The 55,690-nt window shown below is 64.5% G+C and carries 57 protein-coding genes (2 of these 57 only partly in view); 28 read left to right on the forward strand and 29 right to left on the reverse strand.

What is annotated here, in order from left to right:
• The 3 genes from F9K20_RS01170 to F9K20_RS01180 form a co-directional block, all read left to right on the forward strand.
• Positions 1-1,030, forward strand: partial view of an aminotransferase class I/II-fold pyridoxal phosphate-dependent enzyme gene (locus F9K20_RS01170; RefSeq protein WP_290996986.1) — the 3' portion only. The gene continues 203 nt to the left of window position 1, outside the view; only the last 1,030 of its 1,233 coding nucleotides appear in the window; the start codon falls outside the window, past its left edge; it ends in the stop codon at positions 1,028-1,030.
• Between the two features lie 15 nt (positions 1,031-1,045).
• The gene (locus F9K20_RS01175) at positions 1,046-3,616 is read left to right on the forward strand and encodes a DNA translocase FtsK 4TM domain-containing protein (protein WP_290996987.1); all 2,571 of its coding nucleotides are present in this window, start codon (positions 1,046-1,048) and stop codon (positions 3,614-3,616) included.
• A 174-nt stretch (positions 3,617-3,790) separates the two neighbouring features.
• Complete coding sequence (locus F9K20_RS01180) at positions 3,791-4,525, forward strand: outer-membrane lipoprotein carrier protein LolA (protein ID WP_290996988.1); 735 nt, start codon at positions 3,791-3,793, stop codon at positions 4,523-4,525.
• Between the two features lie 299 nt (positions 4,526-4,824).
• Here F9K20_RS01180 and F9K20_RS01185 read toward each other — a convergent pair whose 3' ends face one another.
• Both F9K20_RS01185 and F9K20_RS01190 read right to left on the reverse strand, forming a co-directional pair.
• Complete coding sequence (locus tag F9K20_RS01185; RefSeq protein ID WP_290996989.1) at positions 4,825-5,316, reverse strand: cyclic nucleotide-binding domain-containing protein; 492 nt, start codon at positions 5,314-5,316, stop codon at positions 4,825-4,827.
• Between the two features lie 189 nt (positions 5,317-5,505).
• A complete protein-coding gene (locus F9K20_RS01190; protein WP_290996990.1) occupies positions 5,506-6,192 on the reverse strand; it encodes a response regulator transcription factor in 687 nt (228 codons plus the stop codon).
• Positions 6,193-6,335: 143 nt separating this feature from the next.
• On the opposite strand from F9K20_RS01190, the gene F9K20_RS01195 reads away from it, so the two are divergent.
• Positions 6,336-6,857 carry a L,D-transpeptidase family protein gene (locus tag F9K20_RS01195; RefSeq protein ID WP_290996991.1) on the forward strand — a complete coding sequence of 174 codons (522 nt, stop codon included), beginning with the start codon at positions 6,336-6,338 and terminating at the stop codon, positions 6,855-6,857.
• A 129-nt stretch (positions 6,858-6,986) separates the two neighbouring features.
• On the opposite strand, the gene F9K20_RS01200 is transcribed toward F9K20_RS01195, so the two are convergent.
• The 3 genes from F9K20_RS01200 to tesB all read right to left on the reverse strand — a co-directional run bounded on the left by F9K20_RS01200 (position 6,987) and on the right by tesB (position 9,846).
• The gene (locus F9K20_RS01200; protein WP_367115811.1) at positions 6,987-8,306 is read right to left on the reverse strand and encodes an ammonium transporter; all 1,320 of its coding nucleotides are present in this window, start codon (positions 8,304-8,306) and stop codon (positions 6,987-6,989) included.
• A 61-nt stretch (positions 8,307-8,367) separates the two neighbouring features.
• Entirely contained in the window at positions 8,368-8,706 is a 339-nt protein-coding gene (locus F9K20_RS01205) for a P-II family nitrogen regulator (protein WP_072371748.1), read from the reverse strand.
• 240 nt (positions 8,707-8,946) lie between these two features.
• Positions 8,947-9,846 (reverse strand): acyl-CoA thioesterase II, encoded by a 900-nt coding sequence (gene tesB / locus F9K20_RS01210; RefSeq protein WP_290996992.1) that lies wholly within the window; start codon positions 9,844-9,846, stop codon positions 8,947-8,949.
• 107 nt (positions 9,847-9,953) lie between these two features.
• Between tesB and F9K20_RS01215 the strand changes: the two genes are divergently transcribed.
• A complete protein-coding gene (locus tag F9K20_RS01215; RefSeq protein WP_290996993.1) occupies positions 9,954-11,189 on the forward strand; it encodes an FAD-dependent monooxygenase in 1,236 nt (411 codons plus the stop codon).
• Here F9K20_RS01215 and rimM read toward each other — a convergent pair.
• The 5 genes from rimM to F9K20_RS01240 form a co-directional block, all read right to left on the reverse strand.
• Positions 11,186-11,719, reverse strand: a complete 534-nt coding sequence (gene rimM / locus F9K20_RS01220; RefSeq protein ID WP_290996994.1) for a ribosome maturation factor RimM — start codon at positions 11,717-11,719, stop codon at positions 11,186-11,188. The genes F9K20_RS01215 and rimM overlap by 4 nt on opposite strands.
• Before the next feature lie 20 nt (positions 11,720-11,739).
• Positions 11,740-12,099: a hypothetical protein gene (locus F9K20_RS01225; protein ID WP_290996995.1), complete on the reverse strand. Its 360-nt coding sequence runs from the start codon at positions 12,097-12,099 to the stop codon at positions 11,740-11,742.
• A 117-nt stretch (positions 12,100-12,216) separates the two neighbouring features.
• The gene (gene rpsP / locus F9K20_RS01230; RefSeq protein WP_290996996.1) at positions 12,217-12,594 is read right to left on the reverse strand and encodes a 30S ribosomal protein S16; all 378 of its coding nucleotides are present in this window, start codon (positions 12,592-12,594) and stop codon (positions 12,217-12,219) included.
• A 34-nt stretch (positions 12,595-12,628) separates the two neighbouring features.
• A complete protein-coding gene (ffh, locus tag F9K20_RS01235; protein WP_290996997.1) occupies positions 12,629-14,212 on the reverse strand; it encodes a signal recognition particle protein in 1,584 nt (527 codons plus the stop codon).
• Positions 14,213-14,734: 522 nt separating this feature from the next.
• Positions 14,735-15,895: a PQQ-dependent sugar dehydrogenase gene (locus F9K20_RS01240; RefSeq protein ID WP_290996998.1), complete on the reverse strand. Its 1,161-nt coding sequence runs from the start codon at positions 15,893-15,895 to the stop codon at positions 14,735-14,737.
• 87 nt (positions 15,896-15,982) lie between these two features.
• Between F9K20_RS01240 and dapF the strand changes: the two genes are divergently transcribed.
• The 6 genes from dapF (at position 15,983) to F9K20_RS01270 (ending at position 21,582) form a co-directional block, all read left to right on the forward strand.
• Complete coding sequence (gene dapF, locus F9K20_RS01245) at positions 15,983-16,807, forward strand: diaminopimelate epimerase (RefSeq protein WP_290996999.1); 825 nt, start codon at positions 15,983-15,985, stop codon at positions 16,805-16,807.
• 309 nt (positions 16,808-17,116) lie between these two features.
• Complete coding sequence (gene mtaB / locus F9K20_RS01250; protein ID WP_290997000.1) at positions 17,117-18,373, forward strand: tRNA (N(6)-L-threonylcarbamoyladenosine(37)-C(2))-methylthiotransferase MtaB; 1,257 nt, start codon at positions 17,117-17,119, stop codon at positions 18,371-18,373.
• On the forward strand, positions 18,370-19,398 hold the full coding sequence (gene ftsY / locus F9K20_RS01255) for a signal recognition particle-docking protein FtsY (protein WP_290997001.1): 1,029 nt from the start codon (positions 18,370-18,372) through the stop codon (positions 19,396-19,398). The genes mtaB and ftsY overlap by 4 nt, the downstream gene beginning before the upstream one ends.
• Positions 19,399-19,470: 72 nt before the next feature.
• Positions 19,471-20,226 (forward strand): septation protein IspZ, encoded by a 756-nt coding sequence (locus F9K20_RS01260; protein ID WP_290997002.1) that lies wholly within the window; start codon positions 19,471-19,473, stop codon positions 20,224-20,226.
• Positions 20,227-20,271: 45 nt separating this feature from the next.
• Positions 20,272-20,862, forward strand: coding sequence for a septation protein A (locus F9K20_RS01265; protein ID WP_290997003.1), 591 nt, complete (start codon positions 20,272-20,274; stop codon positions 20,860-20,862).
• Positions 20,863-21,156: 294 nt separating this feature from the next.
• Entirely contained in the window at positions 21,157-21,582 is a 426-nt protein-coding gene (locus F9K20_RS01270; RefSeq protein WP_290997004.1) for a MarR family winged helix-turn-helix transcriptional regulator, read from the forward strand.
• 38 nt (positions 21,583-21,620) lie between these two features.
• Here the strand turns inward: F9K20_RS01270 and F9K20_RS01275 are convergent, their stop codons facing one another.
• The 10 genes from F9K20_RS01275 to typA all read right to left on the reverse strand — a co-directional run bounded on the left by F9K20_RS01275 (position 21,621) and on the right by typA (position 31,274).
• Complete coding sequence (locus F9K20_RS01275; protein ID WP_290997005.1) at positions 21,621-22,649, reverse strand: aspartate-semialdehyde dehydrogenase; 1,029 nt, start codon at positions 22,647-22,649, stop codon at positions 21,621-21,623.
• A gap of 125 nt (positions 22,650-22,774) precedes the next feature.
• Positions 22,775-23,887 (reverse strand): 3-isopropylmalate dehydrogenase, encoded by a 1,113-nt coding sequence (gene leuB, locus F9K20_RS01280; RefSeq protein WP_290997006.1) that lies wholly within the window; start codon positions 23,885-23,887, stop codon positions 22,775-22,777.
• An 87-nt stretch (positions 23,888-23,974) separates the two neighbouring features.
• Positions 23,975-24,571 carry a DUF4337 domain-containing protein gene (locus tag F9K20_RS01285; RefSeq protein ID WP_290997007.1) on the reverse strand — a complete coding sequence of 199 codons (597 nt, stop codon included), beginning with the start codon at positions 24,569-24,571 and terminating at the stop codon, positions 23,975-23,977.
• 12 nt (positions 24,572-24,583) lie between these two features.
• Positions 24,584-25,273, reverse strand: a complete 690-nt coding sequence (locus F9K20_RS01290; RefSeq protein WP_290997008.1) for a 2,3-bisphosphoglycerate-dependent phosphoglycerate mutase — start codon at positions 25,271-25,273, stop codon at positions 24,584-24,586.
• Between the two features lie 2 nt (positions 25,274-25,275).
• A complete protein-coding gene (gene dapB, locus F9K20_RS01295) occupies positions 25,276-26,070 on the reverse strand; it encodes a 4-hydroxy-tetrahydrodipicolinate reductase (protein ID WP_290997009.1) in 795 nt (264 codons plus the stop codon).
• 218 nt (positions 26,071-26,288) lie between these two features.
• On the reverse strand, positions 26,289-26,798 hold the full coding sequence (locus F9K20_RS01300; RefSeq protein WP_290997010.1) for a GNAT family N-acetyltransferase: 510 nt from the start codon (positions 26,796-26,798) through the stop codon (positions 26,289-26,291).
• A gap of 156 nt (positions 26,799-26,954) precedes the next feature.
• Positions 26,955-27,410 (reverse strand): phasin family protein, encoded by a 456-nt coding sequence (locus F9K20_RS01305; protein WP_290997011.1) that lies wholly within the window; start codon positions 27,408-27,410, stop codon positions 26,955-26,957.
• A 212-nt stretch (positions 27,411-27,622) separates the two neighbouring features.
• Positions 27,623-28,984 (reverse strand): ATP-dependent RecD-like DNA helicase, encoded by a 1,362-nt coding sequence (locus F9K20_RS01310; RefSeq protein WP_290997012.1) that lies wholly within the window; start codon positions 28,982-28,984, stop codon positions 27,623-27,625.
• 124 nt (positions 28,985-29,108) lie between these two features.
• The gene (locus F9K20_RS01315) at positions 29,109-29,366 is read right to left on the reverse strand and encodes a PepSY domain-containing protein (protein ID WP_290997013.1); all 258 of its coding nucleotides are present in this window, start codon (positions 29,364-29,366) and stop codon (positions 29,109-29,111) included.
• 84 nt (positions 29,367-29,450) lie between these two features.
• A complete protein-coding gene (gene typA, locus F9K20_RS01320) occupies positions 29,451-31,274 on the reverse strand; it encodes a translational GTPase TypA (protein ID WP_290997014.1) in 1,824 nt (607 codons plus the stop codon).
• 374 nt (positions 31,275-31,648) lie between these two features.
• On the opposite strand from typA, the gene F9K20_RS01325 reads away from it, so the two are divergent.
• Entirely contained in the window at positions 31,649-32,485 is an 837-nt protein-coding gene (locus tag F9K20_RS01325; protein WP_290997015.1) for an N-acetylmuramoyl-L-alanine amidase, read from the forward strand.
• Positions 32,486-32,510: 25 nt separating this feature from the next.
• Complete coding sequence (locus F9K20_RS01330; protein ID WP_290997016.1) at positions 32,511-33,422, forward strand: hypothetical protein; 912 nt, start codon at positions 32,511-32,513, stop codon at positions 33,420-33,422.
• A gap of 20 nt (positions 33,423-33,442) precedes the next feature.
• Here the strand turns inward: F9K20_RS01330 and F9K20_RS01335 are convergent, their stop codons facing one another.
• Positions 33,443-34,774 carry an MFS transporter gene (locus tag F9K20_RS01335; RefSeq protein WP_290997017.1) on the reverse strand — a complete coding sequence of 444 codons (1,332 nt, stop codon included), beginning with the start codon at positions 34,772-34,774 and terminating at the stop codon, positions 33,443-33,445.
• Positions 34,775-34,799: 25 nt separating this feature from the next.
• On the reverse strand, positions 34,800-35,897 hold the full coding sequence (locus F9K20_RS01340) for a hypothetical protein (RefSeq protein ID WP_290997018.1): 1,098 nt from the start codon (positions 35,895-35,897) through the stop codon (positions 34,800-34,802).
• Positions 35,898-36,123: 226 nt separating this feature from the next.
• Between F9K20_RS01340 and trxB the strand changes: the two genes are divergently transcribed.
• Complete coding sequence (gene trxB / locus F9K20_RS01345; protein ID WP_290997019.1) at positions 36,124-37,095, forward strand: thioredoxin-disulfide reductase; 972 nt, start codon at positions 36,124-36,126, stop codon at positions 37,093-37,095.
• 24 nt (positions 37,096-37,119) lie between these two features.
• Here trxB and F9K20_RS01350 read toward each other — a convergent pair whose 3' ends face one another.
• Positions 37,120-37,986, reverse strand: coding sequence for a hypothetical protein (locus F9K20_RS01350; RefSeq protein ID WP_290997020.1), 867 nt, complete (start codon positions 37,984-37,986; stop codon positions 37,120-37,122).
• A gap of 208 nt (positions 37,987-38,194) precedes the next feature.
• Here F9K20_RS01350 and F9K20_RS01355 point away from each other — a divergent pair, with 208 nt between their 5' ends.
• Together F9K20_RS01355 and leuC are read left to right on the forward strand one after the other, a co-directional pair.
• Positions 38,195-39,085 carry a LysR family transcriptional regulator gene (locus F9K20_RS01355; protein ID WP_290997021.1) on the forward strand — a complete coding sequence of 297 codons (891 nt, stop codon included), beginning with the start codon at positions 38,195-38,197 and terminating at the stop codon, positions 39,083-39,085.
• Positions 39,086-39,296: 211 nt separating this feature from the next.
• A complete protein-coding gene (gene leuC, locus F9K20_RS01360) occupies positions 39,297-40,703 on the forward strand; it encodes a 3-isopropylmalate dehydratase large subunit (RefSeq protein ID WP_290997022.1) in 1,407 nt (468 codons plus the stop codon).
• Here leuC and F9K20_RS01365 read toward each other — a convergent pair.
• Complete coding sequence (locus tag F9K20_RS01365) at positions 40,700-40,936, reverse strand: hypothetical protein (RefSeq protein WP_290997023.1); 237 nt, start codon at positions 40,934-40,936, stop codon at positions 40,700-40,702. The two genes, leuC and F9K20_RS01365, sit on opposite strands and share 4 nt — an antisense overlap.
• Before the next feature lie 117 nt (positions 40,937-41,053).
• On the opposite strand from F9K20_RS01365, the gene F9K20_RS01370 reads away from it, so the two are divergent.
• From F9K20_RS01370 to F9K20_RS01390, 5 genes are all read left to right on the forward strand, one after another.
• Positions 41,054-41,971 carry a LysR family transcriptional regulator gene (locus F9K20_RS01370; protein ID WP_290997024.1) on the forward strand — a complete coding sequence of 306 codons (918 nt, stop codon included), beginning with the start codon at positions 41,054-41,056 and terminating at the stop codon, positions 41,969-41,971.
• On the forward strand, positions 41,968-42,762 hold the full coding sequence (locus F9K20_RS01375) for a class I SAM-dependent methyltransferase (protein ID WP_290997025.1): 795 nt from the start codon (positions 41,968-41,970) through the stop codon (positions 42,760-42,762). Before F9K20_RS01370 ends, F9K20_RS01375 begins: the two co-directional genes overlap by 4 nt.
• Before the next feature lie 7 nt (positions 42,763-42,769).
• Complete coding sequence (locus F9K20_RS01380; RefSeq protein ID WP_290997026.1) at positions 42,770-43,186, forward strand: metallopeptidase family protein; 417 nt, start codon at positions 42,770-42,772, stop codon at positions 43,184-43,186.
• Positions 43,187-43,314: 128 nt separating this feature from the next.
• The gene (locus F9K20_RS01385) at positions 43,315-43,839 is read left to right on the forward strand and encodes a hypothetical protein (RefSeq protein ID WP_290997027.1); all 525 of its coding nucleotides are present in this window, start codon (positions 43,315-43,317) and stop codon (positions 43,837-43,839) included.
• Positions 43,840-43,961: 122 nt separating this feature from the next.
• Positions 43,962-44,951 (forward strand): IS1595 family transposase, encoded by a 990-nt coding sequence (locus F9K20_RS01390; RefSeq protein WP_290997028.1) that lies wholly within the window; start codon positions 43,962-43,964, stop codon positions 44,949-44,951.
• A 117-nt stretch (positions 44,952-45,068) separates the two neighbouring features.
• On the opposite strand, the gene F9K20_RS01395 is transcribed toward F9K20_RS01390, so the two are convergent.
• Positions 45,069-45,863: a DUF3800 domain-containing protein gene (locus F9K20_RS01395; protein WP_290997029.1), complete on the reverse strand. Its 795-nt coding sequence runs from the start codon at positions 45,861-45,863 to the stop codon at positions 45,069-45,071.
• Here F9K20_RS01395 and F9K20_RS01400 point away from each other — a divergent pair.
• Entirely contained in the window at positions 45,862-46,047 is a 186-nt protein-coding gene (locus tag F9K20_RS01400; RefSeq protein WP_290997030.1) for a hypothetical protein, read from the forward strand. The two genes, F9K20_RS01395 and F9K20_RS01400, sit on opposite strands and share 2 nt — an antisense overlap.
• A 24-nt stretch (positions 46,048-46,071) precedes the next feature.
• Entirely contained in the window at positions 46,072-46,242 is a 171-nt protein-coding gene (locus F9K20_RS01405) for a hypothetical protein (protein ID WP_290997031.1), read from the forward strand.
• A 30-nt stretch (positions 46,243-46,272) separates the two neighbouring features.
• On the opposite strand, the gene F9K20_RS01410 is transcribed toward F9K20_RS01405, so the two are convergent.
• Positions 46,273-46,581, reverse strand: coding sequence for a hypothetical protein (locus F9K20_RS01410; protein WP_290997032.1), 309 nt, complete (start codon positions 46,579-46,581; stop codon positions 46,273-46,275).
• 425 nt (positions 46,582-47,006) lie between these two features.
• Between F9K20_RS01410 and F9K20_RS01415 the strand changes: the two genes are divergently transcribed.
• Both F9K20_RS01415 and F9K20_RS01420 read left to right on the forward strand, forming a co-directional pair.
• Positions 47,007-47,351 carry a transcriptional regulator gene (locus tag F9K20_RS01415; protein WP_290997033.1) on the forward strand — a complete coding sequence of 115 codons (345 nt, stop codon included), beginning with the start codon at positions 47,007-47,009 and terminating at the stop codon, positions 47,349-47,351.
• The gene (locus F9K20_RS01420) at positions 47,344-48,684 is read left to right on the forward strand and encodes a type II toxin-antitoxin system HipA family toxin (RefSeq protein WP_290997034.1); all 1,341 of its coding nucleotides are present in this window, start codon (positions 47,344-47,346) and stop codon (positions 48,682-48,684) included. The genes F9K20_RS01415 and F9K20_RS01420 overlap by 8 nt, the downstream gene beginning before the upstream one ends.
• A 22-nt stretch (positions 48,685-48,706) precedes the next feature.
• Here the strand turns inward: F9K20_RS01420 and F9K20_RS01425 are convergent, their stop codons facing one another.
• The 3 genes from F9K20_RS01425 to F9K20_RS01435 form a co-directional block, all read right to left on the reverse strand.
• Positions 48,707-49,921: an ammonium transporter gene (locus F9K20_RS01425; RefSeq protein WP_290997035.1), complete on the reverse strand. Its 1,215-nt coding sequence runs from the start codon at positions 49,919-49,921 to the stop codon at positions 48,707-48,709.
• Positions 49,922-50,078: 157 nt separating this feature from the next.
• The gene (locus F9K20_RS01430; protein ID WP_290997036.1) at positions 50,079-50,975 is read right to left on the reverse strand and encodes a hypothetical protein; all 897 of its coding nucleotides are present in this window, start codon (positions 50,973-50,975) and stop codon (positions 50,079-50,081) included.
• Positions 50,976-51,069: 94 nt separating this feature from the next.
• Positions 51,070-51,732, reverse strand: coding sequence for a YggS family pyridoxal phosphate-dependent enzyme (locus tag F9K20_RS01435; protein WP_290997037.1), 663 nt, complete (start codon positions 51,730-51,732; stop codon positions 51,070-51,072).
• Positions 51,733-51,829: 97 nt separating this feature from the next.
• Between F9K20_RS01435 and leuS the strand changes: the two genes are divergently transcribed.
• The 3 genes from leuS to holA form a co-directional block, all read left to right on the forward strand.
• On the forward strand, positions 51,830-54,454 hold the full coding sequence (gene leuS, locus F9K20_RS01440; RefSeq protein ID WP_290997038.1) for a leucine--tRNA ligase: 2,625 nt from the start codon (positions 51,830-51,832) through the stop codon (positions 54,452-54,454).
• Positions 54,455-54,573: 119 nt separating this feature from the next.
• A complete protein-coding gene (locus tag F9K20_RS01445) occupies positions 54,574-55,014 on the forward strand; it encodes a hypothetical protein (protein ID WP_290997039.1) in 441 nt (146 codons plus the stop codon).
• A gap of 52 nt (positions 55,015-55,066) precedes the next feature.
• Positions 55,067-55,690, forward strand: the 5' portion of a protein-coding gene (gene holA / locus F9K20_RS01450) for a DNA polymerase III subunit delta (protein ID WP_290997040.1). It continues 414 nt past the right edge of the window; 624 of the gene's 1,038 nt are visible here — the first part of the coding sequence; its start codon is at positions 55,067-55,069; its stop codon lies beyond the right edge, outside the window.

Here is a 55,690-nt window from a genome sequence, read left to right on the forward strand (position 1 = left end):
CGCCCACTACCCCCCGATCCGCGGCACGGCGGAGATGCGCGGAGCTATCTCCGCCTGGGCCGCGCGCCGCTATGGCGCCACCGCCGCGCTCGACCCGGAGCGCGAAGTTTTGCCGCTAAATGGCTCGCGAGAAGGGCTTTTCCTGGCTGCGCTCCCTGCCGCCGGACGCACGCAGGTGGCTGGCAGACCGGCTATCCTGATGTGCAACCCGTACTACAGCGCCTATATCGGCGGCGCCCTCGCGGCCAACGCCGAGCCCATGTACCTCAATGCCACCGAGGCAACCGGACATCTGCCCGATCTCGACGCGCTCGCCGACGACAAGCCGCTGCTCGAACGCACCGTGGCGCTCTACCTGTGCTCGCCCGCCAACCCGCAGGGTGCCGTGGCGAGCCCCGGCTATATATCGCGCGCGCTCGAGCTTGCCCGCGCCTATGACTTCCTCCTGTTCTTCGACGAGTGCTACTCGGAGATCTATTCCGACGCACCCCCCGCCGGCGCGCTGCAGGTGGCCGCAGCGACGCCCCAGCGCTTCGCCAATCTCGTCGTGTTCAACTCGCTGTCGAAGCGGTCGAACCTGCCGGGGCTGCGCTCGGGGTTCTGCGCCGGCGATGCGGGCTTCATCGAGACCTTCGCCGAGCTGCGCAACATGGTGGCTCCGCAGATGCCGGGGCCGACCCAGCACGTCTCGGCGGCCGTATGGGCGGACGAGGCGCACGTCGAGGCGAACCGCGTCGCCTACCGCCGCAAGTACGACATCTGCGACCGCATCCTTGCCGGCAGGTACGGTTACCGCCGACCGGCCGGTGGGTTCTTCCTATGGCTCGATGTGAGCAACTTTGGCGGCGCCGCTCAGGCAACAGTAACCTTATGGCAACGCGCAGGTGTCAAGGTTCTACCTGGTGCCTTCCTGGCGCAAGCCGGACGCGACGGGACCAATCCGGGGGCGAACTATCTGCGCCTGGCTTTGGTCCGTGACGCGGCGACCGTCGGCGAGGCACTCGAACGATTAGTAGTAGTTCTTGCGTAACCGAGTACGTTCGAGATGCCGCTCGAGTCGCGTGACCCGAGACGCCTGCTTCCGTCTGCGGTGGAGGACAGGCTGATTGGATGGCTGATCCGCGCCGGAGGACTGCTCCTCCTGGCGTGCGTTGCCGCTGCCTGGGCGAGCCTCCTCACCTGGTCGCAATCCGACCCTAGCCTGACGCACGCCGCCGATGGCGCGGCGACCAACGCGCTCGGCTCGGCCGGCGCCATCTTCGCCGACGTGCTGCTCAACACCCTCGGGTTCGCCGGCGTCTTCTTACTGCTTGCCCCCATGTTCTGGGGCCTCGAGCTGATGCTCGCCGAGCGCATCTCGGCCAACCGCAAGAAGACCAGCCTCTTTCCACTCGCTGTGCTGTTGCTCGCCGGCGGCTTTGCCGCGCTTCCGCTTTCGGTGGGCTGGCCGTTTGGTCACAGCTTCGGCGGTATCGTCGGTGACTGGGCCTATAAGCTCACGGCGACACTGTTCGATCTTGTCGGCGCCGGCCACGCAATGCCGCTGGCCGGCCTCGCGTACTTCCTCGGCGGCTTTGCCCTCTTGGGCTACAGCGTCGGTCTCGAGCGCGATGACCTCCACCGGCTCATCGAGCGCAGCCATCGCCTGTCGCGGCGCCGCGGCGCCCTGATGCCGGAATGGATGGGGCAGTATTTCGCCCGCGCAAGCGTGGCCTTCGAGCCCGCCACCGGCAGCCCGCGGCGTCCGCGCTACGCCACCGATGGCGATCCGAGCTATGGCGCCCGCCGCGAGCCGTTCCTCCCCGGGCCAGCCGCATTCGAGCGTCCGCAGGCCGTACAGGCCGCATTTGCCCAGGCCATTGCCGCCCGCAACGCAGCGGCGCCGGAAGAGATCATCGGCGGACGCGACCGGGATTTTGACGACAGCACCGACGCCGAGAGCCGCGCCATTGCCCGGCGCTTCGCTCCCGCCAATGTCGAGCGACTGCCGGCAGAGCCGCAGGTGATCGAATTGCCGGCAGAAGAGGCGGCGCGTCAAAAGCCGAAACGCGGCAACCTGCTCGCGGGCATCGCACAGATCCGCGCAGTCGGCGCCTACCGCGCCCCCTCGCTCAACCTATTGCGCCGGCCGCCGGCGGCGAAGTCGGGACCCACATTCACGCAGTCCGTGCTGCGTGGAACCGCGCGCCTCCTGGAAGAGGTGCTCGCCGACTTCTCCATCAAGGGCGAGGTGCGCGAGATCAGGCCGGGGCCCGTCGTCACGCTGTTCGAGCTCGAGCCCGCCCGTGGCACCAAGTCCTCGCGTGTGGTAGCGCTCGCGGAGGATATCGCGCGCTCGCTGAGCGTCACCTCGGCGCGCGCGGCCATCGTGCCCGGGCGCAATGTCATCGGCATCGAGCTGCCGAACGTACGGCGCGAGACCGTCTATCTGCGCGACATCTTCGAGGCAGACGCCTTCACCGCCACCGACGCAGCGCTGCCGATGGCGCTCGGCAAGTCGATCGGCGGCGAGCCGATCGTGGCCGATCTCGCGCGCATGCCGCATCTGCTTGTCGCCGGCACCACCGGCTCCGGCAAGTCAGTCGGCATCAACGCGATGATCCTGTCGCTGCTCTATCGGCGTTCGCCGGAGGACTGCCGCCTGCTGATGATCGACCCGAAGATGCTCGAGCTGTCGGTCTACAACGGCATCCCGCACCTCCTTACTCCCGTCGTCACCGACCCGCACAAGGCCGTCGCTGCTCTGAACTGGGTCGTCGCCGAGATGGAGGAGCGCTACAAGCGCATGGCGGCGCTGTCGGTGCGCAATATCGAGGCGTACAACGCGCGCGTGCGCAAGGCGCAGAGCCGTGGCGAGCATCTTGCACGCACCGTGCAGACCGGGTTCGACGAAGCGACCGGCGAGGCGGTCTACGAGCAGCAGGAAATGGCGGCGGAGACGATGCCTTACATCGTCGTCGTCGTCGACGAGTTTGCCGATCTGATGATCGTCGCCGGCAAGGAGATCGAGGCGGCCGTGCAGCGCCTCGCGCAGATGGCGCGTGCCGCCGGAATTCACCTGATCATGGCGACGCAGCGCCCGTCCGTCGACATCGTCACCGGCACCATCAAGGCGAACTTCCCGGCGCGCATCAGCTTCAAGGTGGCGTCCAAGATCGACAGCCGCACCATCCTCAACGAGCAGGGCGCCGAGCAGCTCCTGGGCCAGGGCGACATGCTCTATTCGCTCGGCATGGGACAGATCATCCGCGCCCACGGCCCCTTCGTCTCCGACGAGGAGGTCGAGGGTGTCGCCGAGGCGCTGCGCCGCCAGGGAGCGCCGCACTACATCGACGGCATCACCGATACGCCAGCCGCCTCTGAAGGGACCGGCGCCGACGCGCGCTCGGCCAGCGAGGACGACATCTACGACATGGCGGTCGCCATCGTGCTGCGCGATCGCAAGGCCTCAACCAGCTACATCCAGCGGCGCTTGTCGATCGGCTACAATCGCGCCGCAGATCTCATCGAACGAATGGAAAGCGAAGGGCTTATCGGCCCGGCGAGCAGCACCGGCAAGCGCGATATCCTCATCACCGGTCGCGACGGGACAGGAGCGCGTGCCGCAGCGGGCTGACAAGGATGCCGGCAAGGCATAGGCTCCCGCCTACATCTAGACGTAATGTTCGGCGAAGAGCGCTAGTGGGAGTTCCCGCGCGCACGGGGATATTCTATCTAAGACACAATTTTGGAGCGATTCGGGAGACGTCGGGGGCCCATGCAGGACCTGAGAGCAGTCGCGATTGCGGCGATGGCATGCTTTAGCCTGATGACGGCGCAGGTGGGTGCTGCTGGCGAGGACGCATCGAAGCCCCTCAATGTCCCGGCGCCGACGCCGGCCACGCCCCCCAAGCCAGCCGAGCCGGCCGCAGCCGCCTCAGGCTCGGCCTGGAGCGCCGAGGTTGCCCCCGCCAAGGCCGGGGAGGGCCTTACGCTCGATGCACGGCAGACCGAGCTGGTCCACAAGGTCTCGGGCTACTTCAGCGATATCAATACGTTGCAGGGCAACTTCGTGCAGACGAGTGCCGACAACAAGCGCATGAAAGGCAAGTTCTACGTCAAACGCCCGGGGCGGTTCCGCTTTGATTATGCGCGCCCGTCGCGCCAAATCGTCGTGTCCGACGGTCAATACCTCGCCATCCAGGATCTCGACCTCAACAATGAGGACCGCGTGGCGCTGGACGAAACCCCGTTCCGCCTGCTGCTGCGCAGCGACGTCGACCTCGTGCGCGATGCGCGCATTATGGAAGTACAGGAATCGGAAGACCTTCTCGTCGTCGGCCTGGTGGACAAGAACCCCGACACGCCGGGCCAGATCAAGCTCTTCATGTCGACCAAGCCGGAGCTGGAGCTGAAGGAGTGGGTTACCAAGGATGCCCAAGGCCTCGACACCCGAGTCCAGGTGTCGGATCTCACCAAGAGCGGCGAGATTGACGCTTCGCTGTTCAAGATTCAGTCAATCGGCAGGCCAATGTCCACGCCCTGAACGGCGCCCACTGTGGCTGTTCGGACTCTTGGCAACAGCTGGCTGGGGAAAACCCCTCAGCGGCTGGTAACATTTTTGTGAAGTCGGCCCCCCGGCTCTATTGAACTTCAGCCCTTTGCGCTTAACTCAAGCTAGTCAGGTGGTGTCACCCTGTATCGGTAGTGCCCCCCGTCTAGCCGAAAGACATCACCTGGGGTGCCGGCTTCCCTCCCGGCACCACGCGCGAAAGCGCTCTCGACGCCCAACCCCTCCCCCCGGGGTTGGGCGTTTTTTCGTACTCCCAGCACGGAATTCGCAAGCTAGCCCGCCGGCGCCTGCAGCGCCGCCCGAGGCGTTGTGGCCGCTGCACCCGCCAAAAGTGCGTCGACCCGTCGCAGCTCGTCGGCGAAGGCAGTCAGCCGCTTGGCAAGGTTCTGCACCAGCCGGTCGGCGAGATCCGGGTCTTCGAGCATCTGCTCATGCAGTGCATCCCGCGTGATATGCACCGCCCGCACCGGCGAGCGCGCAACCACCGTCGATCCGTAGGTGGTCTCGATCAGCATCGCGGCTTCGCCCAGCAGAGAGCCCGGCTCCACCGGCTCGGAGCGAGCGGCGAGCTCTGGTCCGCTGACGCGCGCCGCGGTGCCGGCGATGATGAGGATCGCCGCCTCGGCGATGCCGTTCTCCTCGATGATCACGGCGCCGGGGGTGTAGGACACGCGCTCGGCGCGACGGGCGATGGCTGCGACCTGCAGCGGGCTCAGTCCACGCAACAGCGGCAGCACCGCCAGGTGTCCGGCAAAAAGTTCCAATGGCGCCCGTTTGCGTTGATTGGCATTTCCGAACGCACGACTTGTCACCACGCCGTCCACACCGCGATTGAGCCGATGGGATCGGTCCAACGCCCGGCAACTTCGGTTGATTCGCGGCCAGCGGCTATGCCCGCCGCACAACAGGTGACGGCTGCTTCCACACGATGTCCAACCTCGCTGTGGAAAACCCTAGGGAACCAGGCGGTAGCCGCCGGTCTCCGTGACCAGCAGCTCGGCGCTCGAGGGATCCTTCTCGATCTTCTGCCGCAAGCGATAGATGTGCGTCTCCAGCGTGTGCGTCGTTACGCCGGCGTTATAGCCCCACACCTCGTGCAGCAGCGTATCGCGCGACACGACCTTGTCGCCCGAGCGGTAGAGATACTTGAGAATCGAGGTCTCCTTCTCGGTGAGCCGGATCTTGGCGCCCTTGTCATTGATGAGCAGCTTCGAGGCCGGCTTGAACGTGTAGGGCCCGATGGCGAACACCGCGTCCTCGCTCTGCTCGTGCTGGCGCAACTGCGCACGGACGCGTGCCAGCAGCACGGCGAACTTGAATGGCTTGGTGATGTAGTCGTTGGCGCCGGCGTCGAGGCCGAGGATTTGGTCGGCGTCGGATACGTTACCCGTCAGCATGACGATCGGCGTCTTGAACCCGGACCTGCGCAGCAGGCGCACCGCCTCGCGGCCATCCATATCAGGCAGCGACACGTCGAAGACGACGAGATCATAGTGATCGGACTTCGCGAGTTCCATGCCTTTCGACGCGGTACCGGTCGTCTGCACCTCGAACTCGTCATGGAGGATCAGTTGGTCTTTCAGGGTCTCGCGCAACTCCTCGTCGTCATCGACGATAAGAATGCGTCGGGCAGTGCTCATCTTGGTCTCTTTCGCTCCCGCACAGACATTGCCCGCCGAGCCGCGAAATCGGTGGCCGCGGCCCACGTCGGGCTCTATCTGACGGATGCGAATAGCACGCGCGCCGGGAAGCTCCAATGAAGAGGCAGGCCAGGATTCGACGTATGGCCCCTAAAATCGTCGTGAGAAGCCTATCGGCCGGTGCATCGCGGGGTGTGCTCACCTTTGGCAACCTGCGATTTCCCTGTGCCCTGGGGAAAACAGGGCGGCGGGCCGGTAAGCGCGAAGGCGACGGGGCGACCCCGATTGGCGATTTTCCGCTGCGCTCAGTCCACTATCGGCCGGACCGGCTGCCGCGACCGCGGACGCGGCTGCCCACATCGCCCATTCGCCCGCACGATGGTTGGTGCGATGCCCCCGGCGATCGTAACTACAACCGCCCCGTCCGCCATCCCTATACTGCCAGCGCCGAGCACATGTGGCGGAGCGACCGGCTCTACGATCTGGTCGTCGCCATGGGCTACAACGACCACCCGCGCATCAGCGGTCGCGGCAGCGCCGTGTTCATGCATGTCGCGGGCGCAGGCCTGAAGCCGACCGAGGGGTGCATCGCTCTGGCGCGCCCGCACTTGCTGCGCCTGTTGCAGGCCGTCTCGCGCGACACTTCGGTGAGTATTCGCCCCTGAGCCCCCCAAAAAAACGGCCCGGAATGCCGAAGCACCGGGCCGAGTTTAGAGCACGCCTAGGGGGAGGCGCACGCTCGGGAGAAGACGCAGGCCGCGAACCGCAAGCGCGGCTCGCGGCCTGCAGGGTGACTACTGAACGGACTCGCCGTGCAGCGCGACGTCGAGACCTTCGACCTCGGCGGCCTCGCTGACGCGAATGCCGATGGTGAACTTCAGGACCATCAGGATGACGAAGGTGGCGATGGCGCACCAGGCAATGGTGGCGAGCACGCCGTACACCTGAAGGGGAACCTGAGCGAAGTTGCCCTCGAGCAGACCGGCCTTGCCGCCGTATGCCTCGACGGCGAACACGCCGGTCAGGATGGCACCGATGATGCCGCCAATGGCATGGACGCCGAAGACGTCGAGGCTGTCGTCATAGCCGAGAGCCTTCTTCACGCCGGTCGACATGATGTAGCAGCCGACGCCGGCGGCTGCGCCGATGACCAGCGCACCCTTGGGATCGACGAAGCCGCAGGCCGGGGTGATGGCGACGAGGCCAGCGACCGCGCCCGAGGCAATGCCGAGCACGCTCGGCTTTCCGTGGACGAGCCACTCGGAGAACATCCAAGCGAGCGCCGCCATGGCGGTGGCAACCTGCGTCGTGGTCATCGCCACACCAGCGGTGGTGTTGGCAGCGACCGCTGAACCGGCGTTGAAGCCGAACCAGCCGACCCACAGCAGCGAAGCGCCGATAACGGTCAGCACGAGGTTGAACGGAGCCATGCTCTCGGTGCCGTAGCCGGTGCGCCGTCCGAGGACGAGGCAAGCCACGAGACCGGCGATGCCGGCATTGATGTGCACGACCGTACCGCCGGCGAAGTCGAGAACGCCGGCGCTGCCAAGGAAGCCGCCGCCCCACACCCAGTGACAGATCGGGACATAGACGAGGAACAGCCAGCAGGCCATGAAGATCAGCAGTGCCGAGAACTTCATGCGGTCGACGATCGAGCCGATGATCAGCGCCGGCGTAATGATGGCGAAGGTCATCTGGAAGCACATGAAGACCAGCTCAGGGATGGTGCCCTGCAGGCTGTCCTTGCCGACGCCGGCGAGGAGGAACTTGTCGAGACTTCCGATATAGGCCTGGTACCCTTCATCTGCATTGGCCGTGAAGGCGAGCGAGTAGCCGGCGACCATCCAAAGGACGGACAGAAGACAGATCGTGGCGAACGTAGCCATCAGCACCGACAGCACGTTCTTCTTGCGCACCATGCCGCCGTAGAACAGCGCCAGGCCAGGAATCGACATCATCAGAACGAGAACGGTGGAAACGAGCATCCACGCCGTGTCGCCCGTGTCGAGCGTCGGGGCCGCATCCTGTGCCAGCGTCGGCACTGCGGAACCCGCATATAGTGCAGCGGCCGCACAGGCGGATGCTGCCAGTCTTTTCAGTCCGTTGAAGTTCATTCTGAGACTCCCCTTCCCTTCCAGTAGTACTTGGACCTTGTCCTCACGGACCAAGCCCGCTTCAAAGCGCGTTGTCGTCTGCCTCTCCAGTACGGATGCGAACGGTGTGCTCTATGGGGGAGACGAAGATCTTGCCGTCGCCGATCTGGCCGGTCTTGGCGGCACGCTGGATGGCCTCCAGCGCCTTGTCGACCTGGGCCGACGGAACGACGACCTCCACCTTGATCTTGGGTAGAAAGCTCACGGCATACTCGGCGCCGCGATAGATCTCGGTGTGCCCCTTCTGTCGCCCGTAGCCCTTTACTTCCGTGACCGTCATTCCCTGTAGGCCAAGATCGGTCAGCGCAGTGCGGACCTCTTCGAGCTTGAAGGGTTTGATGATTGCCGTGATCAACTTCATGCGGGTCCCTCTCCCTGACGCATCCGTCGCCGAGACAGCGAACGTTTCGTCTTCTGTTTGGCTATTGGCCCCAAGATCGGGTGCAATTGCCGTGTAAGACGGAGTCAAGACCCGTGCCAATCTGGTGATGCGTAGGCAACCGATTGGATTCGCAAGGGAAACGCTGCCGAGATTTCGGGCGCGAGGCCATAATGCCTCTCTTGCCTGCCTACTACCTAGGCAATTGGCGCCGAGTGCCTATCAATTGGGCACAAATGACGAGCTGCGCTGACGCATCAGCCCTTCCTGGACGACAGAGGCGATCAGCGTGCCATCGCGGGCAAAGATGCTGCCGCGGCAGAACCCTCGCGCGCCGAAGGCATTGGGGCTGTCCTGTACGTAGAGCAGCCATTCATCGGCGCGGAACGGCCGGTGGTACCAGAGCGCGTGATCGAGGCTGGCAAGCTGCACGTCGGCGTCGAACAGGAGCTTGCCGTGGGCGATCAGCGCCGTGTCGAGCAGCGTGAAGTCGGATGCATATGCCAGCACAGCCTGGTGTATGGCAGGATCGTCAGGCAAGGCGCCGTTGGCTCGGATCCAGATGTGCTGCAGGGGCGTCTTCTTATCGCGAGTCAGATAGCGTGATACGTCGACAATACGCGTGTCGATCGGGCGCTCGCGACTCCAGTAGCTGCGCATCGACTGGGGCAATGCATCGATGAGCTGGGCAATGATGTCCTTGGGGTTGGGTAGCTCTTCCGGTGGTGGGACATCGGGCATCGGCGTCTGATGGTCGAAGCCAGGCTCCGACTTATGGAACGAGCTGCTCATAGAGAATATTGGCCGCCCGTGCTGGATCGCCTTGACGCGGCGCGTCGTGAAGCTGCCGCCGTCACGAATGCGCTCAACATCGTAAACGATCGGCCGCGACGGATCGCCGGCGAGCAGGAAGTATCCGTGCAGCGAATGCACCGAGCGGCCCGCATTAACGGTGCGCGCGGCAGCCATCAGTGCCTGGCCCAGCACCTGGCCACCGAACACGCGCTGCCAGCCCTCGTTGCCACGCGCGCCACGGAACAGATTGTCCTCGAGCGGTTCCAGCTCGAGCGTGGCAAGCAGCGCGTTGAGCGCGCTCTGCGGCGCGGTGTCGTCGGTCGGCATGGGGCCTCGCGGGGTGGAAGGTGGCGGGCTAGATATGGCTGGCGTAGGTTAGCGCGCCGTGAGGCGCCCTTCAGCCGGGGAACTTAGCGCAGATGAGCGGACGAGACATGCAGCAAGAAGCCGCTCACTTCCATGTCGCAATCTCCGGGGCGAGCTTTGCGGGGCTCGCGCTCGCCTGTGCGCTGAGCGATGCACTCGGCCCAGGCTTCAAGATTGCCTTGATCGATCGCATCCCATCGACATCGGCGCGCGCCGATGCCCGCGCCTTCGCGCTGTCGGCTGCCTCCAGACATCTGCTTGAGGCGATCGGCGTTTGGCCCACAATCGCCGCCGATGCGCAGCCGGTCGAAGGCATCGACATTACGGATTCGAGCCTCGAAGCCGGCGTGCGCCCAGTGCTCCTCACCTACGACAACGTCACCGACAGTGGCGAGCCGGCGACGCACATCGTTCCTGTCGAGCCGCTTACGGCGGCCCTGCGGTCGAAAACACAAGCGCATCCGTCGATCACGATCCTCGCCCCCGCCGAAGCGACGGGCTTCACCGCGGAAGAGGCCACCGCACGGGTACGGCTCGCCGATGGCCGAGAGATCTTGGCGTCCCTTGTCGTCGCTGCCGACGGACGCAAATCGGCTTTGCGCGAGGCGGCCGGCATCAAAGTCATCGGCTGGAGCTACCCGCAGACGGGCATCGTCACCACCGTCCGCCACGAGCGACCGCACGCGGGGCGCGCCGTGCAGCACTTCCTACCTGCCGGTCCATTCGCCATCCTGCCGCTCCCCGGCAATCGCGCATGCATCACATGGACTGAGGACGCGCGCGAGGCGACGCGCATCTTGGCCCTCGATGATGCCGACTTTCTGGCCGAGGTCGAGAAGCGCTTCGGCGGCAAGCTCGGCAGCCTAGCGCTGGATGGCTCGCGGCAGTCGTGGCCGCTCGAGCTGCATCTTGCCCGCCGCTATGTGGCGCCGCGGTTCGCGCTCATCGGCGATGCGGCGCATGGCGTGCATCCGCTGGCCGGGCAAGGATTGAATCTCGCCTTCCGTGATGTCGCCGCGCTGGTGGAGGTTATCGCCGACAGCGTGCGGCTCGGATTCGATGCCGGGGACGCGCAGGCGCTCGCCCGTTATGAACGCTGGCGCCGCTTCGACTCGGCGATTTCCGCCGCGACCTTCGACGGCATCAATCGACTCTTCGCCAGCGATGCAACGCTGCTGCGCTCGGTGCGCGAGGTCGGGCTCGGCGTCGTCGACCGCATTCCCGCGCTTAAGCGTTTCTTCGTCAGCGAGGCCGCGGGCCTGACAGGTGAAGTGCCGCGGCTGCTGAGGGGCGAAGAAGTTTAGCTGGCGTCGTCTTCGTCCTCGGGCGCAGAAACCGGCATCGCTACGACGACGCGCCCCGCCGCGACATCGACGATGGGAACGAAAGCATCGATGAACGGGACGAGCTCGGTTGTGTGCTGGCCTTCGAGGCGCAACTCGAGCAGATCGCCGGCGCCGTAGTTCTGCACGGCTACCACCGTTCCGATGCGCTCGCCGTTGGTATCCTCGGCGCGCAGGCCGACGAGATCGGCATAGTAGTATTCGCCTTCACCCGTGGTGGGCAGCTGTGTGCGCAGCGCGTAGAGCGCGGTGCCTTTCAGCGCTTCGGCGCCATTGCGGTCGGCGACGCCGGCGACGCGCGCGATGACCCCCTTCGGGGTCGCGCGCACAACATTTATGTCGAGCTGCCTGGCGCCGTCCTCGGTCGCGAGCGGCCCGTAGGCGGCAATGTCCTCCGGGTTGCCCGTGTAGCTGTCGATGACCACGTCGCCGCGGATGCCGTGCGCGGCGACGATGCGCCCGAGAAGAATGCGCTGAGCTTTTTCGGTCATCGATACATGCGGCTAGTGCCTTAGCTGGGCAGCGGCCCAAGATACCTGATCTGCACGCCGATCGGAGCCCCGGCGATCTGGATGAAGGCGGTCGTCTCCGCTGCTGAGCCGGCGAAGGCGCCGACGATGTCCAGCGTGGCGCCCGACGCACCGGCGGAGAAGCCGGTGACCAGAACCCCGTCGGGCGGAACGTCGAGACGCAGGCGGATCTTGTTGAGCTGGCGGACCGCATCGAACTCGTAGGTGCCGGTGAACACGGCGCCTAACGGGTCCGAGCCCAGAACCTTGCCCTCGCGCAGCACGGCGAGACCGCTCCCGTCCTCAGGCTCGCCATCGTGCGTGGCCGCAAAGCGCAGGTTGTAGATTCCGTCTTCGAGCATGCGATGTCCCCCCACGGGCGAGGCACCGCGCCTCGCGCGAGGAGCTTCTGACACGGCAGGATTGAACGCCGGGTTAGCGGCACGCGGCGATTGCAGCCGCGTGAGCCGCCAGGGTGCTTACGCGGCCGGCTCGGCAGCGGCTGCCGCCTCGGCTGCCTTGGCCGCTTTCTCGGCCTGCGCCGCCTCGCGCTCGAGGCGCTTCTTCTTCGGCTTCGCCTTCTCGGGGTTGTTCGATGCCGTGCGCTTCATCAGCCCGGCGGCGTCGAGCAGGCGCGCGACGCGGTCGGTCGGCTGGGCACCAACGGAGAGCCAGTACTTGCAGCGCTCCAGCTCCAGCTTCACACGCGCTTCGTCGTCCTTCTTGAGCATCGGGTTGAAGGTGCCGACCTGCTCGATGTAGCGGCCGTCGCGGGGCGAGGCCGTGTTGGCGACGACAACGTAATAGTAGGGGCGCTTTTTGGCGCCACCGCGCGACAGGCGGATCTTCACGGACATTGCTTTGCTTCCTTCGTTGACGTTTCGTTGAGAGCTACTTCTTCTTTCCCGGCAGGCCGGGGAATTTCGGCAGGCCGCCACCGCCCAAGCCAGGCAGGCCGCCGCCGAGGCCCGGGAGCTTCGGCATCATGCCGCCCGGCAGACCGGGAATGCCCTTCGTCGGCAGACCTTTGGGTAGTGCGTCCTTCAGATCTTGCGGCAGCTGCTCGAGCGCCTTCGGGTCGAGCTTGGCGAGCTCTTCCTGCATCGCCGCCATTTCGGCTTCGCTCGGCGCGGCACCGCGACCCCCGCCGCCGACCAGGCGGTTGAGCATGCCCTTATTGCGGCCGAGCGTCTTCATCATGTCGGCCATCTGGCGGTGCATTTTGACGAGCCGGTTCACCTCCTCGACCTTGGTGCCGGAGCCGGCGGCGATGCGGCGCTTGCGGCGCGCGTCGAGCACCTTCGGGTTGCGCCGCTCGTAGGGCGTCATCGAGGTTATGATGGCGTGCTGCCGCTTGAGGATGCCATCGTCGAGATTGGCGTCGGCGATCTGGGCTTTGATCTTACCCATGCCGGGCATCATCCCGAGCACGCCGGACATGCCGCCGATGCGCTGCATCTGCTTCAGCTGCTCGGCCATGTCGTCGAGGTCGAAGATGCCCTTCTTCATCTTCTCGGCGATCTTCGTCGCCTTCTCGGCGTCGATCGTCTGCGCCGCCTTCTCGACGAGAGTGACGACGTCGCCCATGCCGAGAATGCGCGAGGCGACGCGGGCGGGGTGGAAGTCCTCCAGCGCGTCCCACTTCTCGCCGACACCGAGGAGCTTGATCGGCTTGCCGGTGACGGCGCGCATCGATAGCGCGGCGCCTCCGCGCGCATCGCCGTCGGCGCGCGTCAGCACGATGCCGGTGATGCCGATGCGCTCATCGAACGACTTGGCGACGTTGACGGCGTCCTGGCCGGTCAGGCTGTCGGCGACGAGCAGCGTTTCATGCGGATGCGCGATGTCGCGCACCTCCACGGATTCGCGCATCAGCTCTTCGTCGATGTGGATGCGGCCGGCGGTGTCGAGCAGGACCACGTCGTAACCGCCGAGCTTGCCTGCATCGAGCGCGCGTTTGGCAATCTGCTGCGGCGTCTGTCCACTGACGATAGGCAGCGTGTCGACGCTCGTCTGCTCGCCGAGCACGCGCAGCTGCTCCTGCGCTGCCGGGCGCCGCGTGTCGAGCGAAGCCATCAGCACTTTCTTCTTATCGCGGTCGGTGAGCCGCTTGGCGATCTTGGCCGTGGTGGTCGTCTTACCGGAGCCCTGCAGGCCTACCATCATGATGGCGACCGGCGGCGCGGCGTGAAGATCGATCGCAGCGCCCTCGGACCCCAACATGGCGACAAGCTCGTCGTTGACGATCTTGATGACCATTTGCCCGGGCGTGATCGAGCGCAGCACCTCCTGGCCAATCGCCTTGGCCTTCACCTTGTCGGTGAAGTCGCGCACGACATCGAGCGCCACGTCGGCTTCGAGCAGGGCACGCCGCACCTCGCGCATCGCCTCGCCGACGTCGCTCTCGGTGAGCGCACCGCGACGCGTCAGCTTGTCGAGAATGCCGGACAGGCGATCTGACAGCGATTGGAACATGCTCGTCCTTCACCAGGCGCCCGGGACATCCCGTTGCGCAAAACGAAAACGCACCCGCGGGCGCAACGCGCTGGCGGGTGTTGACCTCCCGGCCTCACGCTTCACGGCGCGGGCAGGGCGGCGGCTCTGTGGTCAGGGCCGTCGTGAGTGGCGCGGACAATGCCCTTAGGCCGCCACACCTGTCAACCTTGCCCCGAGCTGCGGGCCTCGGCGCGCGCCTGAGCCACGCCCCGCGCCCTGCGGCGCTCCTGGCGGCGCCATTTTCTGACGATTTTCGTCACGCGGCGCAGGGTGCGGCGTTCGGGCGGGGTGAGGCAGATGCAGCCGCCGCAGTGGCACGGGCGCGGCGTGATGAGAGAGAGCTGAAGGAGCCGGCGGCTCGATCGAGAAATAGGGACGTAGTCGCTCGCTTGGTCGGTCATGGGAACGCTCTTTGGATACGCCTGGGGGTGCCCGCGATTATCCTCAAGTCGCAGCCATCCGCCAGGGTTCCGTTCTCAGGCCGCCTCGTTTGTCACAGGCTCAATCGTTCGCCGGGGTTACCCGCAGCACCTCCCCAGTATCGTCGGTCAACAGCCAGAGGGCGCCGTCGGGGCCGGCGCGCACGTCGCGGATACGCTTGGCCTGGTCCTCGAGCAGGGTCTCGGCGGCAACGACGTTGTCCCCCTCCAGAACGAGCCGCTGCACCTGAGTGCCGTTGAGCCCGCCGACGAAGGCGTTACTTTTCCATTCGGGAAACAAATCGCCGGTATAGAACGCCAGCCCCGAAGTCGCGATCGAGGGGACCCAATAATAGAGGGGCTGTTCCATGCCCTCCTTGGCGGTGATGCCCTCGCCGATCTTGGCGCCGCTGTAGTCGATGCCGTAGGTGATCACCGGCCAGCCGTAGTTCTTGCCCTTCTCTGGGCGATTGAGCTCATCGCCGCCCCGGGCGCCGTGCTCGACGGCGTAGAGTTCGCCCGTATCGGGGCGCAGCGCCGCGCCCTGAACGTTGCGGTGGCCGATCGACCAAACCTCTGGCGCCCAGCCGGGCAGCTTCGGATTGTCGTTGGGAATGGAGCCGTCGGCGTTGATGCGGATAATCTTGCCGATGTCATTCGCCGGGTTCTGGGACTGATCGCGCAGGCTGTTGCGCTCGCCGGTGGTGACGAACAGCGTGCCGTCCCTGGCCCATACGAGGCGCGAGCCGAAGTGATGCCCGCTCTTGGCGGCCGGCTGCTGGCGGAAGATCACCTTCAGATCCTCGAGCTTGGCGCCGTCGCTTTCGAACACCAGCTTGGCGCGCGCCACGCTGGTGCCATTCTTGCCGTCGCCGCGCGGCTCGCCGTACGAAAGATAGATGATGTGGCTCGTCTCGAAGTCGGGCGCCAGCAGGACGTCGAGCAGTCCACCCTGACCGACCACAGCGACCTCCGGCAATCCATCCAAGATGGCAGGCGAGAGTCTGCCGTCCTTCGAGATAATCCGCATGCGCCCCAGCCGCTCGGTTACCAGCAACCGACCATCAGGCAAGAACTGCATGCCCCAGGGATGATCGAGGCCCGAGGCGAACGTTTCGACCTTGATTCTGCTCGGCTTCGCCGGTGCGGGCGCGTCGGTGATGACGGCTTCGACCGGCTCTGTCGTCGCTCCGACCGCCGCGATGATGGAAAAAGCGAGGCTGCGTAGGCTGCTGCTGATCATCCGGCGCGTCTCCGCTTGATTGTCTTTTTAGGCCCTCGGGCCATATATGGACACATGACGGACGCCGCCAGGATCCCCTTTCGCAAAATGAACGGCCTCGGGAACGATTTCATCGTGCTCGACGCGCGCACGCGCCCGCTCACATTCAGCCCTGAGGACGCGCAGCGCCTTGGCGACCGCACCAAGGGGGTGGGATGCGATCAAGTAATTGTCATCGAGCCGTCACAGAAGGCCGACGTCTTCATGCGCATCTTCAATGCCGACGGCTCGGAAGTGAGCGCCTGCGGCAACGCCACGCGATGCGTGGCGCTGCTCGCCGCGGAGGAGACCGGCCGCTCGGAAGTCAGCGTCGAGACGAGTGCCGGGCTGCTCAAGGCGAAAGTCGATAGCGCCGACCACATCACCATCGACATGGGCAAGCCGCGCTTCGCCTGGAACGACATTCCGCTCGCCGAGCCGTTTCACGACACGACAGGCATCGAGCTGCAAATCGGCCCCATCGACGCTCCGGTGCTGCATTCGCCGTCTGTGGTAAACGTCGGCAATCCGCACGCCATCTTCTGGGTAGACGACGTCTATGCCCACGATTTGGGGCGTTTCGGACCGCTGCTCGAGAATCATCCGATCTTTCCCGAGCGGGCCAATATTTCACTGGCGCAGGTCACATCCCGTAATGGCCTGCGGCTGCGCACCTGGGAGCGCGGCGCAGGCCTCACCAAAGCCTGCGGTACGGCCGCCTGCGCCGCTGCAGTTGCTGCAGCGCGCAAAGGCTTGACCGATCGCAAGGTCACCGTAGAACTGCCTGGCGGGGTGCTATCCATCGAATGGGCCGATAACGACCACATCTTGATGTGCGGCCCGGCCGAACTCGAGTTTGAAGGCACGCTGGCGCCGGATACTCTAGTGCGATGATCGAGAAATTCGCCATCGTTAAGCGGCCCGGGACCGCGCGAATTTCTCGATCTGAATCGCACTAGCAAGCCTATGATCCTAGTGTCCCTTATGGTTCCAAAGTTCGCTCCCAGCCTGGCCGCGACCTCGGGCGAACTTTGGAACCGGGACACTAGGGCGCGCGCCCCCGTCTAGCGAACGACAAAGTTGTCCAGTATGACCGCCCTGCAATTAACCGGCCGGATATCCCGTTTGCGCCAGGCTTCTCACGCGCGGATCGGCTCGTCATCGTCCCGCGTAACCGCCGTTTCCGAGGCTTGCTGAGCGAGAATGGCCGATCCTCTCATCATAACTCTCGGCTGCCGGCTCAACGCCTATGAGTCAGAGGTCATCCGCAAGAACGTCATCGACGTCGGCCTCGACGACGCGATCGTCGTCAATACCTGCGCGGTGACGGCCGAGGCCGTGCGGCAGGCGACGCAAACCATCCGCAAGCTGCGACGGGAGCATCCGGCGTCGCGCATCATCGTCACCGGCTGCGCGGCGCAGATCGAGCCGGAGCGCTTTGCGGCGCTCGAGGAGGTCGACCACGTCGTCGGCAACGCCGAGAAGATGCAGCCAGAGACGTTCGCCGGCCTCTCGACGTCCGGCTCCGAGCGCGTGCAGGTCGACGACATCATGAGCGTACATGAGACTGCCGGCCATTTGATCGATGGATTTGGATCGCGCACGCGCGCCTACGTGCAGGTGCAGAATGGTTGCGACCACCGCTGCACCTTCTGCATCATTCCCTTCGGGCGCGGCCCCTCGCGCTCCGTGCCGGCCGGGGAGGTCGTGGCGCAGATCCGCCATCTCGTCGAGCGCGGATGCCGCGAGGTCGTGCTTACCGGCGTCGACATCACGTCCTACGGCGCCGATCTGCCCAGCACTTCGACGTTGGGCGCGCTGGTGCGCCAGATCCTGAAGCTGGTGCCGGAGCTCGAACGACTGCGCCTGTCGTCCATCGATCAAGTGGAGGCCAACACGCACCTGCTGCGCGCCATCGCTGAGGAGGAGCGGCTGATGCCGCATTTGCATTTGTCCATGCAGTCCGGCGACGACATGATCCTGAAGCGCATGAAGCGGCGCCACAGTCGCGCCGACGCGGTCAGATTCTGCGAGGACGTGCGCCGCATGCGGCCCGACACCGTATTCGGCGCCGATCTCATCGCTGGCTTCCCGACCGAGACCGAGGCGATGTTTGAGAACTCGCTCAGCGTCATCGACGACTGTGGCCTCACCTATCTGCACGTCTTCCCGTTCTCGCCGCGCACCGGCACGCCGGCGGCGCGCATGCCGCAAGTGGTGCGTAACGTCGTCAAGGAGCGCGCCGCGCGCTTGCGGGCCAAAGGCGCCATGGCGCTGTCGCATTTCCTCGATGACCAAGCCGGCGCCGAGGTGGAGTTGCTGATCGAGCAGGATGGCGTCGGGCGCACCCGACAATTTGCCGAAATGCGCTTGCCTACCGCGGTCGCCGCCGGGGCGCTGGTGCGCGCACGTGTCAACGGCCACGACGGCCAGCGGCTCTCCGGCGAGGTGGTGGCGTGAGCGGCAAGACGCAGGGCGCATTGGGCCGACTGTGGGGTAGCAAGAGCGCTGGCGAGCCCGCCGCGACGGAGACCGATTCTGCCACCGACACGTTGGCGCAGGCACCCGCCAAGACCGGTTGGTTCGGCCGCCTCAAACAAGGCCTCGGCAAGACGTCCGCCAAACTGTCCGACGGCATCGCCGGCATCTTCACCAAGAAGAAGCTAGAGGCGGCGACGCTCGAGGAACTCGAGGACCTGCTGATCGAGGCCGACCTCGGCGTCGGCGTCGCCGAGAACATCGTCGCCGCCCTGCGCAAGGGTCGCTACGACAAGGACATCGGTGCCGAGGACGTGCGCTCCGTTCTCAAGAGCGAGGTGGAGCGCGTGCTCGCGCCTGTCGCTAAGCCGCTCGTTGTCGGCGGCACCCACAAGCCGCACGTCATCCTCGTGGTCGGCGTCAACGGCACCGGCAAGACGACGACCATCGGCAAGCTTGCCGCTCAGTTCCGTGCGCAAGGCAAGAAGGTGATGCTTGCCGCCGCCGACACGTTCCGCGCCGCAGCCATCGACCAACTCGGCATCTGGGGCGAGCGCACCGGCGCGAGCGTCGTCGCCGGCGCCGTCGGATCGGATGCCGCCGGCCTCGTTTACGACGCGCTGGCACGAGCGCGCGAGGAGAGCATCGACGTGCTGCTCGTCGACACCGCGGGGCGGCTGCAGAACAAGGAGGGGCTGATGGAGGAGCTGGCGAAGATCGTACGCGTCATCCGCAAGCTCGACCCGAGCGCCCCCCACGACGTCCTACTCGTGCTCGATGCGACGACGGGTCAGAACGCACTTTCGCAAGTCGAGGTGTTCCGCGAGCGGGCAGGCGTCACCGGCCTGGTCATGACCAAGCTCGATGGCACGGCGCGCGGCGGCATCCTGGTCGCCATCTCGGCCAAGCACGCAATCCCCGTCCACGCTATCGGCGTGGGCGAAAGCATCGACGACCTGCAACCATTCGACGCGGGCGAGTTCGCGCAAGCGATCGCAGGGAGCTAGCTTCGATGGCACGAGCAACTTAAATACGCTGCGAACAAGAAAGTCTTAACTGAGAAGGATGATCCCCACTACATGAGCGCGCTGAAGCGACTGATGCCTTTCAACGCCGAGCAGGCCGTGAACATCCTCAGCGAGTTCGGGCCGCTGGTGTTGATGTTCGTGGTCAACGCCATGTACGGCATCGCCGCCGGCACGTGGGCGCTCATCATATCTACCGTCGTAGCCATCGTAGCCATGCTCGTGGTGCTGCACCGGCTGCCCATCTTCCCGTTGATCGCATCGACCGTCACCATGGTGTTCGGCGGCCTTACCATCATCACCCACGATCCGATGTGGGTGCAGATCAAGGTCACCATCTTCAACGCGCTGTTCGCAGCCTTCCTCTTCGGCGGCCTCTGGTTCGACCGCAACTTCTTCAAGTACGTGTTCGAGAAGACCTTCCACTACAGCAAGGTGGGTTGGGACAAGTTCACCTGGAACTTCGCCTGGTTCTTCGTCTTTACGGCCTTCGCCAACGAGGCGGTGCGGCTCACCTTCAAGGACGAGAGCGTCTATGACATCCTCGGCCTGCAGATGGACGGGGTCGGCATCTGGATCGCCTTCAAGATCGCTCTCATCATGCCGCTGTCCGCGTTCTACGCCTGGTACTTGACGCGCCTCATGCAGCGCTATCGCGTACCGGAAGAGAAGGTATCGATGGAGGCCGACATGGAGGCGGTGCCGCGCGGGCATGCCGCCGAGGTCACCAACCTCGGCCGGCAGGCGCCCCACGCCGTGGAGCGCATTGCAGCGGCCGAGACGAGCGAGCGCGAGGCCAATCTCGGCTAGCCTCCAGGCGCCGCGTGCAGACATCTTTAGGGGAGCGTTGTGGATATGGCCGACGAGGCAACGACCAAACCGGAAGAGGCATCAGCGGGAACGCGATCGCAACTCCTCAAGCTCGCCGTCGAGGTGGGGCCGCTTGTCGTTTTCTTCATCGTCAATGCGCGCGCCGGCATTTTCTGGGGGACCGGCATTTTCATGCTGGTAACGATCGCGTCGCTGATCGCCTCGCGCTTGATGTTCGGTCGCATTCCGGTGATGCCGCTCGTATCTGGCGTCTGCGTCGTGGTGTTCGGTGGCCTCACGCTGTGGCTGCAGGACGATCACTTCATCAAGATCAAACCGACGATAGTGAACGCCCTATTTGCGACGGCGCTGTTCGGCGGCCTGCTTGCCGGTCACTCGCTGTTGAAGGTGGTGTTCGGAGAGGTGTTTCGCCTGACCGATGACGGCTGGCGCAAGCTCACGTTGCGCTGGGCCTGCTTCTTCACCTTTCTCGCCCTGCTCAATGAAGTCATATGGCGCACCGTCTCCACCGACGCCTGGGTGAGCTTCAAAGTATTTGCCATCATGCCGTTGACCATGGTGTTCGCGTTGTCGCAGATCGGGCTGCTAAAGGCGCACGAAATCTCTGCAGACTAATGCTCGCGGCGGCAGAATGTCTTTGTCCTGATCTTCTGCCGTCAAAGCAATGTCCCCGATAATCTTGCGGCTTATTCTCAACATACGTTCTTTTGCTCTGGACGAACGTACAAATCTGGTATTTTCTCCAAACCGAACCGCAACCTATTCCACACAGGCAAAGGTGGGGCGTGGGGGTCCAAACGTTGTTTGAGGCGACGTTTCGGAGCATGCCGCCATTTGGCCAAGACAATCATGACACGTCACAGGGCACGCGAAATGGCCGGGGGAAGACTGGAGCGATCTCCGATTCACTTGCTGCATCGAGCCGGTCAGTGCGCCAGCGACATCTTCCAGGGCGAAATGGGTGCGGGCGATCTGACGCCGCGGCAGTACGCGGTGCTCGTTGCCGTTTCGCAGAACGAGGGCGTCAGTCAGACGCTGCTGGTCGAGAAGACCGGGGTCGACCGCTCGACGCTCGCCGACATCGTCCGGCGCATGCTGAAGAAGGGGCTGCTGCAGCGACGCCGCACCAAAGAGGACGCACGCGCCTATTCGGTGAAGCTGACCGAGGAAGGCTGGAAGGTCCTCAAGGCAACCGACCCTCTAGCCAAGCGCGTCGACGACAAGATTCTCGGGGTGCTCCCCGGCGCACAGCGCGAACGCTTCCTGCAGGACCTCAATCAGATCGTGAAGGCGCTGGGCAAGATGCAGGCCGACGGCGCCGGCGACGCTGACTAAGCATCAACGCTCCATGCCTGCTGGCTACGCCGCCTTCGTCAGGCGGCGTTGGGCATGAGATTGCGGTTGATGATCGTCTCGGCGATCTGCACCGTGTTGAGCGCCGCGCCCTTCAAAAGATTGTCGGAGACGACCCACAGCGCCAGCCCGTTCTCGACCGTTGCATCCTCGCGGATGCGCGAGACGTAGGTGGCGAATTCGCCCACCGCCTCGACGGGCGTGACGTAGCCGCCCGGCTCGCGCTTGTCGACGACCACGACGCCCGGCGCCTCACGCAGGATGGCGCGCGCCTCCTCCGGACTGATCGGCTTCTCGAACTCGATCGTCACCGCTTCGGAATGGCCGACGAACACCGGCACGCGCACGCACGTCGCCGTCAGCTTGATGTGGGGATCGAGAATCTTCTTGGTCTCGGCCATCATCTTCCATTCCTCTTTCGTGTAGCCGTCCTCCATGAAGACGTCGATGTGAGGAATGCAGTTGAAGGCGATCTGCTTGGGGAACTTCTTCGGCTCCACCTCCTCGCCGGGGACGTACTTGCTCTTTGTCTGCTGCCACAGCTCGTCCATCGCCTCCTTGCCGGCGCCGGAGACGGACTGATAGGTGGAGACGACGACGCGCTTGATCTTCGCCGCGTCGTGCAACGGCTTCAGCACGACGACGAGCTGCGCGGTGGAGCAGTTCGGATTGGCGATGATGTTCTTCTTGGTGTAGCCGGCGACCGCATCGGCGTTCACCTCGGGCACGATGAGCGGCACGTCGCGGTCGTAGCGCCAGCACGACGAATTGTCGATGACGATGCAGCCCTTGGCGCCGATGCGCGGCGCCCACTCCTTGGCGACGGCCGAGCCGGCGGACATGAGGCAGAAGTCCGCCTTGCCGAAGTCGAACTGCTCGAGGTCTTGGCACTTCAGCGTGCGATCGCCGAACGACACCTCGGTGCCGAGCGAGCGGCGCGAGGCGATGGCGAACGCTTCGTCCACCGGAAACTCGCGCTCGGCGAGCACGTTCAGCATTTCACGGCCCACGTTGCCCGTGGCGCCGACCACGGCGACCTTGTAACCCATCGTCAGACCCGATTTCCCAAGTGGCAGCGGCATATGCCGCGTCTGCGGGCTCACTTACGCAAGCTCGCCGCGCCGCGCAAGGGGTGCCGCAGGCGACGGCCCGATTCCGTCGACCCAAACGCCGCTCAGGCCGCGAGCTTCTTCAGCTCCTTGAGGATCGCTCCGCCCATCTCGGCGGTGCCGACCTTGTGCATGCCAGGCTGCATGATGTCGCCCGTGCGCAGGCCCGCGGCCAGCACCCCGGCGATCGCCTCGTCGAGCAGATCCGCTTCCTTGCCCATGTCGAAGGAGTAACGCAGCGCCATGCCGAAGGAGGCGATGGTGGCGATGGGGTTGGCGAGGCCCTTGCCGGCGATATCGGGCGCCGAGCCGTGCACCGGCTCGTAGAGGGCCTTGCGCTTGCCGGTCTTGGCGTCGGGTGCGCCAAGGGAGGCCGACGGCAGCATGCCGAGCGAGCCGGTCGCCATGGCCGCCTCGTCCGACAGCACGTCGCCGAACAGATTGTCGGTGACGATGACGTCGAACTGCTTGGGGTTGCGCACCAGCTGCATGGCGCAGTTGTCGGCGAGGATATGCTCGAGCTTCACGTCCGGCGCGTACGCCTTGTGCGTCGCCGTCACGACCTCGTTCCACAATACGCCGGTGCGCATGACGTTGCGCTTCTCGGCCGAATGCACCTTGTTGCCGCGCTTGCGGGCAAGGTCGAAGGCGACCTTGGCGATGCGCTCGATCTCGGAGGTCGTATAGACCTGCGTGTCGACGGCGCGCTTTTCGCCGTTCTCCAGGGTGACGATCTCTTTCGGCTCGCCGAAATACACCCCGCCCGTCAGCTCGCGCACGATCATGATGTCGAGCCCCTCGACCAGCTCGCGCTTCAGCGAGGAGGCATCGGCGAGGGCCGGGTAGCAGATGGCCGGACGCAAGTTGGCGAACAGGCCCAGATCCTTGCGCAGGCGCAACAGGCCCGCCTCGGGACGCACCGCATATGGCACGCCGTCCCACTTGGGGCCGCCGACAGCGCCGAAGATCACGGCATCGGCCTTCTGCGCCTTGTCCATGGCAGCGTCGGTGATCGCCACGCCGTGTTTGTCATAGGCCGCCCCGCCGACGAGGTCGGTCTGGGTAGCGAACTTCGCGGCTCCCGCCTTGTTGAAGAAGTCGACGATGCGCTCGACCTCGGCAATGGTCTCGACGCCGATGCCATCGCCGGGAAGCAGGAGCAGGTTATAGGTGGTCATGCGGTGTTGGGCCTGGAGCCAGAGGTGGGTGGAAAAAGCGCGGTAGTGCTAGCCGCTTGGCCTCGCCGCGGCAAGAGGAGGGCAGGCTCAGCCGCCCAGCGGCGGCACCCAGAACAGCAAGTAGCCGTTGAGGGTTGCGGCCGCACCCAGAGCGGCCAGCGCGCCGCTCAGCACCAACAGGCTCGTCCCCCCAGTGATGATGGCCACCGAAGCCAGCACGATGGCGATCTGCAGCAGCGCCTGGCCATAGTCGAAGAAGGGGTCCTCGAGCATGGCGCGGTTGCGCTGCTCCTCGAGCACCTTGCCTTTGACCAGCAGCTCCTTCAGCCCTTCGCCGGTGTCGGGCTCCGAGCCGAGGCGCACCTCGTCCTTGCGATACTTGGCGATGTTCTCCTCGATCATGGCGCGGGCGGCTTCGGGCAGTGCCGGCTGGCTGGCCAGCAGCGCCTCGAACTCGGCGATTTGCAGCCGCAGCTGGTGCCGGCGGATGTTCTTTGCCTGAAAGAAGGCCCAGGTGTTGGAGGCTTCGATATTGCGCGCGGTGGCGTCCTTGGTCGCATTGCCACCGCCCACGCCGGAAATGGCGAGCAACACGGCCAGCACGCCTATGTAGACGGCGATCATCCGGTCGCGGTGCTTCTTACCGGTGTCCTCAATCGCTTCGGCGAGATCCTTGAAAGCCATCGAACGGCCGCCTCAAACGTTGTCTTCAGGGGGCGCGTCGATGCTGCGCGACGGCAGCAGATCGCTGCGGCCGACCGGCACGCCGTCGGGCCCGAGCCGGTAGACGATGGGCGCTCCGGTCGCCAGCTCGCGATTGAGGATCTCCTCGCCGGTCAAATTCTCGAGGTTCATGATGAGGGCACGCAGCGAGTTGCCGTGCGCCACGATGAGGACCGTCTTGCCAGACTGAAGATCGGGCCAAATGCGCGAGCGGTAGTAGGGCATGACCCGCTCCTCGGTGTCCTTGAGGCTCTCGCCGCCGGGAGGCGGAATATCGTAGCTGCGGCGCCAGATCCTGACCTGCTCCTCGCCCCAGCGGTCGCGCGCCTCATCCTTGTTGAGCCCGCACAGGTCGCCGTAGTGGCGCTCATTGAGCGCCTCATCGAGGTGGACCGGTATCTTGGTCTGCCCGATCTCCGACAGGATGATGTCGAGCGTTCGCTGCGCACGTTTCAGCCCGCTGCTGTAGGCAACGTCGAATTTCAGACCCTGCGAGCGCAGCATGCGGGCGGCGACGAGCGCCTCGATGAGTCCTTTCTCGGTGAGGTCCGGATCGCACCAGCCTGTGAACAGGTTGCGGCGGTTCCATTCGCTCTCGCCGTGCCGTACGAGCACGAGCGTGTGCGTGCGCTGATCGTTCGGGATTACGGGACGGACTTCCACGATCACAGCCCCAGCACATCAGACATTGAGTATAGCCCCGGCGCCCTGCCGTGGCCCCAAAGCAGCGCCTTTACCGCCCCCCGCGCAAACACCGACCTGTCCCCTGCAACGTGTGCAAGCTCGACGCGCTCCCCGGGACCGGCGAAGATCACCCTGTGCTCGCCGACGACGCTGCCGCCGCGCAGGCTGGCAAATCCGATGTCGCCGCGGCGGCGCGGTCCGGTCACGCCGTCGCGCGCCCTGACCGAGTGCTGTCGAAGATCGAGCCCGCGGCCTTCGGCGGCAGCGGCGCCGAGCATCAGCGCCGTGCCCGACGGTGCATCGACCTTGTCGCGATGGTGCATCTCCACGATCTCGATGTCGAAATCCTCGTCCAGCGCCTCCGCAACGCGGCGGGTGAGCGCCATCAGCAGGTTTACCCCGAGACTCATGTTGCCCGCCTTGACGATGGGTGCATGGCGCGCCGCTGCGGCAATCTGAGCCTCATCCCCAGGCGTTAGTCCCGTGGTGCCAATGACATGCACCGCGCGCGCATTAGCCGCGAGGGCGGCGAACTCGACCGTGGCCTTGGGCGAGGTGAAATCGAGGATACCGTCGCAGCGGGAGATGGCATCGAGCGCATCGGAGGTGACCGAAACGCCGAGCGGTGTCAGACCGGCGACGACACCGACATCAGAGCCGATCGCCGGTGAGCCCTCCCGCTCCACGCCCCCCACTATGCTGCAGCCGGCCGCGTGCGCCGCGCGCACAAGCTCCTGGCCCATGCGCCCCGCAACGCCCATAACGGCGACTTTCATCCGGGAACCTCGAATTCGATCGAAGGAAGTGCGCCGCGATATAGCAACACACCGGGTGATGAGGGAAGGCTATGCCGACACGTGAGCCTCTGCTGCACCGCCGCGAAGCAGCTGCTCCCGAGCAGGCGAGAAAGCGGTTTCAGATGGCATCTGCATGCAAGCTTCTTGAAGGAGGAATTCTTGGCGTCAAGCGGTGGGTTGTCTCACCGGCAGGCGGGTCAATCCCACGCGAAGGCGATCTTCTTCAACTTGGTGCGCCCGAAACGCTCGAACGCCATGCCGACAGGGCGACCGCCGCGGCGCCAATAAAAGTCCGACGCCGTCGCATTGTCGGCCAACGCCCAAACGATGAGGCCGCACAGCTGTCGCCCATCGAGGTGGTAGCGGCAGGCCTCGAAAAGCCGCTCGCCGAAGCCGATGCCCTGGTAGGTGGGCGATACGTAGAGCTCATAGATTTCGCCCTCGTAGGTGCCCCGCGTGCGCGCGGCGCCCATTGTCGCGTAGCCGGCAACGATGTCGGAAACCTGTAAGACGAGCAACTCGCCTCCCGACCTTATCGTCGTGCCCCACCAATCCGGCGTGCGCCGGCGGATCATGCTGTCGAGGTGCAGATGCGGGATGATGCCGAGATACGCATTACTCCAGCTGGCGCGGAATACTTCACTCAGAGCCGTCGCGTCGGCAGGCAAGCCGCGACGGATCTCGCAATGTGAACTTTCACCCAGCATCGCAGTCTTTTTGTGTTTGGGCTGCCAGTTTACAGCATGCGTCTCATCCTGCGTAAGAGTTTTGCTGAAAGTAGGGCCGACAAAACGCGCAGGGGCCGCGGATACGCTCCGCGGCCCCGATCCGTGTCAGCCCATGGCGCCTTCCCGCACGGGAAGTCAGCCGACCTTCTTCAGCTGCTCGAAGGTCTTGCTGGCCGCTGAGTTCATGCTCTCGAGCGTCTGACGGCTGATCTTGCTCGACAGCTCGAAGAACTCCTTCGTCTGCGAGCTGGCCGTCGCCAGCTGCTGCTTGAAGTAGTCCGCCTGCAGGCGGGCGACCTCGGGAAGCGTCTTGGCGCGCGCCATCGCCTCGGCGGCGTCGAAAGCAGCCTCGGCATTGACGGTCGCTGCGTGCAGGAACTTCTCGCCGAAGGATTTCGCACCGGCCTGGGCGGCGAGCACGATCTCCTCGACTGCCTTCACGCTGTCCTGCGTGGCGGCGTTGATCTTGGTGTAGGCGTCGCGGGTCTTGGCCACGCTCTCCTCGGCGAAAGCCTTCACGTTCTCGGGGATTCGCGCCTCCTTGGCGGCGGCGAGAATGTCTTGCGCCTGGCGGGTGAATTGGTCGTTCATTCTTCTCTCCATAATCGCTTGCGGCCGCCCCGAGGGGGCAGGCGGCTCATGAACCGGGTGGCAAGTTGCATTGGCTCCGAAGAGCATTACCGAGAGCTATTATACACCAATTTTTGTGCAATGCAACAATAGTTCTGTTGCGCTGCACCAACGGCAGTCATCGGAGCATATTATTCTGAAGACTTTGCAACCGTCCCAACACTTACGGCCGTTCAGAGTTTCGCCGCTTTGATCTCCGGCAACGAAAGGCGAGCAAACTTGTCGCGGTAGCCCGTGGCTGATCGGTCGAAGAGAATGTCGGACGGGCGCAGCGGCCGGGCGAGGGCCAGGCCGTCAAGCGATCGGCAGCGGGACAGGGCGACGTAGGCCTGCCCATGCGCGAAAGTGCCACGCCCGAGGTCGATATAGACCTTGTCGAGGGTGAGCCCTTGCGACTTGTGGATGGTCAGTGCCCATGCGAGGCGCAGCGGAAACTGACGGAAGGTGCCAGTTACGTTCTCGACGATCTTCTCGGCGGCCTGATCGTATGCGTAGCGCCGCGCCTCCCAGGAGACTGGCTCGATCTCGTGCGTCTTGCCGTCGAGCTCGATCCACACGCGCTTCTCTTCCAGACGCGCGATGCGGGCAATCGTACCGTTGACCCAGCGCCGATCCGGATCATTGCGCAACAGGATCACTTTGGCGCCCTGCTTCAAGAGCAGCGTCGCATCGGTAGGATGGGCGGCATCGGAATATTCGCCGGTGATGCCTGCCTCGTAAGTTCGCTCCGCCGTGGGGAGCGCATCGAGATAGGCCATGTTGATGCGCTGCGCGGCGGCATTGGTCGGCGTTAGGATGACGAACGGATCCCCCTCGCCGAGCGTGCGGATGGGATGCGTCCGCTCGTTCAACACCTGTAGATCCTCTTCCGTTGCCTCGCCGTCGCGAATGCGATTGAGGACGTGCAGGAAGGTCTCGTCGCTCTGCCGGAACACCTGGTCGAGCTCGAGCAGCGACACTCCGGCCCCTTCGCCGAGCGAAGGCACCTGAAAGAAGAAGGGGCCGCCGAACTCGCTGTCGAGGTGCTCGGCGACATCCCCCTGGATGACCGGCGGCAATTGGTGCAGATCGCCGAACAGCATGAGCCGCACCCCGCCGAATGCTTCGCGCGGGCGGCCGCGGTTGATGCGCAGCGATTGATCGATCGCCCACATGAGATCGGAGCGCACCATCGACACCTCGTCGATGATGATCAGCTTCAACTTGCGCATCAGCCGTCCGTTGCGGCTGCGCCGGATGTCGTCGCTGCGGATGAGGCGCGGGGGAAATCCGAAGAACGAATGGATCGTCTGCCCGCCGACATTGACGGCCGCCAGACCGGTCGGCGCCAGCACCACGGCCTCATCGACGATGTGGTCGCGCAACGTCCGCAGCAGCGTCGATTTTCCGGTGCCGGCGCGCCCGGTGACGAAGAGGTGGCCGTCATCGCGGCGGGCAAAATCTACCGCCCGCATGAATTCCGGCGGCGGCGTTACGCCCGCCGGCCAGGTAATGGGCGAGACGTCCGTTAATTGAGGAAATTTGCCGCTCGCCACGTCGCCTCGCTGCGCTTGGACCCTCAATAGCAGGCCGGACGCCGAGCCTGAAACACTTACGCCGGCCGATGTGGCATCGGCCGGCGTTTTGTTCTTTTTTTCGAATGCCGCGCGGTTCGCGTTATTAGTCGCGAGTTATGGAGATGATCTTGAAGCTGCCGTCGAGCTTGACGTCGTACTGATTGCCGTCCTTGCACTTGACGTCGTCGGCCTCGAACATGCCGGAAGCTTCGGTCTCCTTCTCGAAGGTGCCGCCCTCGCAGCCCCAGTCGGACAGCGTTTGCTTGATCTTTCCTGCCTCATCTTCGGCAGGCTTGGTATCAGCAAACGCTGCGCCACCGCAGAGCGTCATTGCGAGTGCGATGCATGCGAGCTTTTTCATTTGGAACTCCTCCTTCGTTGAGTACCACGCTTACACGCAACGCTATAACACGCACATTTTGCGGCGCACAAAGAGAAATTAACCCTACGCGACCTCGCGGTCGCGCGCGCGCTCCATCTTCTTGCGCTCGTTCGGGTCCAGCCAGCGCTTGCGCAGGCGGATCGACTCAGGCGTCACCTCGACCAGCTCATCATCGGTAATATAGCTCATCGCCTTCTCGAGCGTCAGCTTCATCGGCGGTGTCAACAACACGTTTTCGTCCTTGCCCGAGGCGCGGACGTTGGTGAGCTTTTTGCCTTTCACAACATTGACTTCGAGATCGTTGTCGCGCGTGTGCTCGCCGACGATCATGCCCTCATAGACGCGCGTTTGCGCGCCAATCATGAACGGGCCGCGATCCTGCAGATTGAAGATCGCATACGCCGCCGCCTCGCCCGCCGAGTTGGAGACCAGCACACCGGTGCGGCGCGCGGCGATCTCGCCCTTGAAGGGCGCGTAGCTGTGGAACAGCTTGTTCATGACCGCGGTACCGCGCGTGTCAGAGAGCAGCTCGCTCTGGTAGCCGAGCAGGCCGCGCGTCGGCACGTGGAACACCATGCGCTGGCGTCCGCCGCCCGAAGGACGCATCTCGAGCAGCTCGCCCTTGCGCTCCGAAAGCTTCTGCACGACGACACCGGTGAAACCCTCGTCGACGTCGATGATGACCTCCTCGATCGGCTCGAGCCTGGCACCGCTCTCGTCGGTCTTGTAGACGACCTTGGGGCGCGACACGGTCAGCTCGAACCCCTCGCGGCGCATGTTCTCGATGAGGATGCCGAGCTGCAATTCGCCTCGGCCGGCAACGTCGAAGGCGTCCTTGTCATCGGAGATGGTGACCTTGATCGCGATATTGCGCTCAGCCTCCTTCATCAGGCGGTCGAGAATGACGCGGCTCTGCACCTTGTCACCCTCCTGCCCGGCGAACGGCCCGTCATTGATGCGGAACGTCATCGACAGCGTCGGCGGATCGACCGGCTGCGCGGGAAGCGGGTCCTCGACCGAAGGATCGCATAGCGTATCGGCGACGGTTGCCTCGCTCATGCCGGCGACGGCGACGATCTCGCCGGCCTCGGCCTGATCGACGGGCACACGCTCCAGGCCGCGGAAGGCGAGCACCTTCTGCACGCGGAAATTCTCGATCAGCTTGCCGTCGCGATTGAGCGCCTTGAGCGGCTGGCCTGCCTTGAGCACGCCGGAGGTAATGCGGCCGGTGAGGATGCGGCCAAGGAAGGGATCGGCCTCCAGTGTCGTCGCCAGCATGCGCAGCGGACCGTCCTCGACCTTGGGCGGCGGCACGTGCGACAGCACGAGGTCGAACATCGGCGCCAGGCTTTCCTGCGGTCCGGCCGGGTCGAGCGCCATCCAGCCGTTGCGGCCCGAACCGTAGAGCACTGGAAAGTCGAGCTGCTCGTCGGTGGCGTCGAGATTGGCGAAGAGGTCGAACACCTCGTTCAAGACATCGAGGTGTCGCTCGTCGGGACGGTCGATCTTGTTGATGGCAACGATCGGGCGGAGGCCGCGCTTTAGCGCCTTGGAGACGACGAACTTCGTCTGCGGCAACGGGCCCTCGGACGCATCGACGAGCACGACCACGCCGTCGACCATATTGAGGATGCGCTCGACCTCGCCGCCGAAGTCGGCGTGGCCAGGCGTGTCGACGATGTTGATGCGCGTGTCCTTCCAGACCACCGACGTGCACTTGGCGAGGATGGTGATGCCGCGCTCGCGCTCCAGGTCGTTTGAATCCATGGCGCGCTCGGCCACGCGCTGGCCCTCGCGGAACGAGCCGGACTGCTTCAAAAGCTCGTCGACGAGCGTCGTCTTGCCGTGGTCGACGTGGGCGATAATGGCGATGTTTCTAAGCTTCATCAGGGGCTTTGTGCGCTGCAAAAGATGCGCGGACCTAGCACATCGGCTTGAAAACTGATAGGGGCCCCGGCCGATCATGCGGGAAAGCAGGCAAGCCGGCCCACGTGGAGCGCGGCAGGCGCGGGCGCCTCTCCGGTCGGCATTCCGGGGCTCGTCTCCGAGATTTCAGCCATCGGCAAACACTGGTTGCGGCCGCGGGCTCGATCCCCTGCGACGCGGGCCCAGTTGAAACTCGCGCCACTAGACATGCCAGCGCTGGCCGACTCGTTGCAGGCGTCGCGCAGCGGGTCGGCATCCGCGGCCAGTTGCTTCCCTTCAGGGCCGAGGCCATACTTAGCCAGCATTCTTGCATTTCTTTTTTAGGGACATTCATCATGACGACGCCGTCCGCGGCCGAAGAGGTCATTGCGCACCACGAAGAGCTCGATCTTTATCCCGAAATTCCGCTGGCCGATGACCCCCGCTTTACGGCGAAGGGCATTCCCACCATCGAAGTCCCGTCGGCGGGGCCACGACCGATGGCCAGATACGCGGGAAGCGTTCAGCTCGTGTACCCGACGGCCGACCGAAGATTCTCGATGCGCGTGAAGGGCCACTACGCGAACGGGTACCCTGTCGGCGCCGTCGTCCATTCGACCGAAGGTCGCTCGAAGAAAGGCGACATCGATGCCGAGAATACGATCACGGGCACCGGAATTCCCAACGGCCACTGCTATTTCTGCATCTCGAGCACCGGCAAGGTCTATCAGCCTTTCCTACTCGACAGCTGGGGCATTCATTGCGGCAAGACCTATCATCCCGATCTGGGTTTTGCCCTCGACAACAAGCTAGTCGGCATCGAGGTGTGTTGCGCCGGAATCGTGAAGAAAGTCGCTGACGACAGATACCACCCGGGCTGGAGCGAAACGTTCACCGAGGCCGAGGTGCGCTACAGAGACAAGACCGAGAATATTCAGAAAGCCGGGCACTACCATCAATTCAATGCGGCGCAGGAGAAGGCTCTGTTCGACCTGCTCATCTGGTTGAAGACGAACAATCCGCTGGTCTTCAAGCTGGAGCACGTATTCGGTCACGACGAGATTGCGACCAACGCCCCTCAGGGCCAGCCGGGCGACAAGACGCTCGGGCGCAAGCAGGACCCCGGCGGCAGTCTTTCGATGTTCATGAAGGACCTTCGCGCGAAGCTGCTGGCGGCGATGCCCTCCGGGTAATCGCTCACGGATTCCCGAGATGCCAATGAACGACGCCTTTAAAGGCCATGGCACGTTTTGCTATCAACCAAACGAGATCATGCGCAAATACAAGGAATATCCGGCGCCGGGAAACCCTGGCCCGGCCGACCGCTTTGCCCAGGCGCTGCGCGATATGGACATGTCCCACGCCTGGGTTCGCCTTTTCGGCCTCGAGGGGTCGATGCCTGCGGCCGACACTGCGACCCTCACCAGGGCGCTGCGCAATGCCGGCATTCACGTCGCCGGCTGGGGCTATTGCCACGGCGCCGACACGAAAGCGGAGCTCGCGCTCGCAAAGACGGAATGCGACCGGCACGGGATAACCGCCTTTATTGCCGATATCGAGCCGGGGCGACGCTTGGGCGGCACGCGGTCGAAGTGGGGCGACACCGAATTCAGCGAGTTCATCGACGGCCTGGTGGCGAAGTTCGGAATCGATAACCTGGGAATCTCGACCTGGCCTGTACTCAAGATTCAAAACGAACCGCAATACCCCTCGCTGGCGCTCATGCGGAGGGTGGCCGATCGCGTGGCGATGTTTGCGCCTCAGGCCTACTGGATGAGCTATCCCAAGGCCGTGCACTACAATACGACAGGGTTCAAGGAGGCCGACTATCCTCGCGACGATCCCACCTCCTTCGTGCGCCTCGTGATCGATTCTTGGAGAGCCGATAACTTCACGCGACCGCTGGTAATCACCGGCCAAGCCTACTGGGGCGAGGGAGCACCGCAGACCTCGATCCTCGAGGCGAAAGTCGCACGTTTTACCTCCCAGTTCGCGGACTGGTCGAAGATCGTCGGACTCAATTGGTGGCACGCCGGCGGTGACGAAGCGACGGCTCCGGCAATGTCTCCGGCCATGATCGACACGCTACGGGCGGCGCAGCTCGGAAGCCGCCCATTTGCATCCGCATAGCGGGACACGCCACGCATTCTTTACACGTGGCGGTGCATGGCAGAGGCATCGCGCGTATCGCGCATCAGCGCGTAGACGGTCAGCGACACCAATATGCAGCCGGTGACGTACCAATAGAAGACGCTCTCGTAACCGATCTGCTTGAGGTAGAGCGCGACATACTCCGCGGTACCGCCGAACAGTGCCACGGTGATCGCGTACGGAAATCCGACCCCCATGGCGCGCACGCCGGTGGGAAACAGCTCGGCCTTCACCACCGCGTTGATCGCCGTGTAGCCACTGACGATGACGAGCGCCCCCATGATCAGGAGAAATGCGGTCCATGCATCGGTGGCATCCTGCAGCGCCGTCAGAATGGGCACCGTCAGCAATGTGCCGAGCACGCCGAAGGTAAGCAAGACCAGACGCCGTCCGACGACATCCGATATGGCGCCGACCACGGGCTGCAGGCACATGTAGAGGAACAGCGTGCTCGCGGCGATGACGGTGGAGGTATCTTTCGACAGTCCCGCGGAGTTGACGAGGAATTTCTGCATGTACGTCGTGTAGGTATAGAAGGCCACGGTGCCGCCGAGCGTCAGGCCGACGACGATCGCCACCTCGCGCGGGTGGCGCAGCAATCCCCTCAACGGGCTTTCCCGCACGCCTAGCGCACGCGCCGCGATGAACGCGTCGCTCTCGTGCATGTCGCGGCGCATGTAGTAGATGACGATGGCGAGCCCCGCCCCGATGAAGAACGGAATGCGCCAGCCCCAATCGTCCAGTTGCTCCGGCGTCAGCAGCAGCTTCTGCAGAAAGAGCAGCACCAGCATGGCGAGCAGCTGCCCCCCGATCAGCGTCACGTACTGGAAGCTCGAATAGAAGCCGCGATGCTCAGGGTGCGCCACCTCGGACAGGTACGTGGCGCTGGTCCCGTACTCGCCGCCCAGACTCAGGCCCTGCACCAGGCGCGCGAACAGCAACACGAACGGCGCCGCCAACCCGATCGTCGCGTAGGTCGGCGTCACGGCGATGATCAGTGAGCCGAGACACATCATCAGCACCGACACGGTGAGCGCCAGGCGGCGGCCGTGGCGGTCGGCCATGTGCCCGAACAGCCACCCGCCGAAGGGACGCATCAGAAAGCCAACGGCGAAGATGCCCGCCGCGCTGAGGAGCTGCGCCGTCTGGCTCTCGGCGGGAAAGAACGACTTGGCAAAATAGAGCGCGAACGCCGAGTAGGCGTAGAAGTCGTACCATTCGACGAGATTGCCGGCCGAGCCGACGAAGATTGCTTTCAGGCGGCGCGCCGTGTCGGCGAGGCTCACCTCGGGCGGCGCATCCGAGGAAATGCCCGCCGCCCGCTCATTCATGTTGCCGGTCTCTCCGCTTGCGACCTTATGCGCGCGTCAGCATCGCACGCAGCTCCTCGAGGCGCAGCTTCGTTTGCATGTCGATGGCATCCTTGATCGACAGCATCTGCTTCTCGATCACCGTGCTGAGCTCGCCCGCCATGCTCTCGCGCGCCGAGGCATTCATTGCCGCCAAGGTTTCGCGGATGTGCGCCAGCCCGAGGTCGCGCTCGATGTGCTGGCCCAGCTTCTCCAGGAACTCGCGCGCGAAGTTCGGAACCTCGAGGCGCGCCATGGCGGCGAGCGCGCGCCGGCGAACCGCCGTGTCGGGGTGGGTCAGCGCCGACCGCATCAGGCGACTGTTCAAGGTGGTGGGTACGCGCACCAGGCGCTTCTTCACGCTGTCCGGGCTGACCGTGCCGTTCTCCAGGGCGTGCGCCATGGAGATCTGATGCGTGTATTGCTGCAAGCGCAATAGCAGCGCGCGCACGACGATGATCGACAGCGTGACGACGATGATCAGACGCACCGAGTTGCCGGTCCAGCCGTTGTAGACGATCTGCGCGCTCAAGTTATCGGACAGGTTGACGAGATTGGCCCAGGCACTGACCACGGTGGTGACGATTGGGATCTCGTTGAGGACGCAGGCGAGGTACTCGCTGTACTCGCTGGTCAGCGTCGGACGCTGGCGTAGGATCTGCGCTAGGCCAGTATTCTCGATCGTCTGGATGAGCGCCGCTAGTCCGAGAATGTAGAAAGCGGTCGAGGAGGCGAGGATCGGCACGTTGTTGACCACATCCAGCGCCGAGAACGTCATCTTTTCGGCCGCCAGCGAGCCCTCCATCACCCGCTTCTCCTCGTACATGATGCGCAAGCTGGAGGCGATGATGAGGATGTGGACGAGGAGGAATGCCACCAGCCACCAGAACAGGTGCTTGGTTTCGAGACCGGTCGCCGCCGCGTAGAGGACGGCGGCATTGACGCCGAGCCACAGCGCCACCTTCCAGAAGCTCACGCCACCGGTTTGCGGGTCGGGCCGGAAGATCAAGTTGAGCAGACCGATGAGCGGCCAGCAGACGCTCGTCCAGGCGCGATCCAACGCCCCGAACAGCGTCGTGGTGACTTTTTCTTGTACCGTCGACATGACGTGCACCCTGTCCCTTGGCTCCCCAGCGCGAGGCTAACGTAACATGGCCGAGCCGGACAACGTATGGAACGCTGGGTCAGCTTTAACGCGCCGGCGGCGGCGACCTGACCGCCCCCAGCCTGCTGGCGCGGCCGCATTGACCTTGACCCTTGTAGAGGTCTAACTGCAGCCCAATCTTATGGCCCCCGGACGCGAGAGGCGCGGGCCGGGCAGGAGGGTATTTATGGCCACTGCCAGGCACGCAAAGGTGCTGATCCTCGGTTCGGGACCAGCCGGCTACACGGCGGCCATCTATGCCGCGCGGGCCATGCTGAAGCCGCTGCTGATCGAAGGCTCGCAGCCGGGCGGTCAGCTCACCATCACCACCGATGTCGAGAACTACCCGGGCTTCGCCGACGTGATCCAAGGTCCCTGGCTCATGGAGCAGATGCGCGCCCAGGCGGAGCATGTCGGCACCGAGATCGTCATGGATCAGATCGCCAAGGTCGATCTGCAGACGCGCCCCTTCAAGCTCAAGGGCGAATCCGGCGACAGCTATACCTGCGACGTGCTGATCATCTGCACCGGCGCGCAGGCGCGCTGGCTCGGCATTCCATCCGAGGAGAAGTTCAAGGGCCACGGTGTATCGGCGTGCGCCACCTGCGACGGCTTCTTCTACAAGGGCAAGGAGGTCGTGGTCATCGGCGGCGGCAACACCGCCGTCGAGGAGGCGATCTTCCTGACCAACTTCGCCAAGCGCGTCACCGTCGTGCATCGGCGCGACCACTTCCGCGCCGAGAAGATCCTGCAGGATCGCCTGTTCAAGAACCCGAAAATAGAGGTGATCTGGGATCACACGCTGGAGGAAATCGTCGGCACCAATGATCCGACGTCGGTTACCGGCGTCAGGCTGAAGGATACGCAAACCGGCGCCGTCACCGAGCGGGCGGCCGACGGCGTGTTCATTGCCATCGGCCATGCACCGGCGACGGAGCTGTTCAAGGACCAGCTCGAGATGACGAAGTCGGGCTACCTGGTCACGCGCCCGGATTCTACCGCGACGTCGATCCCCGGAGTTTACGCGGCGGGCGACGTCAAGGACGAGGTTTACCGCCAAGCGGTGACGGCGGCGGCCATGGGCTGCATGGCGGCGCTCGAGGCCGAGCGCTATTTCGCGACGCTGGAGATCGAGGCCGAGACCGAGGCCGCGGAGTGATCTGCGGCCCTGGGGCCGAGCGCGCTACTGCATTCTGTAGGCGACGAGCTTGTCGCTCATCATCATCGGCATCAGCAGTAGGTTCTGATCCGGCACGTAGCCGATGTCGGCAGTCCCCCGATCGAGATCGAGCAGCTTCGTCGCCTTGCCCTTGCGGTCGATTCGATAGAGCGCTCCGGCTACCCAGTCGCTAACGAGAAACGAGTCGCCCTCGGGCTCGATGCCGTCGAGGTTTCCCACCGGCTTGCCATCGCCGAGATCGCGGATCGTCTTGTCGGCCATCGTGACCTCCACGAGGTTGGAGGGCGAAGCCGATTGGGCTGACGTGCCGGGAGGGCCCCAAGCAGCGATGATCAGTCTGTCTCCCGCAACGTGCAGGCCATTCGGAAATTTGAGTGCCGGGTCCTCGAGCCATTTCTCGAGCTTGCCGCCGGCCAGGCGCCAGATCGCGCTGGTGTTCGAATCGGAGACGTAGACGTTGCCCTGCTGGTCAGCGGCCACGTCGTTGAGGAACGTGGCGCCGGGCGCCTCGTAGCTGGCAATCGTCTTGCCGGTCTTGGTGTCGATCTCGACCAGCCGGTCGATATCGGAGGCGTACAGCTTGCCGGCCGCCAGCGCCATGCCCTTCGGCGCGTCGAGGCCCCTTGCCCATTCGAGCGCGATGACCTTGCCGTCGGCCAGCGACACCTTGGAGATGAAGCCGTTGCCGTCCTTGTCGGTCGGCTTGCCTGCGACATTGCTCACGTACGCGAAGCCTTCCTCCGGCACCGGCAGCGCCGACTCAGGGGTCTTCAAGCCGGCGGTCTCCCACAGCACGGCCGGCGCCGCGCACGCGGCGTCGACCGCCACCCCTGTGACGATCAGGGCCACTGCGATACCTGCAAACTTCATCTTGGGCCTCCCTGAAGAGATTCTGTGGCTTGGGTTGCACCGGCTTATATGGGACTGCGCCGGCAGGTCGCCCTGTTCAGGCATCGGGGGCTGGTTTAAGTTGCAGCGCAACAAGACCGGTACAGTCATCGCGTATAGCCATCCGAATGCTTGCGTTTGGGCCCTGCCGGAGCAGCGACGCTGTGCGCGATAGTGCAGGAAGCGATCCATGGACTGGGACAAGCTCAGGATCTTTCATGCGGCGGCTGAAGCGGGGAGCTTCACGCACGCGGGTGACGCGCTGCACATGAGTCAGTCGGCCGTGAGCCGTCAAGTGTCGGCGCTCGAGCGCGATCTCAAAGTCACGCTGTTCCATCGCCACGCGCGCGGTCTCGTCCTCACCGAGCAGGGTGAGCTCCTGCACCGCACGACCTCGGATGTGATCAACAGGCTGCACACGGCCGAAACGCTGTTGTCCGACACGACCTCGAAGCCCTCGGGTGAATTGCGCATTACGGCCCCGGTCGGCTTCGGCACGATCTGGCTCACGCAGCGCCTGCGCGAATTCCAGGATCTCTATCCGGAGATTCGCATCGAGCTGAACCTCAACGACGACCAGGTCGACATCGGGATGCGCGCCGCCGACGTCGCCATCTGGACGCGTGAGCCGCCCCAGTCGGACCTCATCCGCCGCATGCTGTTTACCAGCCGCGTGCGCGCCTTCGCCTCGACGCAGTACGTGCGCCGCTTCGGTGCGCCGAAGACACTGGAAGAGCTCGAGGGACACAGCATCGTGTCCTACAGCGGCCAGCCGGCGCAGCACCTCTCGGCCATCACCTGGATCGAGACCGCCGGACGCGATGGCAAGGGGCCGCGCGAGCCGGCGTTCCGCGCCAACAGCGTCGTGGCGCTGCGCTATGCTATCCGCGCCGGCATCGGCATCGGCATGATCCCCGACTACATGACCGACAACGAGGCCGACCTGGTGCCGGTGCTGACCGACATTGCCCCTCCAACCCTGCCAATCCTGTTCGTCTACCCTGAGGAGCTCAAGTCCTCGAAAAAGGTGCAGGTGCTGCGCGATTTTCTCGTCGCCCAGGCGCGGCAGTGGAAGTTCTAAGAAGCCGGGGTCATACGCCCGCGTCTCGCCTCGGTAACCCAGGATTTGCAGGCGGCGGGACGAGACGCTATCTAACGGGCAGTTTCTTGAGCATCGGCGGCTAAGAAGCACCATCTCCACCCTCGCGCCCGGGGTCGCCCGGGGCGGGAGGGGTGGTTTTTTGTGCGGCGCTGGCTGCTCCATCAGCCTCTATCGAGACACGAGACACGGCATGGCTAAGACACTCTACGACAAGATCTTCGACGATCACGTGGTCGAAAGCCAGGCGGATGGCACATGCCTTCTCTACATCGACCGCCATCTCGTGCACGAGGTGACGAGCCCACAGGCCTTCGAGGGTCTGCGCATGTCAGGCCGCAAGGTGCGCGCGCCGGAGAAGACGCTCGCCGTCGTCGATCACAACGTGCCGACCTCGGACCGCACCAAGGGCATCGACGACGAAGATAGCCGCATTCAGGTCGAGACGCTGGCTGCCAACGCGCGCGACTTCGGCGTCGAGTATTACAACGAGCTCGACAAGCGGCAGGGCATCGTGCACGTCGTCGGCCCCGAGCAGGGCTTCACGCTGCCCGGCACGACAATCGTCTGCGGCGACAGCCACACTTCGACCCACGGCGCCTTCGGGGCCTTGGCGCACGGCATCGGCACCTCCGAGGTCGAGCACGTGCTGGCCACGCAAACCCTCATCCAGCGTAAGGCCAAGAACATGCGCGTCAGTGTCGACGGGCAGCTGCCCGCCGGCGTCACCGCCAAGGACATCATCCTCGCCATCATCGGCGAGATCGGCACCGCCGGCGGCACCGGCCACGTCATCGAGTATGCGGGCGAAGCGATCCGCGCGCTATCGATGGAAGGGCGCATGACCATCTGCAATATGTCGATCGAAGGCGGCGCGCGCGCCGGCATGATCGCGCCCGATCAGAAGACCTACGACTTCATCAAGGGCCGGCCGAAGGCGCCGAAGGGCGGCGCGTGGGACATCGCCATGCGCTACTGGGAGACGCTGCGCTCCGACGACGGCGCTTTCTTTGATTCGGAGATCAAGCTCGATGCGGCCAAGCTGCCGCCCATCGTCACCTGGGGCACGAGCCCCGAGGACGTGGTTTCCATCTCCGGCGTCGTCCCCGACCCGGCCAAGGTCGAGAACGAGAACAAGCGCGCCTCCATGCAGCGTGCGCTCGAGTACATGGGCCTGACGCCCGGCACTAAGATGACCGACATCCCGCTCGACGTGGTGTGGATCGGCTCGTGCACCAACGGCCGCATCGAGGACTTGCGCGCCGTCGCCAAGATCGTCGACGGCAAGAAGATCTCCAGCCGCCTCGCCTACGCGATGATTGTGCCCGGCTCCGGTCTCGTCAAAGCGCAGGCGGAAGGCGAAGGCCTCGACAAGATCTTCAAGGATGCGGGCTTCGAATGGCGCGAGCCGGGCTGCTCGATGTGCCTCGGCATGAACCCAGACCAGCTGAAGCCGCAGCAGCGCTGCGCGTCGACCTCGAACCGCAACTTCGAGGGCCGCCAGGGCCGGCTCGGGCGCACGCACTTGCTGTCGCCGATCATGGCGGCGGCGGCGGCCATCGAGGGCCACTTCGTCGACATCCGCAGCTGGAGCGCCTAGCGCGGGCTGGCGTCGGGCAGATCCCACCAGGGCCTGCCGCCTTCGTGCCAGGCATCGGCGCGCGAGGCCGCGAAGTCTTTCAGCGCCGCATCGTCGAGCCGCAGCAGCGCGCGCCGTTGGCGCGCCACCTCGCCCGCCCGCTCGATGAAGGCGAACACATCGCCCAAACCCCGGAGTCTGCGGGCGCGAGCGCTGGTCGCAGTGCGGCTCTTGCAGGCTGCTTTCGATGCCATCGTTGTCCTCCCAGCTTGGTGCGGAGAGCTATCTAGGGAGGGGCCTTCCATAAGAAAAGTGAATGTTTATTATGTCTCGCATCACGGCTCGTTATGATGAGCTGGAGGTCGCTAGCCATGTCGCGGAACATCGATGTCGGGCTTTTGCGCGCGTTCGTCGCCGTCGTCGAGACGGGCAGCGTCACGCGTGCCGCGCATCTTCTCAATCTCACGCAGGCCGCCGTCAGCCAGCAGCTGAAGCGGCTCGAAGATCTGTTCGGGGTCGAGCTGTTCGATCGCTCCAATCGCGCCATGCGCACAACGGCGGCCGGCGAACGACTGCTCGCTCATGCGCAGACCATGATGACGATGAACGACGCCATTTGGGGCCTGATGAGCAAGCCGCATTACGAAGGCGAGATTCGCGTCGGGGTTCCGCACGATGTCGTGGAGCCTAACATTCCGCCGGTGCTCAGGCGCTTCGACCGCGCCTGGCCGCGCGTGCAGGTCACCCTCACGTCGGGGATTACAGTGGACCTGTTGGGCGCGCTCGAGCGCGGCGAGCTCGACGTCGCCCTGTCGACGGAGCGCAACGTTCCCGAGGGCGCCGAGCTGCTGTTGCGCGACCCGCTCGTCTGGGCCGGCGCGCGCGGAGGACAGGCGCACCTGCGCGAACCGTTGCCGGTGTCGTTTGGCAGTCCAAACTGCGCCTTCAGGGCCTCGGCCATCGCCGCCTTGGTGGCCAAAGGGCGCGACTGGCGTCCGATGTGCGAGGCGAGCGTGCTCGATGCGGTGAAGGCGACGCTCTATGCCGACACGGCCATTGCCCCCATGCTGTTGTCGGCGGTACCCGATGACCTGACAGTGCTGGAAGCGGAGGACGGCTTGCCGCCGCTACCGCCGTTCTGCATCAACATGCGCCTGCGCAGCGTCGGCAAGTCCGCGGTTGCCGAGGAGTTCGCCGCGTTCGTGCGGCAGGAGTTCGCTTCGCGCTATGGTGAGCGACGTCAGGCCGCCTCGGCGGCGGCGGAACAGAAGATGCTGGAGCGATCATGAGCGGCACCCTCGTTGAGCAGCAGTTCGGCGCTGCAGCCGCCGACTATGCGACCTCCACCGTGCATGCCCGCGGGCCGAGCCTTGCGCGCCTCGTCGCGCTGGTGGCGCCGCAGCTCCACTGGCGGGCGCTCGACGTCGCCACCGGCGCCGGTCACACGGCGCTCGCCTTTGCGCCGCTGGTGGCGCACGTCATCGCCTCCGACATCACCGAGGAAATGCTCGCCGAGGCGGGCAAGCTCGCCCGCGCACGCGGGCTCACCAATGTAGATGCCGCGAAGGCGGACGCGGGCAAGCTGCCGTTCGCCGATGCCAGCTTCGACCTCGTCACCTGCCGGCTCGCCGCGCATCACTTCCCCGATCCCGCCGCCTTCGTCGGCGAGGCCTGGCGCGTGTTGAAGCCGGGCGGCGCCTTCGCGCTCGTCGACAATGTGAGCCCTGACGCGATGCTGCTGCCCGACGCCACGCCGGCGCAGCTGCGCGATGCTACGGTTCTCTACAACGCCTACGAGAGGCTGCGCGACCCGAGCCACGCGCGCTGCCTGTCCCCCAGCGAATGGCTGGAGCTGCTCGGCGACATAGGCTTCGCCGGCGCCCGCCACGAGCTGCTCGATCAGGACATCGCCTTTGCGCCGTGGACGGCGCGCATGCGCTGCAGCAGCGAGACCATCGCGCGCCTCGCAACCATGCTCGAAGCCGGTCCGCTCCGCGCCTTCCTGCGCCCGCGCGAAGACGGCGGAGAGCGGCTCTTCACGCTGCAGGAAGCGATCATCGTCGCGCACAAGCCGGACTAGTGTGATCATGCGCAACATCATCGACTGGCGACGCGTCACCGCTCCCGATCTGGCCGAGTTCGAGGACATGGCCGAGGCGGCCTGGCAGCGTCTGCCGCAGGAGTTTCGCGCCAAGGCGGGCAACCTCCTCATCCGCGTCGAGGACTTTGCCACCGACGAGGTGCTGGATGCCCTCGGCATCGACGACCCGCTCGATCTTCTGGGCCTCTACCACGGCGTCAGCCTCGACAAGAAAAGCGTGCTCGACCTGCCGCAGCAGCCCGACATGGTATTTCTTTACCGCCGTCCGCTGCTCGATGAATGGGCCGAGTCCGGAGAGACCTTGGGCAACCTGATCACGCACGTACTGGTACATGAGGTCGGCCACCACTTCGGCTTTTCCGACGACGACATGGAGCGCATCGAGGCGGCGGCGGACGGCTGATATGCGCCGGCGGCAGAGCTAACCTTTTGGATTGCGTTTGGGATGATCCCGGCACCCGTCTTGTAACGGGCGCTAAAGGGGGTCATGTTAACGGCGGGATAGAAGCCGGGGTTCCAAGAGTTCTGCCGATGTTGATCCGCCGCGGTTCGCGCCGCTTGGCCTGTGGCCTGATCGCACTTTTGATGGTGCCGGCTCCGGCGTTCGCGCAGGATCCCAAATCGCCGACCCCGGAGGAGTACGTCGCCCATACGGGTGGCGAGGCGACGATCGTCGCGGCCGGCGAGTTCAAGCTCGACGGCATTGCGCTCTATTGCGGCACCCGCCCGACGGTGATCGACAACAACCTCGACGACTACGGCGCCGCCTATCCCGGCTTCCTGATCATGAACATGCGGCTTTTGTCGCGGGTGACGACGCCGGTGAAGCTGTGGATCTACTCGCACGAGTGCGGGCACCAGTTCCGTGGCCCGGACGAGGAGACGGCCGATTGCTTCGCCGTGCAGCGCGGCCGCCGCCAGGGCTGGCTGTCGCCGGGCGGGGTGGAGGAGATCTGCTCCTTCATCGCCCCGGCCAAGGGCGATGCCATGCACTTCTCCGGCTCGCACCGCTGCGAGTACATGCGCCAGTGCTTCGGCGAATTCGGGATTCGCTGATGCTCCCGATCGGGAGCATTGCCTTCGATTTGGGATCGTCTCTGCCAAAATGTGGGTATTATGTACTTTACACACAAGACCAGACATGGCATAGTGATTCCAGTCACTTAGGAAATTGAGCCATGTCGATTTTAAACGCCGCCCATTTTCACGACGAAGCCGCCGCCATCACGAAGCTGGAAAGCATCGTCTGGCCTGAGGGCCCGGTTTGCCCCCACTGCGGCCACCACGGCGAGACCTACGTCATCAAGGGCGCCCGCTCGAAGCCGAGCAAGAAGCACCCCGAGGGGGTCGAGCGCCACGGCCTGCGTACCTGCAAGGAGTGCCGTAAGCAGTTCACGGTGAAGGTCGGCACCGTCTTTGAGAGCAGCCACATACCGGTTCACAAGTGGTGGCAGGCAGTTCACCTGCTTTGCTCGTCCAAGAAGGGCATCAGCGCGCATCAACTGCACCGGACGCTGCAGATCACATACAAAAGCGCCTGGTTCATGGCGCATCGCATCCGTGAAGCGATGCGCGAAGGCGGCCTAGCGCCGATGGGCGGCAACGGTGGCGTTGTCGAGATCGACGAGACGTACCACGGGCCGAAGGAGGGCGCCGTGAAGGGTCGCGGCGGCTTCGGCCACAAGCGCGTCATCCTCACGCTGGTCAACCGTCAGGGTTCGGCGAGGAGCTTCCACGTCGACAAGTCGAACACGGCGAACGTGCTGCCCATTGTCAAAGAGAACCTGAGCAATGAGGCTGTGGCCGTCACCGACGAGAGCCGCATCTATGATCGGCTAGGTGAGCACGCGGCCCGTCATCTGACGGTCAACCACGCGCGGGGCGAATACGTCTCGCAGGATCGCGACGCGTGGATCGCGGGCGACATCCATACAAACACGGTCGAGGGCTACTTCTCGATCTTCAAGCGTGGGATGCGCGGGGTGTATCAGCACTGTAGTGAGAAGCACCTGCACCGCTATCTAGCTGAGTTCGATTTCCGGTACAGCGCTCGCTCGGCACTTGGCGTCGAGGACGAGGCGCGCGCCTCGAAAGCGATAAAGGGTATCAAGGGCAAGCGCTTAACGTACCGGCAATCATCTGATCAAGAACAAGTAGAGAACAACTAGACAGAGTCGCCCAAATCACCTATATACGAATCAATTCGTGCTGGTAGACATCCACATATGGCCAGCTACGAAGGGAGAACGCCAGAGGCGTTCGCCAGGAGCTATAGGCTCCTGTCATTAAGGGAGCCATTTACGGCCAAAGCCGTTAATGTATCTCCTGTCGGGGCTACGTCGCAGTTTCCTTGCTTCAAGCATCGAAGCAATACGCGTACCGAAGTCTTGCGGCCGCAAGATCTTTTCCCGATCATTCTTCATCGCCCGGTAACTCGGATAAGCGATGGCATCGGCTATTTGCAGCCCCGCGATATTATCACTCTTGGGATGCAGCTTGATATCGTTCGAAGTTAAGCGCGCCTGGATGCGCTGCGCCGAAATCCTTCCAGTGCCATGAACATGGATGCGCTTGAACGAGGCCTTTAGCTTCTTGTCTGGCGTCTTGTTCCGCGCCTCCGCGACAACGTCGCCGACTAGAGCGCGTCCTTTGTCCTCGAGCCACTGCACATAGCGCTCGACCAAGCACATCATGCAGTAGTGGTAAGGGTCGTACTGCCAGACCGTGTACTGCTGCTTATGCTGGCGCTTATCGATCACAACGGTGATGACGACGTACGGCAGGTCCGTCAGCAGTTGAATCAGCCGTTCATCGAACTGTCTTCGTGCCTCTTCGTTGTGGAGGACAGCAAATGGTCCTTGGCGGCGCATGATATCCCTGCGATGCAGAATCACCGGTGCCGCATCAGTATGGCCGAACAATTCGGCCTTCATGGCGTCGAGCTGAGGCTGGAACCGCTGGGCGTGATAGTCCAACGTCGTTATGACCCCTGTGAGCGACAGATACCGCGCGTTGTCGTCGTGAACGGCAGCGTTCAAGTCGCCATTGCCAACTTCATCTATGTAGAGGCGGCATTTCATGGGAAAGAGCACCAAATATGCGATAGACTACTCGTCTCAGTTGCCTGAAACAGAACTGAGCGAGGACGATGGCCTGCGCCTTCTCGCGCGAGAACTTGGGGTTCCCGAAAGCGAGTTGGTATCAGAGCCGGAAAGCGTCAGAGCGGACGAGAAAACAGACAAGCGACACAGCCGCAAGAGATAAAAAGCTTTTAACTCGGCTAATGGAATGAAGTCAAAAAACGAAAATACTAAGAAGTCGCAAGCCCAATCTTTCATCGATAAGGCGCGGGAGCTGGGAGCGGACGACGCCGAGAGCACTAACGAAGTTATGCGCCGCCTTGCGCAGCAACCCAAGGCCGAGCGCAAGCCGCTCAAAAAGAAAAAGGCCGCCAAGTAGGGCGGCCATCTCCCCTTGCCGTGCCGCGCCCTAGTTGACGTGCACCACCTGCTTTGCCGCGTCCTTCGTGATGTGGCCAGTGCGCTGCAGGATCGCCTTTACCTGCTCCATCTGGTTGAGCAGATCCACGGCTGCTTTCTGGTCAAGAACCAAGCGGGCGACGGGATAACGCCGCGCTGAAGGCTTCGCCGGAGGTTTTGGTTCATCGAAGCGGGTTACGCTGAATTCCAGGCGCAGCGTCGATCCATCGAAGAAGAACATTCCAACGGAGTCGACAAATGTCTCATCCAACTCGGGACGATCCACTTTACGGATGTCCGGGGCATGCTGATTGCTCATATCCATCGGTCCTGATCGCGTGGGCACCTGACGGCGCAGTCCAGTGCCATATTGATGGCGACTGGTTCATGCTCTCGGCATGCCGCGATTCGAGGTTGTGCGTCAAAGACCCTGCAACTGAATAGCCGTGTTCCCGTACGGGAACACCAACTGGTCTCCGATCCTCAAATCAGATAAAAGTTCCCGCTCGGGAACACTGGGCTGCCGTAGCTGGCTGTGTGTGTAAAGTACATAAGGCCCCAAAATGTTCCCGAGCGGGAACCTAGAGGCTTGTGAGAGCCTGTACGGCTGCAAATGTTCCCGATCGGGAACAAGGGCTGGCCTAGAGGGCCGAATCCAGCTAAAAGTTCCCGTTCGGGAACATGGGGCGCCTGATATGGCATCTTGCTCCTATAAGTTCCCGATCGGGAGCTTTGGAGAATCAGATGGCCGACCACCCCGCCTCTGAGCTTGAAAACTCGGCGCGCGCCCTCGCTCAGCAGTTCGGCGCCATGGTGCGCGAGCACCGCGAAGCCCTGAAGATGCGCCAGGACGACTTGGCGCTGGCCACGGGCGTCGGCCGCCGCTTCATCCTCGAGCTCGAGGCCGGCAAGCCGAGCTGCCAGCTCGGGCGCGCCCTGGTCGTCGCCGCCGCCGTCGGCCTCAGAACCTTCGATCTCATGTCGGCCAACAACGACGGCGACAACGCGCTGCTGCCCGACCTCGTCGACGACCTCCCCGACATTGAAGATGACGGCGAGGAAGAGGACGAGGGCGACGGCCGTGGCTGAGCTCACGGTCTATTACGAGAGCCGCGTCGTCGGCACCATCGAGGTGCACGCGGAGGGGCCGAGCTTCACCTACGCGCCCCAATGGCTGTCGATGCGCGGCGCTTTCCCGCTATCGCTGCTGATGCCGCTGTCGCCGCGCCGCGTGAGCCCGCGCCTGTTCCTGCCCTGGGCGGCGAACCTCTTGCCGGAATCGACGCAGCTCAGGGCCATCGGCCTGCAGCTTGGCGCCGCGCCCGAGGACGTCATCGGCATCCTCGCCGAGCTCGGCCGCGATACGGCCGGCGCGCTGTCGATCGGCAAGCCGGGCAGCACCTCAACCGCCGACTGGCGCCCGGTACCGAACGCGAAAGCACTGGAGAAGATCCTGGAGGAGCTGCCGTCGAAGCCCTTCCTCGTCGGCGAGGACGGCGTCTCCATGTCGCTTGCCGGCGTGCAGACGAAGCTGGGTGTCGCCATCGACGACAAGGGCCGCATCTGCGTGCCGATCAACGGCGCGCCGTCGACGTGGATCTTGAAGCCGGATTCGGAGCGCCTCTTTGGCGGCGTGCAGAACGAGGCGCTGTGCCTCGCATTGGCGAAGCGCCTCGGCCTCAACGCGCCGGAGGTGACCACGGGGAAGGCCGGCAAGCGCACCTATCTCATGGTCAGGCGCTACGACCGCGTGGAGCAAGCGGGGCGCTGGCGGCGCCTGCACCAGGAGGACTTCTGCCAGGCGCTCGGCAAGCCGCCATCGGCGAAATACGAATCGAACCAGACCGGCATTCCCGGCCCGACGCTGGCCGAAATGTTCGCGGTCACGCGCAATGCCATGCAGGCGCCCGACGTCGTCAACCTGCTCGACTACGTCATTTTCAACGTCATCGCCTGCAACACCGACGCGCACGCCAAGAACTATTCGCTGATGATCTCCGGCAAGGGCTTCCGGCTGGCGCCGATCTACGACGTGATGTGCGGGCTCGCGTGGGAGCACGTGACGCGCAACATGGCGCAGAAGATCGCCGGCAAGAACCGCGGCGAGCACCTCAAGCGGCGCCACTGGCTGCGCTTTGCCGCCGACGTCGGATTAAATGGTTCGCGCCTCGTCGCGCGCGTCGAGGCGCTGGCGAAGGCAACGCTCACCGAGACGCGCAACGCCACCGCCGACGTAGCGGCCATGCCGGCCGGCGCGCATCCCCTCATGCAGCAGGTGACGGAGGCGATCGAGGGGCGCGCACGGGCGCTGCTATCGGGGCTCGCAGATACGGAAGCCGCCGAGGGCGAGCTTCCAAACGCGCCGAGCAAGCGCAGCAAGGGGCGCAAGCCGCCGGGGGCGAAGGCAGCGCGCACAGGTTGAGCCATGCGCGCTGCGTAGCCTCTTACGTAGCGAAAGTGCGCACGTCCTCTTCCGGATTGGCCCTGATCTTGTGGATCGACAGATCGGCGCCGCGGTGCTCCTGGTCGGGCGTCAGGCGGATGCCGACTGTTATCTTCAGCACCCCGTAGACGCCGAGGCCCACGAGCAGGCCGAACGCCGCACCGGCGATGGAGCCGACGAGCTGCGAGGCAAAGGTGACGCCGCCGGCGCCGCCGAGCAGCGTCAGCCCAAAGATGCCGCAGGCGATGCCGCCCCACAAGCCGCACAGCCCGTGCAGCGCCCACACGCCGAGCACGTCGTCGATCTTCCACCTGTTGGTGGAGATCTGGAACATCTGCACGAAAATGGCACCGGCGACGCCGCCGACGAACAGCGAGCCCAGCGGATGCATGACGTCGGAGCCGGCGCATACGGCCACGAGCCCCGCTAAGGCGCCGTTGTGCACGAAGCCCGGGTCATTGTCGCCGACGATGTAGGCGACGATGATGCCGCCGCACATCGCCATCAGCGAGTTCATCGCCACGAGACCCGAGACCACTTCGAGCTTTTGCGCGCTCATCACGTTGAAGCCGAACCAGCCGATGCACAGGAGCCAGGAGCCCATCGCCAGCCACGGGATCGACGACGGCGGCGAGGCCACGCCCCGACCCTCGTAGCGTCCGATACGTGGCCCGAGCATCAATACGGCGCCGAGCGCCGCCCAGCCGCCGAAGGCGTGCACCACGATGGAGCCGGCGAAGTCCTTGAACGGCGCACCCAGCACATCCTTGAAGAAGCTCTCCTGCAGGCCGAAGTTGCCATTCCAGTAGACGCCTTCGAGCAGCGGATAGAAGAGGCCGACCAGCGCCGCCGTCGCCATCGCCTGCGGGGCGAACTTGGCGCGCTCGGCGATGCCGCCGGAAATGATCGCCGGCACGGCGGCGGCGAAGGTGCACAGGAAGAAGAAGCGGACAAGCGTGTAGCCTTGTGCCTCGTATCCGGGCGCGCCGCCGGCAATCGCGGACGCGGTGTCGAAGAAGCCCACGCCGTAGGCGATGGTATAGCCGATGAGAAAATAGAAGACGGTCGAGACAGCGAAATCGACCAGGATTTTGACCAGCGCGTTGACCTGGTTCTTGTGGCGCACGGTGCCGGTTTCGAGAAACGCGAAGCCACCGTGCATCGCAAACACGAGGATCGCACCCATCAAAAGGAAAAAGACGTCCGCTCCCTGCATCGTCGTGTCCCCCATCCCTGGCCGGTTCTTGCCGGTCGATGCGCCACTTCGCTAGGCAGTTGCCCAATCGAGCGGCATTACGGATAGAGAGACGCAACCCGAAGCCGCAGTCAACGGCTCCGTCGTCGGATCAACAGCGGCACGGCCTGGAGCGCGTTCAGCGAATACGGCGCGGGTTCATGTAAAGGTCGGCCTCGTGGCGATCGAGCGCCGGCTTGACCTTGCCGCGCCGCACATCCTTCCACAGCCGCCGCATGTGGCGCCGGCAGTCGGCGTTGAAGATCTGCATGGCGCTGAACAGCTGCAGCACGGTGATCAGCCGGCGGTCGGCATGCTCGACGCGCACCCGGCCCTTCCATTTGCCGCCGATGGAGAACACTTTGCCGTCGAGGTGGCCGACGGCCCTGCCCTGCTGGTCATAAAGGGTGAAGTCGCCACCCAGATCGATCAGGTCGCGCTTCAGCCGGTAGAATTGCGGTTTGCCGTCACTGACGATGAAGAACGCGAAGTTTTCCGGCAGCAACGGCCATTTGTTGGCCGAGCGCTCCAAATAGACGATGAAATTGTCCTCGTCGGTATTGATCGAATAGGTCATCACCGGCAGGCCGCGCGCGGCAATGGTCTGCTGCAGCGAGCGCCCGATCATCAGGTCCATGGTCGCCCGCCAGTTCAAAGACTCGTTGAACACTTTGAAGACGAGGCGCTTGTCCATGCCCTCGGCCGTCTCCCATAGGTCCTCGCGGTAGCCGATGAGCCCGGTGCGCTCGCCGCCTTCGATCACCTCGGCGAAGATGTCCATGTCGGAGGTGAACTGCCGCGACTTGGCGCGGTTGCGCGAGCGTTTGTAGATACCGAACTCGGTACGGTTTAGGTTGGTGATCCAGATGTCGACGGTGAAGTGGTACCAGCCGTTCTTCACCGCCTTGGCAGCGATCGCTTTCGAGACGCCGGTGACTTTGGCGGCATCGGCGCGCGCCTCGGCTGCCGCGTCGGCGGCTGCGTCGGCGGCTGCGGCATTGGCCCTGGCGTCAATCCGGGCTGCGGCTGCGGTCATCGTCGGCCTCCCGCTACGAGCGAATCAAGTCGCTGCAGCCTAGCACCGGCTCGGCGCGGGCAAGCCGGGAGCGCGGAAATCCCGTTGGAAAACTTCAGGGTTTGGGACGCGCGCCGAAGATGGCGCTGCCGACGCGCACGTGCGTTGCCCCAAACGCCACGGCGGTTTCGAAATCGTCGCTCATGCCCATGCTTAGACCCGACAACGCGTTGTCGGCGGCGAGCTTGGTGAGAAAGGCGAAGCGCAGCGCCGGCTCCTCCTCGAGCGGCGGAATGCACATCAGTCCGGCGATCTCGAGCCCCAGCTCGTCGCGGCAAAGGGCGAGCAACGCCGGCAGCTCGCGCGGGGCGACGCCGGCCTTCTGCGGCTCCTCCCCGGTGTTGACCTGGAGGAACAGCTCGAGCCGCTTGCCCTGCTTTCGCATCTCCTCGGCGACGGCACGGGCGATCTTCGGCCGGTCGATCGAATGGATGGCGTCGAAAAGCTCGACCGCCTCCTTCGCCTTGTTCGACTGCAACGGGCCGATGAGATGCAGTCTTATGTCGGGGAACTGCGCCTTGAGCTCAGGCCACTTGGCCTTGGCCTCCTGCACCCGGTTCTCGCCGAAAAGGCGGTGGCCGGCCTGCAGCACCGGCAGAATCTGCGGGGCGCCGAATGTCTTCGAAACCGCTATGAGGTGCACTTCGGCCGGGTCGCGCTCGGCGGCCTTCGCCGCCACGGCGATTCTCGCCTGCGTTTCGGCGAGACGCCCTGACATTTCAGTTTCCAGTGTCATCCAACCGCCTTGACCCGCATGGTCCTTTGAGGCTCATTACGCCGCTCAAAGCCTCTAAATCCCGAAAGTCCGACGCCGTATGGCCAATCAAAGCTACGACGCGCCCGCACGCGAGAAGCACTGGCAGGAAGCCTGGGAAAAGGAAGACATTTTCCGCGCCTCCAACAAGGACGAGCGCCCCAAGTGCTACGTCCTGGAGATGTTCCCCTACCCCTCGGGGCGCATCCACGTCGGCCACTCGCGCAACTACACCATGGGCGACGTGTTCGCACGCTACAAGCGTGCCAGGGGCTTCAATGTGCTGCACCCCATGGGCTGGGACGCGTTCGGCATGCCGGCCGAAAACGCCGCCATGGAGCGCAAGGTGCACCCGGCGGAATGGACTTACCAGAACATCGACACCATGCGCCGGCAGCTGAAGTCGATGGGGCTGTCGCTCGACTGGTCGCGCGAGATCGCCACCTGCTCGCCCGACTACTACCGGCATCAGCAGAAGCTCTTCCTCGACATGCTGAAGAAGGGCCTCGCCTACCGCAAATCCTCGAAGGTCAACTGGGATCCGGTCGATCACACCGTGCTCGCCAACGAGCAAGTGATCGACGGCCGCGGCTGGCGCTCGGGCGCGCTCGTCGAGCAGCGCGAGCTGACGCAGTGGTTCTTCAAGATCACCGACTACGCCGATGAGCTGCTCGAGGCGCTGCAGACGCTCGAGAAGTGGCCGGAGAAGGTACGCCTGATGCAGGCGAACTGGATCGGGCGCTCGGAAGGCCTGTCAGTGCGTTTCGCCCTCGACAAGAAGACGGCCCCGAAGGGTGAGACGGAGGTCGAGGTCTATACGACGCGGCCCGACACGCTGTTCGGCGCCGCCTTCGTCGCGCTGGCGCCCGACCACCCGCTGGCCAAGGCCGCCGCCGAGAGCAACCCCGAGCTCGCCGCCTTCTGCGAGGAGTGCCGCCATATGGGCACCTCCGTCGCCGAGCTGGAAACGGCCGAGAAGCAGGGCTTCGACGCCGGCATCCGCGCCGTGCATCCGTTCGACAAAAGCTGGACGGTGCCCGTCTACGTCGCCAACTTCATTCTGATGGACTATGGCACCGGCGCCATCTTCGGCTGCCCGTCCGGCGACCAGCGCGACCTCGATTTCGCGCGCAAATACGATCTGCCGTTCAAGCCCGTCATCCTGCCACCGGGCGAGGACGCCGCTACCTTCGCCATCAAGGACAAGGCTTTCGACGGCGAGGGCACGATGATCAACTCCTCGTTCCTCGACGGCCTCAGCACGCAGGAAGCGTTCGAAGAGGTGGCGAAGCGCCTCGAAAAGGCGAAGCTCGCCAAGAAGCCGGTCGGGGCCCGCAAGGTGAACTACCGTTTGCGCGACTGGGGCATCTCGCGCCAGCGCTACTGGGGCTGTCCGATCCCCGTAATCCATTGCGAGAAGTGCGGCACCGTCCCTGTGCCGGACGCGGATCTGCCCGTCGAGCTGCCCAAGGACGCGACCTTCGACAAGCCCGGCAACCCGCTCGACCGGCATCCGACTTGGAAGCACGTGAAGTGCCCCAAGTGCGGCGGCGAGGCGCGCCGCGAGACGGATACGATGGACACGTTCGTCGATTCGTCCTGGTACTTCGTGCGCTTCACGGGGCCGCACGCCGAGACGCCGGTCGATAAGGAGGCTGCCGCCTATTGGCTGCCCGTCGACCAGTACATCGGCGGCATCGAGCACGCGATCCTGCACTTGCTTTATTCGCGCTTCTTCACCCGCGCCATGTGCGACACAGGGCACCTCAAGCTGACGCAGAACGTGCGCGAGCCGTTCGCTGCCCTGTTCACGCAGGGCATGGTCACGCACGAGACCTACAAGTCGCGTCACGGTGGCTGGCTGCAGCCCAGTCAGGTGCGCGTCGAGGGCGAAGGCGCATCGCGCCGCGCGCTGGAAATCTCGACCGGCGAGCCGGCATTCATCGGCTCGGTCGAGAAGATGTCGAAGTCGCGCAAGAACACCGTCGATCTCGATGACTTCGTTTCTCGCTATGGCGCCGACGTCGCCCGCTGGTTTGTCCTCTCCGACAGCCCGCCCGAGCGTGACGTCATCTACACCGATGTCGGCGTCGACGGCGCCCGCCGCTTCGTACAGCGCATCTGGCGCCTCGTCGATCAGGGCACCGACAGTGCCGCCGAAAAGGGTGCCCCGCAGCCGGCCTCGTTCGGCCCCGAGGCCACGGCCCTGCGCCGCGCGGCGCACAAGGCGCTCGACCAGGTCGCCCGCTCGATCGAGGGGCTGCGATTCAACGTTGCCGTGGCCCAGGTGTACGAGTTCGCAAATGTTCTCGGTCAGACCCTGGGGAAAGCGGGGGCAGACTTCGCCTGGGCACAGCGCGAGGCGCTCGAGTTCCTGGTGCAGATGATAGGCCCGATGATGCCGCATTTGGCCGAGGAATGCTGGGCGCGGCTCGGATACAACACACTGCTCGCCAATCAGGGCTGGCCCGAGGCCGATCCAGCCTTGCTCGTTGACGATATGATCACCATTGCCGTACAGGTGAATGGTAAGCGGCGGGACGAACTGACGATTGCCCGAACGGCTGATTCCGGGGAAATCGAGGCGGCAGCACTGAGACTCGAGCCGGTGCTGCGGGCTCTCGAAGGACGGCCGGTCAAAAAGGTCATCGTCGTGCCGCAGAGGATTGTGAATGTCGTCGGGTGACGGGCGAACACAGGGGGCAGGCGTTGGCCGCTAGCCACCGAGGGATGATCCGGGTTGCGTTGGCGTGTGCTGCGGCATCCATGCTTGTGGCGGGCTGCGGCGACAGCGGATTCCGTCCGATGTATGCCTCGAGCGCCATCGTCGGCGGTCCCGACGTCAATCAAAAGCTTGCCGAACTCGAGATTGCACCCATCCCGGGTCGCGTCGGCCAGCGACTGCGCAACGAGCTGATCTATCAGTCCACCGGTGGCGGTCTCGCCGCCCAGCCGGTCTATCGCCTGGAGATCATCATCCGGGAGTCGATCACCCCGACGCTGGTGCAGATCGACGGCAACTCCTCGGGCAGCGTCTACAATCTCAACACCAGCTTCCGCCTCGTTCGGCTCGCCGATCGGTCCGTGGCGCTGACCGGCGAGAGCAACGGCCGCATCGCCTTCCAGCGCTTCGATTCGGTGTTTGCCAACGTGCGCGCGCGCCAAGAGGCCGAGGACCGTGCGGCCAAGACCGTTGGCGAAGAGCTGAAGGGCCGCCTCGCGGCATACCTATCCGGCAACGCCTGATCGCTTCGGCCTGACGCCGCGCTATCGTCATATGCTATGACGGCGCGCAATCATGGTTGCCATCAAAGCGCACCAGGCTCAGTCGTTCCTCAACCCGCCGGGGCCCAAGGTTCCCGCGGTGCTTTTCTATGGAAGCGACGCTGGGCTCGTTTCCGAGCGCGCGATGAAACTTGCCGCGTTGGTTGCGGCGCGCGATAGCGGCGAAAGCATCCGTATCGACGATGCCGATCTCGATGCCGATCCCGATCGGCTCGCCGTGGAGCTGCAGACCATCCCGATGTTCGGCGGCTCGAAGGTCGTGCGCGCGACGGCCGGGCGTCGCATTACGGCGGCGGCGCTACAGCCATTACTCGAAGGCGGCACGCTGGCAGCGACGTTGATTGTCGAAGCGGGTAACTTGCGCCCTACGGACCCGCTGCGCACGCTGTTCGAGAAGTCTGCGCAGGCCGCCGCCGTCGCCTGCTATGCCGACGAAGCGGCCGACATCGAAGGCCTCATCCGCGAGACCTTGAAGGCGCATGGCCTCGCCATCACCGCCGACGCTCGCGAGCTGCTCGCAGCCCGCATCGGCGCCGACCGCGTCCTCTCGCGCGGCGAGATCGAGAAGCTGGCGCTATACGCGGCCGGCAAGACCCAGATCGAAGCCGCTGACATCGAGGCCATCGTCGGCGACGCT

Source organism: Hyphomicrobium sp., assembly GCF_009026145.1.
Classification (GTDB): domain Bacteria; phylum Pseudomonadota; class Alphaproteobacteria; order Rhizobiales; family Hyphomicrobiaceae; genus Hyphomicrobium_A.

Coding starts and splice junctions, on each gene's coding strand:
- F9K20_RS01175 (WP_290996987.1), top strand. CDS start 1,046: ATGCCGCTCGAGTCGCGTGACCCGAGACGCCTGCTTCCGTCTGCGGTG.
- F9K20_RS01180 (WP_290996988.1), top strand. CDS start 3,791: ATGGCATGCTTTAGCCTGATGACGGCGCAGGTGGGTGCTGCTGGCGAG.
- F9K20_RS01190 (WP_290996990.1), bottom strand. CDS start 6,192: ATGAGCACTGCCCGACGCATTCTTATCGTCGATGACGACGAGGAGTTG.
- F9K20_RS01195 (WP_290996991.1), top strand. CDS start 6,336: ATGGCCCCTAAAATCGTCGTGAGAAGCCTATCGGCCGGTGCATCGCGG.
- F9K20_RS01200 (WP_367115811.1), bottom strand. CDS start 8,306: ATGAACTTCAACGGACTGAAAAGACTGGCAGCATCCGCCTGTGCGGCC.
- F9K20_RS01205 (WP_072371748.1), bottom strand. CDS start 8,706: ATGAAGTTGATCACGGCAATCATCAAACCCTTCAAGCTCGAAGAGGTC.
- tesB (WP_290996992.1), bottom strand. CDS start 9,846: ATGCCGACCGACGACACCGCGCCGCAGAGCGCGCTCAACGCGCTGCTT.
- F9K20_RS01215 (WP_290996993.1), top strand. CDS start 9,954: ATGCAGCAAGAAGCCGCTCACTTCCATGTCGCAATCTCCGGGGCGAGC.
- rimM (WP_290996994.1), bottom strand. CDS start 11,719: ATGACCGAAAAAGCTCAGCGCATTCTTCTCGGGCGCATCGTCGCCGCG.
- F9K20_RS01225 (WP_290996995.1), bottom strand. CDS start 12,099: ATGCTCGAAGACGGAATCTACAACCTGCGCTTTGCGGCCACGCACGAT.
- rpsP (WP_290996996.1), bottom strand. CDS start 12,594: ATGTCCGTGAAGATCCGCCTGTCGCGCGGTGGCGCCAAAAAGCGCCCC.
- ffh (WP_290996997.1), bottom strand. CDS start 14,212: ATGTTCCAATCGCTGTCAGATCGCCTGTCCGGCATTCTCGACAAGCTG.
- F9K20_RS01240 (WP_290996998.1), bottom strand. CDS start 15,895: ATGATCAGCAGCAGCCTACGCAGCCTCGCTTTTTCCATCATCGCGGCG.
- dapF (WP_290996999.1), top strand. CDS start 15,983: ATGAACGGCCTCGGGAACGATTTCATCGTGCTCGACGCGCGCACGCGC.
- mtaB (WP_290997000.1), top strand. CDS start 17,117: ATGGCCGATCCTCTCATCATAACTCTCGGCTGCCGGCTCAACGCCTAT.
- F9K20_RS01260 (WP_290997002.1), top strand. CDS start 19,471: ATGAGCGCGCTGAAGCGACTGATGCCTTTCAACGCCGAGCAGGCCGTG.
- F9K20_RS01265 (WP_290997003.1), top strand. CDS start 20,272: ATGGCCGACGAGGCAACGACCAAACCGGAAGAGGCATCAGCGGGAACG.
- F9K20_RS01275 (WP_290997005.1), bottom strand. CDS start 22,649: ATGGGTTACAAGGTCGCCGTGGTCGGCGCCACGGGCAACGTGGGCCGT.
- leuB (WP_290997006.1), bottom strand. CDS start 23,887: ATGACCACCTATAACCTGCTCCTGCTTCCCGGCGATGGCATCGGCGTC.
- F9K20_RS01285 (WP_290997007.1), bottom strand. CDS start 24,571: ATGGCTTTCAAGGATCTCGCCGAAGCGATTGAGGACACCGGTAAGAAG.
- dapB (WP_290997009.1), bottom strand. CDS start 26,070: ATGAAAGTCGCCGTTATGGGCGTTGCGGGGCGCATGGGCCAGGAGCTT.
- F9K20_RS01300 (WP_290997010.1), bottom strand. CDS start 26,798: ATGCTGGGTGAAAGTTCACATTGCGAGATCCGTCGCGGCTTGCCTGCC.
- F9K20_RS01305 (WP_290997011.1), bottom strand. CDS start 27,410: ATGAACGACCAATTCACCCGCCAGGCGCAAGACATTCTCGCCGCCGCC.
- F9K20_RS01315 (WP_290997013.1), bottom strand. CDS start 29,366: ATGAAAAAGCTCGCATGCATCGCACTCGCAATGACGCTCTGCGGTGGC.
- typA (WP_290997014.1), bottom strand. CDS start 31,274: ATGAAGCTTAGAAACATCGCCATTATCGCCCACGTCGACCACGGCAAG.
- F9K20_RS01325 (WP_290997015.1), top strand. CDS start 31,649: ATGACGACGCCGTCCGCGGCCGAAGAGGTCATTGCGCACCACGAAGAG.
- F9K20_RS01330 (WP_290997016.1), top strand. CDS start 32,511: ATGAACGACGCCTTTAAAGGCCATGGCACGTTTTGCTATCAACCAAAC.
- F9K20_RS01335 (WP_290997017.1), bottom strand. CDS start 34,774: ATGAATGAGCGGGCGGCGGGCATTTCCTCGGATGCGCCGCCCGAGGTG.
- F9K20_RS01340 (WP_290997018.1), bottom strand. CDS start 35,897: ATGTCGACGGTACAAGAAAAAGTCACCACGACGCTGTTCGGGGCGTTG.
- trxB (WP_290997019.1), top strand. CDS start 36,124: ATGGCCACTGCCAGGCACGCAAAGGTGCTGATCCTCGGTTCGGGACCA.
- F9K20_RS01350 (WP_290997020.1), bottom strand. CDS start 37,986: ATGAAGTTTGCAGGTATCGCAGTGGCCCTGATCGTCACAGGGGTGGCG.
- F9K20_RS01355 (WP_290997021.1), top strand. CDS start 38,195: ATGGACTGGGACAAGCTCAGGATCTTTCATGCGGCGGCTGAAGCGGGG.
- leuC (WP_290997022.1), top strand. CDS start 39,297: ATGGCTAAGACACTCTACGACAAGATCTTCGACGATCACGTGGTCGAA.
- F9K20_RS01365 (WP_290997023.1), bottom strand. CDS start 40,936: ATGGCATCGAAAGCAGCCTGCAAGAGCCGCACTGCGACCAGCGCTCGC.
- F9K20_RS01370 (WP_290997024.1), top strand. CDS start 41,054: ATGTCGCGGAACATCGATGTCGGGCTTTTGCGCGCGTTCGTCGCCGTC.
- F9K20_RS01375 (WP_290997025.1), top strand. CDS start 41,968: ATGAGCGGCACCCTCGTTGAGCAGCAGTTCGGCGCTGCAGCCGCCGAC.
- F9K20_RS01380 (WP_290997026.1), top strand. CDS start 42,770: ATGCGCAACATCATCGACTGGCGACGCGTCACCGCTCCCGATCTGGCC.
- F9K20_RS01385 (WP_290997027.1), top strand. CDS start 43,315: ATGTTGATCCGCCGCGGTTCGCGCCGCTTGGCCTGTGGCCTGATCGCA.
- F9K20_RS01390 (WP_290997028.1), top strand. CDS start 43,962: ATGTCGATTTTAAACGCCGCCCATTTTCACGACGAAGCCGCCGCCATC.
- F9K20_RS01400 (WP_290997030.1), top strand. CDS start 45,862: ATGGGAAAGAGCACCAAATATGCGATAGACTACTCGTCTCAGTTGCCT.
- F9K20_RS01395 (WP_290997029.1), bottom strand. CDS start 45,863: ATGAAATGCCGCCTCTACATAGATGAAGTTGGCAATGGCGACTTGAAC.
- F9K20_RS01405 (WP_290997031.1), top strand. CDS start 46,072: ATGAAGTCAAAAAACGAAAATACTAAGAAGTCGCAAGCCCAATCTTTC.
- F9K20_RS01410 (WP_290997032.1), bottom strand. CDS start 46,581: ATGAGCAATCAGCATGCCCCGGACATCCGTAAAGTGGATCGTCCCGAG.
- F9K20_RS01415 (WP_290997033.1), top strand. CDS start 47,007: ATGGCCGACCACCCCGCCTCTGAGCTTGAAAACTCGGCGCGCGCCCTC.
- F9K20_RS01425 (WP_290997035.1), bottom strand. CDS start 49,921: ATGCAGGGAGCGGACGTCTTTTTCCTTTTGATGGGTGCGATCCTCGTG.
- F9K20_RS01430 (WP_290997036.1), bottom strand. CDS start 50,975: ATGACCGCAGCCGCAGCCCGGATTGACGCCAGGGCCAATGCCGCAGCC.
- F9K20_RS01435 (WP_290997037.1), bottom strand. CDS start 51,732: ATGTCAGGGCGTCTCGCCGAAACGCAGGCGAGAATCGCCGTGGCGGCG.
- leuS (WP_290997038.1), top strand. CDS start 51,830: ATGGCCAATCAAAGCTACGACGCGCCCGCACGCGAGAAGCACTGGCAG.
- F9K20_RS01445 (WP_290997039.1), top strand. CDS start 54,574: ATGTATGCCTCGAGCGCCATCGTCGGCGGTCCCGACGTCAATCAAAAG.